The sequence below is a fragment of the Oceanobacillus sp. FSL W8-0428 genome, from assembly GCF_038004405.1.
GTDB lineage: Bacteria > Bacillota > Bacilli > Bacillales > Amphibacillaceae > Oceanobacillus > Oceanobacillus sojae.
Genome location: NZ_JBBORB010000001.1, coordinates 4,842,771 through 4,900,441 on the forward strand (window position 1 = coordinate 4,842,771; position 57,671 = coordinate 4,900,441).

At 38.1% G+C, this 57,671-nt stretch carries 51 protein-coding genes (2 of these 51 cut by a window edge); 6 read left to right on the forward strand and 45 right to left on the reverse strand.

Going from position 1 to position 57,671, the window contains the following annotated elements; all coding sequences use genetic code 11:
• From MKY30_RS23300 to MKY30_RS23410, 23 genes are all read right to left on the reverse strand, one after another.
• Positions 1–712, reverse strand: the 5' portion of a protein-coding gene (locus tag MKY30_RS23300) for a polysaccharide pyruvyl transferase family protein (protein WP_341085525.1). It extends 413 nt beyond the left edge of the window; 712 of the gene's 1,125 nt are visible here — the first part of the coding sequence; it begins with the start codon at positions 710–712; the stop codon falls past the left edge of the window.
• Between the two features lie 56 nt (positions 713–768).
• Positions 769–1,962, reverse strand: a complete 1,194-nt coding sequence (locus MKY30_RS23305) for a glycosyltransferase (RefSeq protein ID WP_147211663.1) — start codon at positions 1,960–1,962, stop codon at positions 769–771.
• On the reverse strand, positions 1,934–3,088 hold the full coding sequence (locus MKY30_RS23310; RefSeq protein WP_341085527.1) for a glycosyltransferase family 1 protein: 1,155 nt from the start codon (positions 3,086–3,088) through the stop codon (positions 1,934–1,936). The genes MKY30_RS23305 and MKY30_RS23310 overlap by 29 nt, the downstream gene beginning before the upstream one ends.
• Positions 3,089–3,090: 2 nt before the next feature.
• Positions 3,091–3,447 carry a helix-turn-helix domain-containing protein gene (locus tag MKY30_RS23315; protein ID WP_341085528.1) on the reverse strand — a complete coding sequence of 119 codons (357 nt, stop codon included), beginning with the start codon at positions 3,445–3,447 and terminating at the stop codon, positions 3,091–3,093.
• A 3-nt stretch (positions 3,448–3,450) separates the two neighbouring features.
• A complete protein-coding gene (locus MKY30_RS23320) occupies positions 3,451–4,605 on the reverse strand; it encodes a DegT/DnrJ/EryC1/StrS family aminotransferase (protein WP_339286314.1) in 1,155 nt (384 codons plus the stop codon).
• A 623-nt stretch (positions 4,606–5,228) separates the two neighbouring features.
• On the reverse strand, positions 5,229–6,023 hold the full coding sequence (locus tag MKY30_RS23325; protein ID WP_339282563.1) for a methionyl-tRNA formyltransferase: 795 nt from the start codon (positions 6,021–6,023) through the stop codon (positions 5,229–5,231).
• A complete protein-coding gene (locus MKY30_RS23330; protein ID WP_341085531.1) occupies positions 6,024–6,659 on the reverse strand; it encodes a sugar transferase in 636 nt (211 codons plus the stop codon).
• Between the two features lie 15 nt (positions 6,660–6,674).
• Complete coding sequence (galE, locus tag MKY30_RS23335; RefSeq protein ID WP_339282564.1) at positions 6,675–7,739, reverse strand: UDP-glucose 4-epimerase GalE; 1,065 nt, start codon at positions 7,737–7,739, stop codon at positions 6,675–6,677.
• Positions 7,740–7,755: 16 nt separating this feature from the next.
• Positions 7,756–8,838: an EpsG family protein gene (locus MKY30_RS23340; protein ID WP_341085533.1), complete on the reverse strand. Its 1,083-nt coding sequence runs from the start codon at positions 8,836–8,838 to the stop codon at positions 7,756–7,758.
• 23 nt (positions 8,839–8,861) lie between these two features.
• Positions 8,862–9,752 (reverse strand): glycosyltransferase, encoded by an 891-nt coding sequence (locus MKY30_RS23345; protein WP_156988509.1) that lies wholly within the window; start codon positions 9,750–9,752, stop codon positions 8,862–8,864.
• A gap of 1 nt (position 9,753) precedes the next feature.
• Positions 9,754–10,866 (reverse strand): glycosyltransferase family 1 protein, encoded by a 1,113-nt coding sequence (locus MKY30_RS23350; protein ID WP_341085535.1) that lies wholly within the window; start codon positions 10,864–10,866, stop codon positions 9,754–9,756.
• Complete coding sequence (locus MKY30_RS23355) at positions 10,851–12,005, reverse strand: glycosyltransferase family 4 protein (protein WP_341085536.1); 1,155 nt, start codon at positions 12,003–12,005, stop codon at positions 10,851–10,853. Before MKY30_RS23355 ends, MKY30_RS23350 begins: the two co-directional genes overlap by 16 nt.
• A 75-nt stretch (positions 12,006–12,080) precedes the next feature.
• Positions 12,081–13,904 (reverse strand): polysaccharide biosynthesis protein, encoded by a 1,824-nt coding sequence (locus tag MKY30_RS23360; RefSeq protein ID WP_341085537.1) that lies wholly within the window; start codon positions 13,902–13,904, stop codon positions 12,081–12,083.
• Positions 13,905–14,173: 269 nt separating this feature from the next.
• Positions 14,174–14,821 (reverse strand): CpsD/CapB family tyrosine-protein kinase, encoded by a 648-nt coding sequence (locus MKY30_RS23365; RefSeq protein ID WP_246145198.1) that lies wholly within the window; start codon positions 14,819–14,821, stop codon positions 14,174–14,176.
• Positions 14,802–15,542: a Wzz/FepE/Etk N-terminal domain-containing protein gene (locus MKY30_RS23370; protein ID WP_156988505.1), complete on the reverse strand. Its 741-nt coding sequence runs from the start codon at positions 15,540–15,542 to the stop codon at positions 14,802–14,804. The genes MKY30_RS23365 and MKY30_RS23370 overlap by 20 nt, the downstream gene beginning before the upstream one ends.
• Positions 15,543–16,072: 530 nt before the next feature.
• Complete coding sequence (locus MKY30_RS23375) at positions 16,073–16,984, reverse strand: alpha/beta fold hydrolase (RefSeq protein ID WP_147211675.1); 912 nt, start codon at positions 16,982–16,984, stop codon at positions 16,073–16,075.
• A 56-nt stretch (positions 16,985–17,040) separates the two neighbouring features.
• Positions 17,041–18,111 (reverse strand): tartrate dehydrogenase, encoded by a 1,071-nt coding sequence (locus tag MKY30_RS23380; protein ID WP_147211697.1) that lies wholly within the window; start codon positions 18,109–18,111, stop codon positions 17,041–17,043.
• 192 nt (positions 18,112–18,303) lie between these two features.
• Positions 18,304–19,986, reverse strand: coding sequence for an SLC13 family permease (locus tag MKY30_RS23385; RefSeq protein WP_147211676.1), 1,683 nt, complete (start codon positions 19,984–19,986; stop codon positions 18,304–18,306).
• 98 nt (positions 19,987–20,084) lie between these two features.
• A complete protein-coding gene (locus MKY30_RS23390; RefSeq protein ID WP_156988501.1) occupies positions 20,085–20,783 on the reverse strand; it encodes a response regulator in 699 nt (232 codons plus the stop codon).
• Positions 20,780–22,393 carry an ATP-binding protein gene (locus tag MKY30_RS23395; RefSeq protein ID WP_341085539.1) on the reverse strand — a complete coding sequence of 538 codons (1,614 nt, stop codon included), beginning with the start codon at positions 22,391–22,393 and terminating at the stop codon, positions 20,780–20,782. Before MKY30_RS23395 ends, MKY30_RS23390 begins: the two co-directional genes overlap by 4 nt.
• Positions 22,394–22,678: 285 nt before the next feature.
• Complete coding sequence (locus tag MKY30_RS23400; RefSeq protein WP_341085540.1) at positions 22,679–23,359, reverse strand: hypothetical protein; 681 nt, start codon at positions 23,357–23,359, stop codon at positions 22,679–22,681.
• 135 nt (positions 23,360–23,494) lie between these two features.
• Positions 23,495–23,941: a hypothetical protein gene (locus MKY30_RS23405; protein ID WP_341085541.1), complete on the reverse strand. Its 447-nt coding sequence runs from the start codon at positions 23,939–23,941 to the stop codon at positions 23,495–23,497.
• Positions 23,942–23,998: 57 nt separating this feature from the next.
• Positions 23,999–24,139, reverse strand: a complete 141-nt coding sequence (locus tag MKY30_RS23410; protein WP_156988494.1) for a hypothetical protein — start codon at positions 24,137–24,139, stop codon at positions 23,999–24,001.
• A gap of 286 nt (positions 24,140–24,425) precedes the next feature.
• On the opposite strand from MKY30_RS23410, the gene MKY30_RS23415 reads away from it, so the two are divergent.
• On the forward strand, positions 24,426–24,833 hold the full coding sequence (locus tag MKY30_RS23415; protein ID WP_147211681.1) for a hypothetical protein: 408 nt from the start codon (positions 24,426–24,428) through the stop codon (positions 24,831–24,833).
• Between the two features lie 129 nt (positions 24,834–24,962).
• On the opposite strand, the gene MKY30_RS23420 is transcribed toward MKY30_RS23415, so the two are convergent.
• From MKY30_RS23420 to MKY30_RS23495, 16 genes are all read right to left on the reverse strand, one after another.
• Positions 24,963–27,275: a polyprenyl synthetase family protein gene (locus MKY30_RS23420; protein ID WP_341085542.1), complete on the reverse strand. Its 2,313-nt coding sequence runs from the start codon at positions 27,273–27,275 to the stop codon at positions 24,963–24,965.
• A gap of 144 nt (positions 27,276–27,419) precedes the next feature.
• Positions 27,420–28,619 carry an ethanolamine utilization protein EutH gene (gene eutH, locus MKY30_RS23425; RefSeq protein WP_147211682.1) on the reverse strand — a complete coding sequence of 400 codons (1,200 nt, stop codon included), beginning with the start codon at positions 28,617–28,619 and terminating at the stop codon, positions 27,420–27,422.
• A 287-nt stretch (positions 28,620–28,906) separates the two neighbouring features.
• Complete coding sequence (locus MKY30_RS23430) at positions 28,907–31,555, reverse strand: cation-translocating P-type ATPase (protein ID WP_341085544.1); 2,649 nt, start codon at positions 31,553–31,555, stop codon at positions 28,907–28,909.
• Between the two features lie 424 nt (positions 31,556–31,979).
• Positions 31,980–32,447, reverse strand: coding sequence for an anaerobic ribonucleoside-triphosphate reductase activating protein (gene nrdG, locus MKY30_RS23435; protein ID WP_147211684.1), 468 nt, complete (start codon positions 32,445–32,447; stop codon positions 31,980–31,982).
• Complete coding sequence (locus tag MKY30_RS23440) at positions 32,447–34,324, reverse strand: anaerobic ribonucleoside triphosphate reductase (RefSeq protein WP_341085546.1); 1,878 nt, start codon at positions 34,322–34,324, stop codon at positions 32,447–32,449. Before MKY30_RS23440 ends, nrdG begins: the two co-directional genes overlap by 1 nt.
• 303 nt (positions 34,325–34,627) lie before the next feature.
• Positions 34,628–35,605, reverse strand: coding sequence for a TraB/GumN family protein (locus MKY30_RS23445; RefSeq protein ID WP_341085548.1), 978 nt, complete (start codon positions 35,603–35,605; stop codon positions 34,628–34,630).
• 322 nt (positions 35,606–35,927) lie between these two features.
• The gene (sufB, locus tag MKY30_RS23450; RefSeq protein WP_339282574.1) at positions 35,928–37,325 is read right to left on the reverse strand and encodes a Fe-S cluster assembly protein SufB; all 1,398 of its coding nucleotides are present in this window, start codon (positions 37,323–37,325) and stop codon (positions 35,928–35,930) included.
• A gap of 39 nt (positions 37,326–37,364) precedes the next feature.
• The gene (sufU, locus tag MKY30_RS23455; protein ID WP_147210346.1) at positions 37,365–37,793 is read right to left on the reverse strand and encodes a Fe-S cluster assembly sulfur transfer protein SufU; all 429 of its coding nucleotides are present in this window, start codon (positions 37,791–37,793) and stop codon (positions 37,365–37,367) included.
• Positions 37,780–39,003: a cysteine desulfurase gene (locus MKY30_RS23460; RefSeq protein ID WP_339282575.1), complete on the reverse strand. Its 1,224-nt coding sequence runs from the start codon at positions 39,001–39,003 to the stop codon at positions 37,780–37,782. Before MKY30_RS23460 ends, sufU begins: the two co-directional genes overlap by 14 nt.
• Entirely contained in the window at positions 39,003–40,313 is a 1,311-nt protein-coding gene (gene sufD / locus MKY30_RS23465) for a Fe-S cluster assembly protein SufD (protein WP_341085551.1), read from the reverse strand. Before sufD ends, MKY30_RS23460 begins: the two co-directional genes overlap by 1 nt.
• Before the next feature lie 17 nt (positions 40,314–40,330).
• Positions 40,331–41,119 (reverse strand): Fe-S cluster assembly ATPase SufC, encoded by a 789-nt coding sequence (gene sufC, locus MKY30_RS23470; protein ID WP_077602046.1) that lies wholly within the window; start codon positions 41,117–41,119, stop codon positions 40,331–40,333.
• A 1,030-nt stretch (positions 41,120–42,149) separates the two neighbouring features.
• Positions 42,150–42,470 (reverse strand): thioredoxin family protein, encoded by a 321-nt coding sequence (locus tag MKY30_RS23475; protein ID WP_147210343.1) that lies wholly within the window; start codon positions 42,468–42,470, stop codon positions 42,150–42,152.
• Positions 42,471–42,580: 110 nt separating this feature from the next.
• Positions 42,581–42,940, reverse strand: a complete 360-nt coding sequence (locus MKY30_RS23480; RefSeq protein ID WP_371863292.1) for a toprim domain-containing protein — start codon at positions 42,938–42,940, stop codon at positions 42,581–42,583.
• Between the two features lie 170 nt (positions 42,941–43,110).
• Positions 43,111–43,491: a glycine cleavage system protein GcvH gene (gcvH, locus tag MKY30_RS23485; RefSeq protein ID WP_156984829.1), complete on the reverse strand. Its 381-nt coding sequence runs from the start codon at positions 43,489–43,491 to the stop codon at positions 43,111–43,113.
• Between the two features lie 73 nt (positions 43,492–43,564).
• Entirely contained in the window at positions 43,565–43,921 is a 357-nt protein-coding gene (locus MKY30_RS23490) for a Spx/MgsR family RNA polymerase-binding regulatory protein (protein ID WP_156984830.1), read from the reverse strand.
• A gap of 17 nt (positions 43,922–43,938) precedes the next feature.
• Positions 43,939–44,415 carry a DinB family protein gene (locus MKY30_RS23495; protein ID WP_156984831.1) on the reverse strand — a complete coding sequence of 159 codons (477 nt, stop codon included), beginning with the start codon at positions 44,413–44,415 and terminating at the stop codon, positions 43,939–43,941.
• A gap of 262 nt (positions 44,416–44,677) precedes the next feature.
• On the opposite strand from MKY30_RS23495, the gene MKY30_RS23500 reads away from it, so the two are divergent.
• On the forward strand, positions 44,678–45,490 hold the full coding sequence (locus tag MKY30_RS23500) for an ion transporter (protein ID WP_341085554.1): 813 nt from the start codon (positions 44,678–44,680) through the stop codon (positions 45,488–45,490).
• A 42-nt stretch (positions 45,491–45,532) separates the two neighbouring features.
• Here MKY30_RS23500 and MKY30_RS23505 read toward each other — a convergent pair whose 3' ends face one another.
• The 3 genes from MKY30_RS23505 to MKY30_RS23515 form a co-directional block, all read right to left on the reverse strand.
• Positions 45,533–47,317, reverse strand: coding sequence for an acyl-CoA dehydrogenase family protein (locus tag MKY30_RS23505; protein ID WP_147210337.1), 1,785 nt, complete (start codon positions 47,315–47,317; stop codon positions 45,533–45,535).
• A 24-nt stretch (positions 47,318–47,341) separates the two neighbouring features.
• Positions 47,342–48,517: an acetyl-CoA C-acetyltransferase gene (locus tag MKY30_RS23510; protein ID WP_341085555.1), complete on the reverse strand. Its 1,176-nt coding sequence runs from the start codon at positions 48,515–48,517 to the stop codon at positions 47,342–47,344.
• 89 nt (positions 48,518–48,606) lie between these two features.
• Positions 48,607–51,000 carry a 3-hydroxyacyl-CoA dehydrogenase NAD-binding domain-containing protein gene (locus MKY30_RS23515; RefSeq protein ID WP_341085557.1) on the reverse strand — a complete coding sequence of 798 codons (2,394 nt, stop codon included), beginning with the start codon at positions 50,998–51,000 and terminating at the stop codon, positions 48,607–48,609.
• A gap of 457 nt (positions 51,001–51,457) precedes the next feature.
• Here MKY30_RS23515 and MKY30_RS23520 point away from each other — a divergent pair, with 457 nt between their 5' ends.
• The 4 genes from MKY30_RS23520 to MKY30_RS23535 all read left to right on the forward strand — a co-directional run bounded on the left by MKY30_RS23520 (position 51,458) and on the right by MKY30_RS23535 (position 54,138).
• Positions 51,458–52,207, forward strand: coding sequence for a metal ABC transporter ATP-binding protein (locus MKY30_RS23520; RefSeq protein ID WP_077602036.1), 750 nt, complete (start codon positions 51,458–51,460; stop codon positions 52,205–52,207).
• A gap of 21 nt (positions 52,208–52,228) precedes the next feature.
• A complete protein-coding gene (locus tag MKY30_RS23525) occupies positions 52,229–53,053 on the forward strand; it encodes a metal ABC transporter permease (protein ID WP_077602035.1) in 825 nt (274 codons plus the stop codon).
• 14 nt (positions 53,054–53,067) lie between these two features.
• Positions 53,068–53,481 (forward strand): Fur family transcriptional regulator, encoded by a 414-nt coding sequence (locus MKY30_RS23530; RefSeq protein ID WP_077602034.1) that lies wholly within the window; start codon positions 53,068–53,070, stop codon positions 53,479–53,481.
• A 219-nt stretch (positions 53,482–53,700) separates the two neighbouring features.
• Positions 53,701–54,138 carry an SH3 domain-containing protein gene (locus MKY30_RS23535; protein ID WP_341085558.1) on the forward strand — a complete coding sequence of 146 codons (438 nt, stop codon included), beginning with the start codon at positions 53,701–53,703 and terminating at the stop codon, positions 54,136–54,138.
• A gap of 191 nt (positions 54,139–54,329) precedes the next feature.
• On the opposite strand, the gene MKY30_RS23540 is transcribed toward MKY30_RS23535, so the two are convergent.
• From MKY30_RS23540 to MKY30_RS23550, 3 genes are all read right to left on the reverse strand, one after another.
• Complete coding sequence (locus tag MKY30_RS23540) at positions 54,330–55,136, reverse strand: VLRF1 family aeRF1-type release factor (RefSeq protein ID WP_339282581.1); 807 nt, start codon at positions 55,134–55,136, stop codon at positions 54,330–54,332.
• 207 nt (positions 55,137–55,343) lie between these two features.
• Positions 55,344–56,663 carry a hemolysin family protein gene (locus MKY30_RS23545; protein WP_147210329.1) on the reverse strand — a complete coding sequence of 440 codons (1,320 nt, stop codon included), beginning with the start codon at positions 56,661–56,663 and terminating at the stop codon, positions 55,344–55,346.
• Positions 56,664–57,085: 422 nt separating this feature from the next.
• Positions 57,086–57,671: the 3' end of a BCCT family transporter gene (locus tag MKY30_RS23550; protein WP_147210328.1), read on the reverse strand. It continues 920 nt past the right edge of the window; 586 of the gene's 1,506 nt are visible here — the last part of the coding sequence; the start codon falls outside the window, past its right edge; it ends in the stop codon at positions 57,086–57,088.

The following is a 57,671-nucleotide window of genomic DNA, read 5'->3' on the forward strand; positions in this document are numbered from 1 at the left end:
CTTTTATCAGCTGATTATTATCAAAATCATAGACCAGTATATACTTATTGTGAAATTGTTTCTTGCCTATTTCATTCCATTCACCCTTGCTTAATAAAAGCACGGGATCAACAACTTTTTTTCCGTTATAAACCCCCATTTTATTCAGGATGTTAACACCGCTTTTTTCCCTGACACTTATTCCGTCCAACCTTTTTATCCATTTTTGGACAACTGGAACCAAATACGGCGCAATCTCTTCTGTAGCAAAGCTGGCAGCAAAAGAAGCTTTTGTCCTTCCTCCTGGTACAAAATCTAAATAAAAGGCTGGGTCTTTTCCATTTTGATAAAGACTATTCCAAATCTGATCACTTCCACATAAATATACATCTCTTTCAGGCAGTTTATTCTTTAATTCCTCATTAGAGCGGTACTGACGTTTTGTTAATGTTAAATAAGTGGTTGTAAATTGATCAAAGGCTCTTTTTCTTTTTAACCCTGGTATTCTTAATGGAACTTTAATTCCTAAATAAACTAGCTTTGTCAGCAAATTCTTCTCCCATTTCGGATTATCGATTCGGAACAATTTATAATGGTTGCTTAAATACGCTGGCTTATAATCAATGATTTCAACATCATGACCACATTGGGTTAAATATCTTAATAATGCAAATGCCTGCAAGGAGGCTCCATGATTGTAGGCATCATGACATGTTATTGTGTAAATTTTCATATTACACCCCGTTTTTTCTATCCGTACGTGTTTCCTTACGCCTCTTTGAATTGTCTTTAACACGACGATATAATTAAATCATACAGCTTACTTAATTCGCGGGTAGAATTATTAAAATTGGACCTGGAACAATGATGAGCTAATTTCTTCCTTAATTTTAAATTATGATACAGTTCCTCTATACCATCCGCTAAACCATCAACAGATAATTCACAAATCATCCCATCATATCCCTCCAGAATTTGACTTTTAGCAGTAGAATAATTTGTTATCAGCACCGGCTTTGCAAGAATTTGCGCTTCACTGACCGTTACTGCCTTACCTTCATAGCGGGAGGGTTGAACATAAAGGTCTGCTTCCTTCATATATGGATATGGATTGATTTTTTTTCCTAACAAATAAAAGTTATCCTGAAGTTTATAATCAGATATAAGACTTCGAATCATTTTCTCGTCTCCACCATAGCCGACAGCATACCAGGCAAGGTTGTGATAGCCTCTTTCTTTTAAAAGTTTCAGTGCCCGGACTGCATTATCAATACCCTTTGCATGAGATAATCTGGCTACGGTAATGATTTTAAAACGATTATCGTAAATCATTGGATTTTCAAGCTTTTCTGCTGCTAATGCTTGGATAAGATCAGGTGAAGTAATATTTTCGATAACAGTAACTTTCTTCTTTAAAATAGGATATTTATTTATAAATGCCTTTTTACATTCTTCGGAAACTGCAATAATGTAATCGAATTTCATCCACATGCTTATATCGACTGTTTCATCGGTTTCCACTACAGAAAAGTCTGTATGTATCCACGCAATTTTCATCTTAGCCTCAACCTTTTCTGCCACAAAATAATGCGGCCATAAATAGCTTATTGCCACATCATATGCTGCATCCAGCTTCGGTAAAAATGGCAATGCATACTTCCACATATATTGCATTTGTTTATAGCCCTTTTCTGAGCCTTGATTCTTTGCAGCTTTATACTTCGCCAGTAAACGGGCAAACCCGATAGTTAAATATCCTGCTTTAAATGTATCCTTGATAGACATCCGAAACGTTTTATAGCTATCTGACTCTTTCAGAAGATTGGGCTGTGCTGGTAATTGATTCATAAAATCGCCAGTATGGCTGTACAGCATAACATCAACGTGATAGTCTGTATAATTAAAATTATTTAACATGCTTATCAGGCTGCGCTCGACTCCTCCTACCTCCAAATCAAAGGAAGCTATCAATATATTTTCCACGTTTATCGACCTCATTATATTGATAAATTTTCTGTAATTGATGAACTGCCTGCTCTATAGAATAACCGTTATTTTCAAATCCATTTCTGATTTCAGTCTGATTCCGTTCTTTTTGCCCTGCTTTTGCAATAATCGTATCTGCCCATACATCCGGTTGATCCGATAGAGGCAATTTGGTAAGCAGACCGATATGAAGATCCGCTTCCGGCTGAATGGCCTCTGAAACAATGCAAGGAACCCCGCTTGCCTGCGCCTCTAGCAGGACCATCCCTAAGCCTTCATAAATAGATGGAAATACAAATACATCCATACTATGCAGCATTGTAGGAATATCTTCTCTTAAGCCGGCAAAGCGGATATTTTCTTCCAGTCCTTCTACTAATACAGTGGCTTCTATCTCACCGCGTAAATCTCCATCTCCTACGAATAATAGTTTCATCTGCTTATCTCTTTGAATGACTTTTTTCATCACCTCTATTAAGAATATGTGATTTTTTGCTTCTATAAATCTGCCGATATGTCCAATGATGATACTCTTCCCCAGCTTCTGTTGGAGCAGAAATTCATTTACTTTGTTTTCTGGCCTTTTCAAATATGGGTAATAGTCGATGGCATTGGGAAAATATGTGTACTTTGAACCTGCACTTCTTTTTTCTCCAAATAAATATTTCCCAGCTGCCTCACTGCATGCCAACAGATCTGTTGAATATTGAGAAATAAAAAAACGCATCGACTTAAGGTAGAGCTTTCTAAGCAGCCCTTCACTGTCATCCAGCGTTGTATGTGCATGGGAAATTCTTACCTTTATACCTGCCAATCGTGCTGCAATCATGGAGAGTCCACAATGAAATAAGGTATGTGCATGAACAGCGTCATAAGGTCCATACTTCTTTATTACATGATAGAGTTCGAGAACGGAATTCGTTTTTTTTAGCCGGATAATCCTCCCTCCCAATTCTCTTATTTCCTGATCATAATGTGCTTCTTCCTGATTGTAAGAGATAAAATCAAATTGGATTTTTTCACTATCTATATTCCGGTATAAATTCATTAACATCGTTTCTGTCCCAGCCCGGTTCATAGCACCAACAATTTGTAATACTTTCATTTTCTCAGGACTTTTCATCTTCATCCCCTGCTTTTATCGTTTTTATCCAAATTCTCCTGCTGCCATTTTGCAAATTCAATTACTGTCTTAAACGCTTGTAAGTCATTTGTTTTTACACCTGACTGCTTAAGATCCTTTACAAATTGCAGCCATTTTGTTTCTGGTATTTGTCCTATTCGTGATTCTTCTGAGATGAACGTATTGACCTCCACATTCAATACACCTGCCAGTCTTTCGATAATTTGCAGGGATGGATTTTGGTTTAAATTTCGTTCAATATTACTTAAATAAGATTTTGATATATTTGCACGCTTTGCACATTCTGATAAAGTCAGCCCTCTGGACTTTCGTATTTTTTTGATTTTCTCTCCAATCATGACTTATACCTCATATTCTTGTAATTTCATCTCAACCCTTTTACGAATGGTGCTGTCAAATATATTTCTTATACATCTTATTACCCGGTGCTGTTCCACCTCTGTTAAACTGGAGCCTGATGGAAGGCATATTCCGGTTTCAAACAATTTATCTGAAACAGATCCTCCTTCATCATGCATAAAGTATTTTGCCCTTTTAAAAAGCGGCTGCAAATGGAGCGGCTTCCAAACTGGACGGGCTTCTATATTTTGCTTATTCAGTGCATCTAAAATTTGCTTTGCTGTAATTCCCGCTTTTCTGTCATCAATCGTCAGTGTTGTTAACCAGCGGTTGCTTTGTGTATCTTCCAGCTCTTTCATAAACTTTACTCCCGGCAGATCTGATAAAGCTTGAAAATACATATTAAATACCTTTCTTCTTAACCTCACTCTGTCATCCAAAACCTTCAATTGTGACCTGCCGACACCCGCCAGCAGATTGCTCATACGATAATTAAAGCCAGCTACACTGTGCTGATAGTGTGGAGCAGGATCTTTTGCCTGTGTTGCAAGATACTTTGCTCTTTCCAACGCTTTCATATTATTTGAAATAAGCATTCCGCCGCCGGAGGTTGTAATAATCTTATTGCCATTAAAGGAGTAGATACCATAATCACCAAATGTACCGCTGGCCTTTCCTTTATAAAGTGAACCTAATGATTCCGCTGCATCCTCAATAATGGGAATGCCATATTCATTACATAAGTAGACAATTTCGTTCATTCTTGCACTTTGTCCATATAAATCAACAACAATGACTGCTTTCGGGAGTTTACCTTCAAAAGCCGACACTCTCAATGCCTTTTCTAAAGCATTTGGAGACATATTCCAGGATTCTGGATCAGAATCAATAAAAACTGGATTTGCTCCCTGGTACAAAATAGGATTTGCGCTTGCAACAAAGGTTAATGTAGAGCAGAATACTGTATCGCCTTCTGTTACACCTAATAAAGAAAGAGCCAAATGGATTGCTGCAGTCCCTGAGCTTACTGCAACAGCTCCTTTTGCCCCTGTTTTTTCCGCTATTTCCTTTTCAAATGCGTCTACATTCGGCCCTAATGGCGCAATCCAATTTGATTCGAAGGCGCTTTTTATATATTGAAGTTCGTTTCCGCTCATATGCGGCGGGGACAAATAGATTCTAGATTGGGTCAATAAAAACAGCTCCCTTTAAAAAAAATAAAAAAGTATAGATATAAGATGAAGAATAGCCGCTCCAACGGTTTTGATGGGGTGAGTAATCGCAACCCCAGAAATATACTACGCTTTCCGTGGGCTTGAGCTCAGCCTCCTCGAAAAAAAGAAGTACACTTTGGAGGCATACAGGATGTATGTCAGTTCGGTGCCTGAGACAGGACGTCGCGACGAACTTAACCGAACTTCCTTTTCCGTTTTGCGCACTCCCACAGGAGTCTCCGTATATTTCTTCTGGGACTGCGATTACTCGTCCCATCAAAAACCTTCGCTAGAATCAGCTTCTTTTCTTTGAAAGAAAGCAAATGAAACATATTTCTTCATAGATGGGAGCGAAGGGAAGTCGACTCCTGCGGGAAAAGCAACAGGTGAAGACCCCGCAGGAAGTGGTCTTCTTCCGAGGAGACTGAGGCGTTGCCCGCGGAAAGCGACTTCCTGGGACTGCGATTACTCTTCCCATCGAAAACCGTCGTAGCGGACATCTCCTTGGCAAGAACACCAATGTTTTAAAGATCAAGTGATTTTCTTGGTTTTTCTTACAACCTTTATTAATTCTTTACAAGATTTCTTTCGGAAGTTACAACATTTGCGGTGCTATCTTTGTTCATTAGCTGTTTCAGGATAAAATCGTTAATTAACGTATATTTTTTTCCTTCTACTTCAATAAAGGCACCATTGTATGGCGGGAACCAAAAGGCTCTGATTTTTAAATCTATATCATCCTTGATTAAATCAATTTCTTTCATTTCCTCCATTTCAACTCTGGTAATATATCTTCCCTGTTTAGCATTCTGTTTGACTGAGGCCAGCCGTCCTTGGGATATAACATCTAAAAGTACACTTTTATATAGTTCTACCTGAATTTCCTGTGTCTTCTTTTCTAAGCTTGCTGCTGTCTCCATTCGATAATCAAAATTAAATTTAAAAGTACGTATAATACTGCCAGTATCTATTCCACTATCTACGTAATGTGCAGTAGCACCCCACCTTGGAAGTTTATTTAAGATTGCCATATTATACCCGGCTGTTCCCCGCCATTCAGGTAATAAAGCTGGATGAAAATTAATGCAGCCATATGACGGCCCGCTGATTAACGGTTCCTTTATCTTTTTCCAAAACAGATAAGAAATAATCAAATCAATTTGGTGATCTGGCTCATATAGGATATTTTCTGCCTCTTCCATTGAAATAATAGGAATTCTTAATTCAGAAGCTTTTTGAGCAGTTGGTGAATTAGGAAAATGTGAATCGGTAACAACTGCTGCAATTTCCACCCCTTGGCTTAACGTCCACTCTATGAGCTCTGCTGCATATTTTTTTCTTCCCATAAAAATTATTTTCATTTATACATCCTCCGAATCTCCTGTGAAATATTGAACAGTTGCTTGTTCTTCCTGATGAATACCTTCTTTTATGAGGATTTTATTTATCGTTATCAGAATAATTTTCCAATCCCCTAAAAAGCTGATATTCTCTATATACTCCACATCGAGTTGAAATTTATCCTCCCAGCTGATTGCATTTCTTCCATTGATTTGAGCCAAGCCGGACAATCCCGGCCGTACTTCATGGCGTCGTTTCTGGTGTGGGTTATACAAAGGTAAATACTGCACCAATAAAGGCCTTGGACCGATAATCGACATATCGCCTTTTACGATATTAAAAAGCTCCGGCAGTTCATCAAGAGATGTAGATCTGAGTAATCTGCCAAACCTGGGCAGTCTGTCATGATCAGGAAGCAGATTCCCATTTCCATCCTTCTCCTCCGTCATCGTTCTGAACTTATACATCCAAAAGATTTCTTCATGAAGTCCAGGTCTTTTTTGCTTAAACAAAACTGGACTGCCAAGTTTCGCTTTAACTAGAACAGCTATTATTAATAACAGCGGACTGAGAATAATAATAGCTATTGAAGCTAATATGACATCCATCGGTCTCTTTACATATTTTCTGTACATACCATCCCTGCGAATTTTCATTTTATTCACCATAATCTATCCATAAAAAACACCGATGTCTGCCTCCACCGGTGTTTTATGATTACTTATAAAGCTGTATCCATCAGGATTATTTTTCTGCCATCGCCATGTATCTGCACACATTTTTTCTATTCCCCTCATCGCCACCCAATTTAAATGATTCTGTGCTTTCGCCGGATCCGCATAACAGGTACTGATATCACCCGGTCTGCGATGTACAAATTTATAAGGAATCCGGATTCCGGAAACTTTTTCAAAAGCTTTTATTACCTCAAGAACACTGTGTCCTTTCCCTGTTCCTAAATTATAAGCTTCTGCTCCTATTCCTTTTTGAACTTGTTCTAATGCCCGTAAATGCCCGACTGCCAGATCAACTACGTGAATATAATCTCTGATACCTGTGCCATCTTCTGTAGAATAGTTATTTCCGAATACTTCGAGCTGCTCTCTTTTCCCGACTGCAATTTGTGAAATATACGGCATCAGATTATTGGGCACCCCACCCGGATCCTCACCAATAAGACCGCTGGCATGTGCTCCAATCGGATTAAAGTATCGCAATAAGGCAATACTCCAGAGCGGATCGGAATAAGCCATATCTTTTAATATTTCTTCTATCATTTGTTTTGTTCGGCCGTATGGATTTGTTGCTTCCAGTTTCGTATCCTCCGTTACAGGAACTTTTTCAGGGTTACCATACACTGTTGCCGAGGAGCTGAATACAAGATTTTTCACGGAAAATTGCTGCATCACTTCAAATAATAGGAGACTGCCCAGGACATTATTTTGATAATATTGCAATGGAACAGATATGGATTCCCCTACCGCTTTTAAACCTGCAAGATGAATAACAGCATCTATTTGATTCTCAGAGAATACCTTTCCCACATTCTCTTTATCCAAAAGGTCTATTTGATATATTTTAAGCTCTCTTCCTGTTATTTCTTTTATTCTTTGTAATGCTATTGGGCTGCTATTTGAGAAATTATCCAGAACAATAACGTCATAACCTTCGTTTATCAGCTCTACACATGTATGGCTTCCAATATAACCGGCACCGCCAGTCACAAGAACTTCCATTTGTTTCCCTCCCTCGTCACAAGGTTAAAAAATCGCTTACATAATTTATTTTTAACGTAATGACAGCTTCATAATAGTAGAATGCAAAATAACTGATGATCAGAATCAAATAAATAATTTTCTGATCCTTCTCTCTAAATAGCTTAGGCAGCCAGGAAATAAGAATAAGCTGATAAAGCTGAAAATAGATTGATACCCTGGCAAAAATCCACTCTTGTGTTGAAAAAACCATAAACACCAATCCGACCAGAGACATATTTACAATAAAATCACTATCAGAAAAGATCTTTTGAAGCTTCTTTCTTCCTAAAAACGCAACAAAAAGAGGGCTTGCTTCCACTACAACCCTGATAATATTAGCCCCGCCTTCCGCAAATTCATCGTAGGCGCTATACTGTGAATCCTCCAATGCTGTAAATAATAAAGCCGTAAATTGTTCATATCCAAGTACCACAATTACTGAAAATGAAATAAAGACAATTGCCGTTTTAGACCAAGCTTTAAATCTTACCAGAAAGTACATTGGAAGCAGTATTAACGCACTTTGGTGAAAGAATGAAGCAAAAATAACAATAAGTGCATACCTAAAAAAACTGCCGTCGATTAAAAATTTAATTGCCGTAAATGCAATTGCTGCGGCCAGCAGTTGTCTCATACCATTCATCGAAACTAAAAATAGTCCTCCTGTTATATATACATATAAACTTAATTCCATCAGCCTGGAATATTTGTATAAAACAAGGACAATAAGAAGATTGGTTATCAGCGCTGTAATCAAAATCAGCATCTGTGAATCAGCTGATATATAGTTTTTTATAATCATTTGCAGGATACCAAACCCAATATCTTTTTCAGAGGTAATATACTCCCAGGTAAAATCGTTCTTTTCAAATATATTTCGATAATTAAATGTATCCCCTATTCCGGCACGAAGGCCTGAAACCAGTATAAGTGACAGGAGAGCTCCAAATACGAGCAGTTTATTGGGTTTTATATGAATAGTTAAACCTGAATTTGTTATCGACACGAGTTTTGCAAAATATCTTGCAGATAAAGCACAGAGAAAAACAATAGCAAGATTGATCCAGAGTAAAGTCATTTGCTATATCCTTTCCACTAAAATCACACGTTCACTCTCCTGTTTTTTGATAAAACATATAAATATAATAAAAATCCTAAAGGAAAAGCCAAGGCTGTAAGTATTTTTTCCGGTGTTTCTTTGATAAATGCTCCGTTTTTGCTGATTAAATTACTGGATACATAATGGATTGCCTGTCTGAATTTAAATGCTGTATCAGCAAAGGGCAGCTTCATCAGCTCCTTACGGTAGAAGGAAAAGCCTAGCGGGTTATTATGATATTGTTTCAGCATATTTCTCGATGAGCCATCTGCAAGATACTCCACATGACAGATGACTTCATTCATTAATAGCAATTCATAATCTTTATCGAGCATATAGTATTTATATGCCAGTCCTACATATTTCTCACTTTCAAAAATAGGGTACGGATATTTTTTAGTTAATGCTGTGCGGTAAACCAGCTTTTTATCTCCTGTTACTCCATGCTTATAATATAAATCAAATAAGGTAGCCTGCTTGAGATGCTTTGGAAGTGTTGTTCCAAGGATTTGATTATCCTTATCAGCATCTAGTCCGACCAGTCCACTGATTTTTTCATTACCATGAGCCGCCCAAAAGGCGAGGATTTTTTCTACTGCATCGTCTGGCATATAATCATCGGAATCAATACACACATTTAATTCTGTATCTATTTTTTCATATGCTGTATTATGTGCTCCGTGCATTCCCTGATTTTTCTGCCAGCAGTAATTTATTTCCACTTTCTCTTCCTCCTGCCATGTCTCAATCAGTTCCTTCGTATTATCTGTTGAGCCGTCATCGATCACTAACCAGATAAAATCTTTACACGTTTGTCTTTTTAAACTCTCATAGCAATGATGCAGACAGTAGGCTCTGTTAAAAGCAGGAGTAAAAATAGTAAGCTTCTTCATATTACCTCCCTCCCACCGATAAATACTTTGCTTGGAGGTCTGCAGCTGTATACTTGATATCATACCCTTTCGTTACCAGGTGTTCCTTTACAATTTCTCTGGAAGGAGGTTCTTTTTTTAATTCCTTGACCTTTCGTATCCACAAATCTTTATCGGATATGGATAATCGATGGATCAGCCCTAAGTTCAGATCCACTTCCTCTGTAATAGAATCAGATATAATACATGGCAGTCCGGAGGCTTGAGCCTCAACAAGTGTAACTGGTAATCCTTCAAAAAAAGATGGAAATATAAAGAGATCAAACATCTGCAGCAAGTCGGAAATATCATCTCTTACCCCGAGAAATTTTATTTTTTTATCCAGTTTCAGCTCTTTAACTTTTCTCTCCATTTCCTTTCTGGAAGGGCCGTCCCCAACGAATACAAGATGCAAATTTTCCATTTCTTTATTTAAAATATAAAATAGATTGATGATAAATTTATGATTCTTTTGTTCATGAAATCTGCCAACATGACCAAGAACGAATGCCTCTTCCGTAATATTGAATGCATCCCTTAATAAGCTTCCTTTTATATTTGAATATTTAAATTTATCTATCTCAATACCATTGTTTAAAATAAATGTCTGCTTCGCTTCAGATATAAACATCCATTCTGCTGCTGCTTGTGAACATGCATATAGGTGTGTCGCATTTGGTCTGATAAATGTTCCGGCATACCACTTATACATTTTTATAAATAAATGCCCTTCACTTTGTGTGTTATGACTATGTGCAATCCGAACTGGAATACCGGCTTTTTTTGCTGCCCGTATAACAAATCCGCTCATTTTATCCATATGGGAATGAATAATCTTATACGTTTTATGTTCCGTAAAGAATGTATTTAATGCCTGCAGATAACCGAAGTGTCCTGCTTCTGTAAGATAGGGGATTCGATAAATTTTTCCGCCCATCGCTTCAATTTCTTTATCAAACAGTCCCGCTTTACAGGTAAGGAAATCAAATTGAACTTTTTCTCTGTTTATATTTCTGTACAGATTCATAATGAGGGTTTCTGCACCGCCATGGTTCATGTTAACCACTGCATGTAATACTCTTAATGGACTGCCCAATGAACTTCCCCCCTTTTCTCCATATGTTTTTCATAAATTTTTCTTTTTTCCATAAGTATTTTATCTACTGTATAGGATGATACAATCTTTTCCCTGGCGCACTTTCCAAGCGTAAGTCCAGGTTCAGCCATATTGGAGACTTGTATTAATTTGTTGGCAAACTTAACAGCATTTGGATTTGAGATAATCCAGCCATGCTTTTCATTTTCGATAAGTTCCCGGTGCCCCCGGTTATCTACTGCTACAACCGGTAAACCACAAGCCATTGCCTCCATCATATTAACTGGCAATCCTTCCCTTAAGCTGGATGCCACTCCTATATCACACATCGGGAGAATTTGCTCAATATCTTTTCGAAATCCGAGAAAATCAACCATCCCACTGACGCCCAATTGATGTGCCAGCTGCTGACAGCTTTTTAATAACGCCCCTTTCCCGGCAAGTAAAAGCTTTGTATTTGGAACTTTATCCTTTAACAAAGCTAAAGCATGCAATAGTAATTGCTGGTTTTTATTTTTATTGAATTCTGCTGCATAAAATAATAAAAAGTCATCGGCTTTATAACCAAATGACTTTCTTAATTCTCTCTTTTTCTGTTCATGTACAGGCTTATATTTCTCTATATCTATGCCGACCCCGTGTACATGTTCAATAGACCCCGCTTTAAAATTATGTGTTCTTGCTAAATGATAATCCTCCTGATTAATCAGTATCAGTGTATCCGTATACCTTGACAGCATCCTTTCTATTGGATAATAAAACAGCCAATTTTGTAAGGGTGCCCCTTTGCAAAAATGAAAGCCATGCGCTGTATAGATAACCTTTGTTCCCCTTTTCCTTGTTTCCTTGGCAGCCAGCCTGGCAAGTACCCCTCCAAATGGTGTGTGACAGTGAATTATTGAATAGCTATTTTGATTAATGATTCTTTTTAGTTGTTTATATGCTTTCATATTTGATGGATGAAAAGGGGAACGCTGAATCAAAATTTTAAATTGTTTATCTGTATATGGTAAATTAATATTTCCCGCTGCAGCCACATGAACTTCCCAGCCCTGTTTTTGAAACCAATTCATATATGGTAAATGGAAAGCTTTAAAATGATAATCTACTGTAGCACAAAATAGTATCTTCTTAGACAATTAAAGCTCACCCCTTTCGTTTTTTAGCCCATCTTCTTCTATGTTCAAACAAATATCCTCTTAATACTTTATTTTTTATATACTCACTGCCTGCAGTTCCTTCATGACTACATTATTTGCTACGTTCAATAACCGCTCTCTCAGTGCATCAGAATCTATGTCTTCAAATATTGTAATAATCTCATCGATTTCATTTATATAGATATTTGTTGGCTTACCTACATATATTTTGGGGTATACCTGGTTGTTATGCACTTCATTCTCCTGAAGTAATTCTTCATAAAGCTTTTCACCAGGACGAATCCCCGTGTATTTAATCTCTATATCATCTAGAGAATAGCCGGACAGCTTGATAAGATTTTTGGCAAGATCGATTATTTTTATCGGATCTCCCATATCCAGAACGAATATCTCTCCGCCATTTGCTAAAGCTCCTGCTTGAATAACAAGTCGGGATGCTTCTGGAATCGTCATAAAATAACGGACCATTTCCGGGTGTGTTACCGTCACTGGTCCACCATTTTTGATTTGCTTTTTAAATAAGGGGATCACACTTCCACGGCTGCCCAGAACATTTCCAAACCTGACTGCTGCGAACTTTGTATTACTCTGCCTGTCCATAGCTTGAACAATCATTTCAGCTAATCGTTTGGATGCGCCCATTACGCTGGTCGGGTTTACTGCTTTATCCGTCGATATCATGACAAAAATACCAACATTGTTTTTACTAGCTGCTTCAGCAACATTTCTTGTCCCGATAATATTATTTTTCACAGCCTCTTCCGGATTACGCTCCATTAACGGCACATGTTTATGAGCAGCAGCATGATAGACAACATCAGGCTTATACTTGTGCATAATATACAGCATTTTTTTTGCGTCTTGGATATCTGCTATTTCCGTTATAAACTCCATTTCACTACCGTGATATACATCCCTGAGCTCCATTTCTATAGAGTAAATACTATTTTCACCATGTCCCAGTAAAATTAACTGAGCTGGTTTGAAATTTGCAACCTGTCTCGAAATTTCAGAGCCAATCGATCCTCCTGCACCAGTAACCAGGACAATCTTATTTGAAATATAATCTGAAATACTTTCCATGTCCATTTCTACCTGGTCTCTGCCAAGTAAATCCTTTACTTGAACATCTCTGAATTCATTAATAGAAATTTTCCCGGTGATTAAGTCTTCCAAGTGAGGCAAAGCCTGTGTTTTTGCCTTTGTTTTTGCACATTCCTGGAATATTGTATTTAATTCTTTCCTGCTTAAAGACGGTATAGAGATAATAATATGTTCAATTTTATATTTCTCCACGATACTTTCTATTTGATTTACACCGCCGACAACAGGCAGCCCTAAAATATCAAGATGTTGTTTTTTGGGGCTATCATCAATAAAAGCAACTGCCCGTAAACTTCCTTCATTCTTCTTTAACAGCTGTCTGGCAATCATTGTTCCAGCTGAACCGGCTCCAACTATCAATGTACGGATTTTGTTTTCTGATTTATTCAGGATAGTATCGCGGTATATCCTCCAGACTAAACGGGAGCCGCCAATGAAGAATAGATGAAGAAGCCCGGCTACAACAAATAATTTCCAGGACAGTTCCTGTATAAATATATAATGAACAAGGATTGCCGTCAGTATAGAATAAGTAACTATTTTTAAAATAATTAATAACTCCTGAATACTCGTATATTCCCAATGCTTTTTATAAAGTTTATATTTTATTGAGAACAAGTGATGTGATAATAATATAGCAAGACTGCCTATTAACATTGAGATATTTAGCTGAGGAGTTGAAGAACTTAATAGAGACATACCAAAGTAAATTGCTGATAGCACAATGCAGGAATCAACAATAATAAATAAGGATATTCGCTGTCGATGTGTCATTATCTGCTCCTCCTTTCTTTTGTATATACATGATGACTATTTATCACGAAAAACGGATGTAAAACTCCCACTAAATCATGTTTCATTATATGTATATATTTGGGCATCTAACCCGCCCTCACACTATACTATTGACAACGAACGCGTCTAAGGTTGATTCAACCCACAGCATAGCCGAGTGCCTACATTGATAACGGTAAGTATGACATCACCGATATAATTCTCATCAATATATTTTTTATAACGAACAAAGTGATAAAAAAATATAATTAGTTTAAAATAGCACCAATTAAATTTGCGTTTGCCAAATCGAGTACCCGTTTTGTTTTTACAGCTTTTTCAGTTTCTGTTTTTCCCCGTTTTAATACGAGAACAACCCCTTCACACTGGTTGGCAATTACCCTTGTTTCGGTTGTTTGTAATACAGAAGGCGAATCAATCAGAACCATATCATATTGGCTGTCCAGTTTACTTAATAATTTTTTCATAGCGTTGCTTTCAAGAACTTCTGCTGGATTGAAAACTTCAGGACCTGCTGTGATGATATCTAAATGTGGAACATCAGTACGGTAAATGGTTTCTTCTAATTTTGACAGTCCTTTAAGAATATTGGATAAACCATTTGAATTTGGCATTCTAAAAGTTGTGTGCAAAATAGGACTTCTTAAATTTGCATCAATGAGCAGAACTTTTTCATTCTGCCTGGCCATCGACACTGCTAAATTAGCAGTAGCTGTTGATTTCCCTTCTCCATCCTCGGGCGAGGTAATTAGTAAAATAGAATTTTTCTTTTTCTCCCGCAAAAATTGTATATTTGATCGTATTGCCCGGAATTGATCCGATATGGTGGAATCTGGATTGGAATAAGCCAGTAAATGCAGTTTATTTATGTTATGGTTATGTATTTTGTTTAACACCAACTTTTCTCCCCTTTATCAGCTTTATTTTCCGACTTTTTTTCTTGGCTGCAAATTTTCTTTTATTCATATTGGATATCGTACCTAAAACTGGAACTCCTAATAACGCCTCGACATCGCTTTCCTTTCTTATTTTTACATCCAGTGAATCTAAGAGAAAAACAAATCCGGTTCCAATGATAAGTCCGAATACAAAAGTGATGATTGTTAAATTGCTGGATGTTTGATTAATTGGAACGGCACCGGGTTTTGCCTCTGATAACAGCTGTACTTCATTAAACCCTAATATATTCCCCATTTCCTTTTTATACGTTGTGGCTGTTGCATTTGCAATTTGAGCTGCTATCTCTGGATTCGAATCCGTTACGGTTATTTGTACTACCTGTGATTCATCCACTTGAGAAACGGTAATTTGATCTGCCATTGCATTAACTGATCTTTCTAATTGTAATTGTTCGCCAACTCCTTCCATGACAATCGGGTCCTTTATCATAACCATGAGTGTATTCATATCCTCACTGCCGGACCCCAGAATCATTCTGGTAGATGTCTCGTAAATAGGTGCTTTATCATGATTACTGAAATAGTAGCCGGTCAGTGTGCTGATAATCGTAATAATGATAATAATCCAAAATCTTTTTTTAATTAAAATAAAATACTGTTTCAGATCAATCTCTTTTATATTTTTTTGTTCATCATAGCTATGAAAATTATTATTCATTGGAATCACCCCTAACCTTTTTTTCATATTATAATTTGACGTTCTTTATAAAGAACGTAATGTCCAAAAAAATTTATCTGCTTGTATAATTTATATATTAGTTCTTTATAAAGAACATGTCAACAGGAAATACAAATAAATTATCTTTTTTAGCTCATACTAATCAAAAAGGAAGTATTTTAATGAGTGTAGATAAAGGTAAAAAGAAAAAGAAGAAAAGTAAAGAAGAATTAAATGCCATGAAGGGCGGCAAAGAAAGACATCGCAGAAATCGTTCTTAGGTTCGGTTATAAATCACTGATATAGCTGTTGACGCCCGGCGGTTAAAAGTGAAAACCCCGGGCGTTTCACATTATTATAGTTAGATTTCCAGCATTAAAAATATAAAGACAGGTTCTGAAAAGGCAGCAAATTATTGTTCACTTAAAATGAACGCTACAACTAAGAGGAAATATTTTTAATCCATTTATAAAGAAGTTTCATATGCCTGGCGACAAGGTGAAACCCTTTATCAGCTTCACTCGCTCACATTACCCCCTCTGATTCTCTCTGATAAATTTCAAAATATACTCAGAAACAGGCTCCGGTTGCTCTTCTGGAACATAGTGTCCGCAATTTCCGAGCTGCTTTCCCTGAACATCAAGAGCTGCTTCTTTCCATATATCAAGCACTGGCTGGCCGGCAAGGTTGCCATTTTCTCCCCATAATAAAAAGGTGGGTGTTTTTAATAGCTTGCCAGCGGCATTCTCCGCTCTATATTGCGGTAAATCAACCTCGTGTGTGGCCCGGTAATCACTCAGTGCAGCCCGGTACGTTTCTGGCTGTTTCCATACACGCAGGTAATCTTCCCACGAACCATCTGATTTAAGAAGGGATAGGAGCCCTGGAGCACGTCTGAACAGAAATTCAAGATATATTTCCTCTTTTCCCTGTATAAGTGCTTCCGGCAGATCAGGAACAAGGTGAAATGTCCAGTGCCAATATTTCTTAGCCGCTTCTGAGGCTGTTAATTTATCATAAAGATATTCCATTGGAAGAATATCAATGAGTCCGATACCAGCAACCTTATCAGGATAGTCTAACGCAAATCTCCTCGCAACCCTGGCACCACGATCATGCCCCACTAAAGTTACATTTTCCAGGTTAAGATGTTTGATTAATTCATGGATATCAGAAGCCATTGTTGACTTATCATAGCCTTTTGTTCCAGCCGGCTTATCTGAGTCACCATAACCGCGCAAATCAACAGCTATAACGAGATGTTCCTTCATAAGATGGGGTATCACATAACGCCAGGTTAACCAGCTTTGAGGAAACCCATGCAATAAAATAACAGGCTTGGACGAATTTGTTCCTGCCTCTACATAATGCAGATTGATATTATTAACCTTTGCCCATCCATGTTTGAATTCTGATGAATTAAGTTCTGATTTATCACCCATTATTTAGCCTCCTGTTTAGAACTTAGTACGTATATGATAAAAGCAACAGTATGTTTTTATCCTTTTTTATCAATCTTTTTCAGCTCGTTAATAATTTCATCTGTAACTTCTTTTGTGCTATGCTTCCCGCCAAGGTCAGCTGTTAAGAAGCCATCACCTGTTACACTTTCAATTACATCTAATAATGTATTTCCAAGCTCTTCTTCTCCAAAATGATCTAACATCATTTTGGCAGTCCATATTTGACCAATTGGGTTAGCGATTCCTTTTCCGACAATATCTGGTGCTGAACCATGAACCGGTTCAAACATCGATGGATATTTCCCATTCACATTAATATTTGCGGATGGTGCGATGCCAATACTGCCCATAATTCCAGCGCCCAGATCCGACAAAATATCTCCAAATAAATTGCTTGCTACAATAACGTCAAACCTTTCAGGGTGTGTCACAAAGAATGCCGATAATGCATCAATATGCTGCGAATCAGTACTAATTTCAGGATGCCCCTTTGATACATCTTCAAATACACTATCCCAAAATGGCATAGAATAAGTAATTCCGTTTGATTTTGTCGCACTTGTTACTCGTTTTTTCCGTTTAGAGGCCAAATGAAAGGCATGCTGCATTGCTCTTTCCGTCCCTTTTCTTGAAAAAACAGCATTTTGGATTGCTAATTCATCTTCTCCTCTGTAAATTTTTCCTCCAATCTCGCTATATTCCCCTTCACTATTCTCACGAACGATAATCAAATCAAAGTCTTTCGCGTTCGCAAGTGGAGATTTTACTCCTTTCATGACTTTTGCAGGACGAATATTAATCACTTGTTCAAATTCACGACGGATTTTAATAAGAAGTCCCCATAAAGACACATGGTCAGGAACAAGTTTTATATTTCCAACAGCCCCCAGAAAAATGCCGTCAAAATCCTGCAGTCTTTCCATACCGTCATCAGGCATCATTTGATTATGTTCCAGGTAATATTCACAGCTCCAGGGGAATTCGGTAAATTCAAATTTTAATCCGCCATGAATAGCGGCTATCGTGTTCAAGACCTCTGTTGCTGCAGGGACAACTTCCTTCCCAATGCCGTCTCCGGGTATATTGGCAATCGTTATCTTTTTCATCATGAATCTCCTCACAATTACAAATTTTTATTTAACGCTGCAGGTTGCACATCTTAAAAACACTTATTTTAGTAAAAATCGCACCCACTCGTCTTTTGAATGAATGCGTTTTTTTAAGTGTTCCTTAAACTGTCAGCTCTTAAGGATATTTCCAACTTATTTTACTGAATTTCTTTTTCTTATCTACTTCATCTACTTAAATTCTCCGGGAAGAATAGATAAATTAATTCCCCAAACTATTGGAACAAGGTAATAGACAGCTAATACAATAATCATTGTTGCTACCACATTGATCCAGAATCCAGCTTTAACCATCTCGATAATCTTCAGCTTACCTGTACCAAAAATAATGGCATTTGGTGGTGTTCCGACCGGGAGCATAAATGCACAATTTGCTGCCATTGCACAAGGAATCATCAATGCAAATGGATGAATATTTAAAGCAACTGCTAATGCACCTACTACCGGTAAAATCATCGTCGCTGTTGCCGTATTTGATGTAATTTCAGTTAATGCCATAATCAGCAGGGTAGCTGCCGAAATAATGATAAGTAAATGTAATCCATCCAGAACGGTCAGCTGCTGCCCCAGCCAGTCAGATAAACCTGTCTGTGTAAATCCTACCGCAATCGCCAGACCGCCTCCAAAAAGTAATAGTACACCCCAGGGTATATCACGCGAATCTTTCCATGACAGGACACGGGGTTCTCTTTTAGCTGGAATACCAAATAACATTACTGCCGCAATTACTGCAATCATTCCGTCCGAAATTCCTGGAATATAAAAAATTAAACCGTCTTCTGACCAAAAAAATTCTCTGGAAATCCACATAAATGCTGCAAAAAGAAAGACAAATGCTACTATTTTCTCTTCATAAGCCACCTTACCCAGCTTATGTCTCTCATTCTGAATTAACTCTTTCCCGCCGGGCAGCTCCTTGATCGTTGTCTTAAACGCAATTCTTCCTAAGTATAACCAAGTAAAGAAAAGCATAAATATAACCACAGGAACTGCAAAAAGCATCCATGTTGCAAAAGAAAGATTCACGTCAAATAATGTCTTAAGCTGTCCTGCCAGAATAATATTTGGAGGTGTACCAATCAATGTCCCTAAACCGCCAATGGTTCCAGCATATCCAATACCAAAAATAAGGGACTTTTCAAACTTTGGCAATTCCTTTTCCTCTGGTGTTCCCTTTAAAACACTTGCTACCTGAGCAATAATTGCTAATCCCATTGGTATCATCATCATAACTGCAGCTGTATTTGACACCCACATGGAGATAAAGCCGGTCGCTAACATAAATCCAAGTAAAATTCGCTGTACACTTGTTCCAATTACTGAAATAATAAAAAGGGCCACACGCTTATGCAAGTTCCATTTTTCCATAGCTGTTGCAATAAAAAAACCGCCTAAGAATAGAAAAATGATATCATCACCATATGCTGAAGCTACATCTCCACCTTCCAATGCGCCTGTCATTGGCAGCAGTATCAACGGCAGAAGTGAAGTAGCCGGAATCGGCAGCGCTTCTGTAACCCACCATGTTGCAATCCATAATGTCGAAGCAAGAACAGCTTTTCCTTCAGGTGACAGTCCCTCCGGATGGAAAAAAAACATTGTCAACACAAATAATAATGGTCCTAAAATCAAACCTATAAGCTGTGGTTTCGCATAAGGCGCTTTAGGCGGCTCGTTTCCTGATTTTCCAGATTGTCCCTGGCCTGCGCTATTTGTTGCAGAAGCTTGCCTACGTTTATCCACATCTTTTTCTTTTTCAGCAACATTTTTATGAATGGCAAAAATGTTTAATAAATTCTTTGTACGTTTATGCTGCTTCCAAAGTTCCTGCCATGCCGAAGTTACATAGTTCATGAATCAAACTCCCTCCCGTTTTGAAAACGCTTACTAAAAACTCACTCCTATTTTCGACTATTTTATTTTGTTTGTATATATTTTTTAACTAATCGAAACTAAAATTGTTGGAGATTGTCTTTTCCTGCCCGGGAGAGTTTATATTGCTGCAGCGGACGTCCGAAACTATGATACATCACATTTTTTTCAAGCAGCTTCTTTTCCTCAAAAAAACGTAAATATTTACGTAAAGAAACATGTGAAATTTTTGCATAGGAGCTCAAATCTGCCGCCGACAGCCAATCCTCATGCTCCACCATTACCGCTAGAATATTTCGGCATGTTTCTTTTGTAATTCCTTTTGGCAAGTCCTCCGGCTTTAAAACAGGCTTTTCACGCGGATGAAATAAACGATCTACCTCTGCCTGATGGACCTTTCCTTCTGCCAATCGTACTGTTTGCTTATAACGTAAGAGGGATTCTTGGAAACGCTCAAAGGTAAATGGTTTCAAAAGATAGTCCACCACACCATATCGATAGCCTGTTTTTAATGATTGCTGGTCATTGGCGGAGGTGATTAAAATAACATCTACATTTATTTCTTCCAAGCGGATTTGCTTTAATAAATCCAGCCCATTTTTTTGCTGTAAGTAGACATCAAGTAAAATTAAATCAATATCGGGCTGTCTCGCCAGCCTAATACCTTCTTCAATTGTTTCCACACTTCCAACACAGCAAAAACCATCTATTTTTTCAATATACTTCTGATGAAATTTAGAAATAAGCGGCTCATCTTCAATAATAGCTATACGTATCATTTTGAATTATTCCTCTCTTCATCATTATGTTCATATGGCACCTTAATTTGTAAACATGTACCTGCACCGATTTTAGATTGAATATGATAGGTTCCGTTTCCTGCTTTAATCGCATTAATCATAATCGTCATCCCATATCCACGATTCAATCCTTTTGTCGAATAACCTTTCTCTAGTATAGAGGGTAAGTTCTCAACATTAAAACCCGCTCCATTATCACGAATTTCATAGAATAACGCTTCACCAAAAACATCAAAAACCAGCGTAATCTTTTTTTCCTTCTGTCCAACCATTGCATCGACTGCGTTTTCCAGACTGTTTCCTATAATCGTAATCCAACGGTCAACAGCAGTTGGATCAGAAAGACTTGGCCATTTGTTCTCCCCCTGGATATCTACATCAATTTGAAGCTGTTCCAGCCGTTCTAATTTAGTTAAAAGATACCCGGCAATAGCAACATCATCGATATGAGCGGAAATCATTCCAGTCTCCCGCTGATAAATCTGCGAAAGGCTGTCCACATATTCCGCAAGCTCCTCATAGGACTCTGTATAAACCATTGCACCGATAATATGAAGCTTATTCATAAACTCATGCGTCTGCATCCGCAGCGTATGTGCATAGGACTCCACTCCGAACAGCTTCTTCATAATGGCATCCAGTTCATTTCGATCTCTAAAAGTAACAAGCGCGCCGACACCATTTTTATCCACTTTAAAGGAAACACTATTCGTAATCATTTCTGCATTACCAAAGCGGACAGATTTATCATAGACTGCTTTTTCACCGTTTAATAATACCTCCAGCGAAAGCTCCGGCCAGACATCTATTATCTTTTCACCAATAATATTTCCATGATAGCCTGCCCGTTCCAGCATAAATCCTGACGATGGATTAGCAATAATAATTTGATGTTCTGCATTAATGGCAATAACTCCTTCACTCACGCTGTCCAGCATTGCTTCCCGTTCTTCTATCATATAGGCAATTTCCTGAGGCTCCAGGTCAAACAATGTTTTCTTCAGCCTTCTTGCTAGAAAATAGGAACCTGTCAAACCGAGACCAAGGCTTAAAACAGTTCCTAAAATAGTGATTTTCAAGCTATCCCACACAGCCTGATTAATTACCTTGGTTGAAATTCCTACAGAAATCGCACCAATCTGCGTTCCCTCTTGATTATAAACTGGTTCAAAAGCCCGCATGGATGGGCCCAGCGTACCAACAGCCTCAGAGGTATAGCGCTGTCCTTCAAGCACCGCGTCTACATCTCCTCCAACAAAATGTTCTCCAATCCGTTCAGGAACAGGGTGCATCAGGCGGATTCCTTTCATATCCATCAGCACAATATATTGTAAATCATTACTCTCACGTACTTCAGCGGCGATGGAACGGAGACTCTCACCAGCTTCCCCTTTTTCAAGTGCATCAACAACAATAGGCATACGGGCAAAATGACTTGCACTTAAACTCGCTTTATCCGCAAGCGCTTCCTTTGTTTCTGACGCCTGATTATATCCAATAAGTATTCCTGTAACAAGCAGCGTAAAGCAGATTAATCCACTGGTGAACAGCATCATTTGGAGCATTAGTGGCAGGTCTTTTTTTCGCATGTCTGTTCACCCTCCTCCCAGTCAGACAAAAGCTGCTCCCTTGCAGAAATTCTATCCATATTAAAGAGCCAAACCTTCAAATCACTCTTAAATAACTGTTCGTAATATTTAGTATGTATGGAAAAATAATAACATAGAATCGGAGGGTAATGCATAAACTGCTGAAGTTTGCTGTTCTTTTTGGTAAAATTTCATACTCTATCAAAGATTGAGTAAGGTATAATTCTTTTTTATGTTAATATAGCAGCGAAACTGTCATTATTATATTTTCATCGTTTGCATCTGCTAGTAGTTTATCTCATATACATACCATGAGATTTCTGCTTCATTCGTACCTTTTGATCCCGTTGAAAGTTTTCTGGTTTCTTCTTCCCTTATAATAATTCGCAGGTCATAATCCACAAAAAGATCTCCATAGCTCTCTTTATCAGAGCCTTCTATTTCTTGCGTCTCGCTAATCTCAATACTTACCATTTCAGCAAAATTCTTTCCCAGTTCCTCAATTTCTTCTATAGAATCAGCCCGTTCTACTGCAAAATGTAAGGTAATCCGCTTCGGCTTCTCTTCTATTTTAATAACCGCATATTCGACCACATCATATACTGCTTCAAATTCCTGTTCAACAGGATAGACCTCTGCTTCAGATACTTCCACCTCTTTATGGAATAGCTCTTCCGAATATTCCAGGATAAGTGCTGCCGAAAACATGACGATAAATGCTAATACGCTTTCTATTTTCTTATTATTAATAAATATTTCGATTAATCTCATGAGAATTAAACTAAAAGCAAAAATCATCGTGACATAGATATCTTGAATTAAATAGTGCATCCCAGCTATAAATAGGAGAAATAAGATCGGGTTCACCCATGCATTTGATAAAAATTTGCTTAACGGCTTACCGGCTGCAACTATCCCAGCAATCAGCAGAAAATATTTCCATCCTCCTATTAATATAAATCCCACAAGTAAAATCAGTACTATTGGGATGACTGTTCCATATAAAGAAATTTTTCCCCATCATTACTTTTTTCTCCTTACTGCTTGTTCGAAATGATTTAAAAAGATAACTATTTGATTGTATATGTAATTTAATTTTTCTTATTGTTTAAATTCTACTGATTCCATAATTTCCAGTACTTCTTTCTCTAACGCATCTAAGTCAAGATTATTTTCATAGTCTGTAACAATGTTATAATTATAAGTAACGGCTTGATCTGCGTTATTTGATTGAATAATCCCTATATAACGATACGCTATTCCTTCTCCATCTCGTGTAACATATTCTGTTGTGGCATAATGAATGGTTTTATCTTCGTATTCCATCACTTCATATTCACCATCGTAGTGCGTATGACCTCTCATAATATTTTTGAATCTATTTACATCTCCGCCTAAATCTCCATAATCATAGATTAAACGTACATGATATAAATATTCTTTCTCCTTAGAATCTCCTCCATAACTAATCCTTTCAATAGCTCCTATATCTGTGGTTGTCATATCATACCGTATTTTACTTAACTCTGCATCCTCTGGATATAACATCTTATATTCTCCTGTTTTTGACTGCATTAAATAATACCCTTCCTTTACCGGTTCCGTCTATACCATAAATTCCCGAGTAAATTCATCCTGAAATGACGTTACATCTGGTAAATCTTTTGGATTCATTTCAGAAATTTCTTTTTTATTACAGCCTGCCAATACCAGACTAGTAAAGAACAAAAATATCTGTGACAGCATAGTCCCTGCTTCTCGAAGCTGGAGAGTTTAATTCCATACTCATATATTTTGCTATCTAAATCATAATTGTTCAAAATGGATTGCTCTAATCCATATCCCTCTCTTCTTTTCTAAATAAGATATTATCCCGAATTCTCAATGGGAAGCACTACTGAATCTTAAAAATTCAAGTAATGATTATATATAATAGTTTTATCTCTATATTTCCTTGTTTCAGATTAATGCATTACTTATAATTAAAGAGAGGCTAATCAACGGCATTTCTTATAAGGGGGTAAATTTACATATGACAAGTAAATTAAGCAAGACAGTAATCATTTTATTTGGGCTTATTCTATTAGCAAGCTGTAAACCATCAGATAAGTACGCCGGTGATTGGTATGCGCTTTCTGATACAGGCGAAAATGTAATGCTTCACTTTTCCGAAGAAAAAATCTTAACAATTACTGATGAAAGCGGCAATGAAGAAACATTTGAAATCAATCAAAATGTAGCTGGAGTTATGAATTCTACCAGATACTATCGAGTGGAAGTTGATGGAGCCAACCATTATGTTATTTTTGAGGATAAAGATGATGAAAGCAACGCTAATTTTGTTAAACAAACTAACTATGCAGACGATTTTGAAGATATGGCAGGAGAAATCATATATACAATGAATCGTGATGACTACCCAAGGGAATTTGGCTTGTAATGAAATTTAGACTGGTAAGGAGAGATTGAACATCTTTACCAGTCTATAAAAATACCAATTATTAAATGTACTAGTGATAAGTATAAAACAGAATGTGATATTTAACCGGATTTACTTAAACTATCAAAATCAATGATCACGTAATATCAAATAGTCTAACAGCTGATAAAAGAAGGGAATGTCCGGAAGCTTTGCTAATTCTTTTCTCGCTTCCAGGTAGTGTTTCCACATTTCCTTCTGCGCCTCTTCTTTTCCCAGAATAGAAACAAAGGTCGAGCTATTGTTCCGTTGATCCTGGCCTGGATGTTTACCTAACAGCTTCGCATCACCTGTTATATCCAATAAATCATCCTTAATTTGAAAGGCAATCCCCGCGTGATAAGCTAACTCCTTAACGGCCTGCTTACGCTCATCGGACTCTCCGGCAATAATAAGCGGCATCATCAGCGCTGCTTCAAATCCGAGGCTGGTCTTATAAACCGATAATTGCCTTAACTCGCTGAGTGCTAAGGAGCTTCCTTTAGCATGCAGATCAAAGAATTGGCCCTGACACATTTTTTGCGTTGTCCGGGTGGAGTAAGCAATAAGCTCCAAAAGCCGATTGGGATCTTGATGCTTGATAACAGCCTGTTCCTCTACTGCACGCTGTGTTAACCAGAGCCCGGTCAGTTCAGCTGTTGCATGGTTATACTTTTCATGTAATGTCTGCTTACCCCTTCTTGCAGAAGCATTATCCTGGGATGGCAAATCATCAAAAATTAGGGAGGCTGTATGCATAAATTCTACTGATTTTGCTAATGGCAAGATTAAATTATCGGGAAGCTGAAGCCCTTCCTTTGCCATGATCCATGTCATAATCGGGCGTAAACGCTTGGCATTGCCTGACAGGCTGTAGTTTGCTGCTTCTTTTAATGCATTTCCCTTCGATTCAAAGGTAAGGTGCTCTTCAAGTTGTTCTTTTATATCTTTCATTTTAGATACGAACTGTATCTTTAATTGCTTATTTTGTTTTAATGTATCTAAAAATTGATCGCGAATCCATTTATCAAAGAATGCCACATTGTGACTGCGGTTTACTATTTTTTCTAAAGCTTTGTCAAAATCCGCATTAAAGGAAAATTGCTCTTTGAAAGCCTGATAACGTTCTTTTCCTAATCTTGCCTTCAGACGCTTCAGACCATTAATCGCCCGGTCCAAAATAATATCTCTTATCTCTGTCTTTCCCGGATAAAGCGTATGGATAAAGTAATAAATAACGGACCAATACATGGCAAAGGGATTTATTAAGCCTGTATCCTGTTTACTATACGTAACAAAATACGTGTATGGCGTTACATTATTATTTGCAAGATCTTCCTCTAAATCTGTTAAATCATCAGCAAGCTGGTTATATATCCCATAATAAAACATATTTGTTTCTATATTTTCGACCTCTGAAAAAGGTTTAAAAGAACGGATAATCAGCCTTGAGGAAGCTGATTTTAAAATAACGGATGTATACAGTTCTTCATTTGTATAATTGTTATTATCTAACCGCTTTTGCCGGTCCAGTTCCTGTGCTTCGAAAAATAAATAAGCATTTTCCAGGAAAATCTGTCTATTTTCTTCCGGCTGACATGACTTTAAATAATGAAATGCTTCTGACAGTTCCTCGTGCACTGTAGAAATGAAATCCCAATGCTTATTCTGCCAGTCATCCGCTTTTACTGGAAGCACTTCCCCTGTTAATAATGTTTGCCGGATAAAATAAGCAAAGGACTTCTTCTCAGCTGCTGTTAACATATCCGCATCGAGAACATCATCAATCAATGGATATGTCAAACCATAATAATAGCCTGTACGAACAGCCTGATCTAACAGCTTCCTTCTTGTTTCTTTGGACAGCTCGTCATCCAATTCTTCAAATTCATGCATGACGATCCCGGCTATAATTTTCATTATTTTTCTTTTCGCTTCATTTTTATCTAATCCATCAGGAAGTATTGCTGAAACATGCTTCAGTCTATCGGATACCCAAAAGAAAACCTCTTCCAATGATTCTTTTTCTGCCATTTGATACAGCTCTGTAACATGGAAAGGTACTTGCTGTTCCTTACTATTCAAATAATTTTTAACACCTTCTGTAACAACAGCTATTCTTTTCTGCATTGCTTCCGAAGTAATATCTCTGCCAAGGTCGCGAAAATAGATATATGAAATACTACGCTCCAAATAGGAATCAAGCTGACCCGTTTTTGTAAGCTGGGAAATAAATGTTTTGCCCGGCTGATGCTTCCAATTATCGATATTTATCCAGTTTCTCTTTTTCGTCTGTTGATAATTATGAAGCGTCTCTATCAAGTTTGAAGCAAAGTCCTCTTGCTGTATTTGAGCTTGCAAGGCTTGAAAATACCCTTTTGCCTGCTCCTGCTTTATCTGAAAATAATCTTTATCCATTAACATGCTCCGCCCTCATTTTTTTCTAAGTAATTAAGTATATCATGAAGCCGGACTTTTAATTACTGATTGCGCAAAAAATTAACGGGAACTTTACATTAGCACGAAAAACAAACTAGTTTTCACCTGAAAAAATTATTCACTTTCCGCTTACTGTTCATCCTCTTTCTCTAGCTGAACAGCCTTTGGAACAGATAATTTAAATGCCAGATAAACAGAAAGGAAAGCTGCCACAATTTTCCCCAGCATAATCGGCAAAATTAAATTGGGCTGGAAATTGGCTGTAAATGATAAATGATCACCAAATACAGTAGCGATACAGACAGAGAATGCAATATTTATTACCTTATCCTTGGCAGGCATGTCCTTCACCATATGGAACATCGCCAATGTATTTGCTACGGATGCTACCAGACCCATGCTTCCGATTTCCTGCATCCCCAAAGCTTTTGCCAGCTTTTGAAGCGGTTTTGCAAATAGATTTCTGAACAAATAAATAAACGGGAATGAGCCGGCAAGCATGATGCCGATATAGCCGGCGACCTCTAGAGCTCTAAAGGTATCCTCTGAATCTGCGATGATAGGATCGAATCCCCAGCCGCCAAACACAAAGCTGAAAAAGCCTGTAAAGTGCTCCACAATGGAAAACACCAAAACTAATTTAATACCTGTATCTAAAAGTTTCCCGTAAATTAAAAAGCCTTTGATCATCTTATCTGGATACAGTCTTAAGCCTATTGCCAAAAGAAGAACAAAGATAATCAGCGGAACCATTGTAATTAGAATTTCCGAAAAGCTTAACAATAACGGGTATAAAGACGGTGCATTCGTTGAAACAGCCTCTCTGATTTCCGGTTTGGAAATGGCAATAAATAAACAAGATACCAGAATTCCTGCCGGGATGGTTAAAATTCCAGCCATCACACCCAAGGCCATATATTTATAATCCTTTTTGTTAACAAGGGCTAGTCCGACCGGTATCAAAAACGTAAGCGTCGGTCCTAAAAAATAACCGATAACCATGGCGATAATCCATGATTCCCTTGTTTCAGCCAATACGTCCGCTAATTGATAGCCTCCCATATCCACAGCAATCATGGAGGTTGCTGCAATGGCAGAGTCAATTCCAAATTGATTAAGAAAAGGGCCGATTACCGTGGAAATAAACTGCGATAAGTAGGGGATGGAAGCCATAATTCCAGCGCATGGAACAAATATCTGGCCAATCACATAAAAACCTTCCATAAATTCTCTTCCAAGCCCTGTCTCCGCATTTTTTATCGCTGCAAATGCACCTATAACGGCACATGCCATAATTATATAAATAATGAAGTCACTAATAAACGCCATGCTTTATGTATGCCCCTTTCTTTCTATTACCACTATTTCTTATTCATTATATCTGCGGTTCATTTCTCCTCCCACTGGCAGTTTTCAATTATCAAATATGTAATTTTTTCTTAGTTTATTTTAAGCAGCTGATTTATTAATATTATTTACTATACCTGTAAATTGCTTGTTTTCCAATTCCTTTTTGATATATTTCCATTCTGTAAAACGGATTCATACCAGCCTTCATAATTATAAAGACCTTCTACCCCGCATTAAAACGGTATAATGTAGAAGGTCTTTATCATCTATTCAGCTTTTGAAGGTTTTTTAAAAAACACTTTCGCAATTTCCATACAAATTACTCCGGCTACAGCTAAACCAGTGGCGATTCCCCATTCTGTTAAACCAAATTCAGGAGGGATATTAAATACCTCTCTGGCAAATGGCAGCAGGGTAATGCAGTATAAAACAAACCCTAATACTACAGCTCCAATTACATATTTATTCGAGAAAAAGCCTAATTTAACCGATGTCTGCGTATTCGAACGTGCTGCAAAGGTCTGCAGCGTACGTGACATAATTAATGTAGTAAATGCCATCGCTACTCCCATTTCATTTGAATGAGACAGGCCGATATAGAAGGAAATAATAACAGCAGCTGCAATTAAAATTCCCCTTGTTAAAACAGTCTGCAGGGTACCACCGGCAAAGATCCCTTCATTAACCGGACGCGGCTTCCGCTTCATAACACCTGCTTCAGATTTCTCTACTCCGAGTGCAATCGCAGGCAGTGAATCATTTACTAAGTTTATAAACAAGAGCTGTAAGGCAGTAAATGGATTTGGCAGATTAAAGATAACAGCATACAGAATAGCAATGATTGCGCCTAAGTTTCCTGCAAATAAATAGCCGATTGCTTTTTTTATATTATCAAATACGGTCCTTCCAACCTGAACAGCATTAACAATAGAAACAAAATTATCATCTGTCAGAATCATTGCAGAGGAATCTTTGGATACATCTGTACCGCTTCCCATGGCAATGCCGATATCTGCCTGTTTTAAAGCAGGAGCATCATTCACTCCATCACCTGTCATTGCCGTTACCGCACCTCTTTGCTGCCAGGCGCGTACAATTCTTATTTTATTTTCAGGTGATACCCGGGCATAAACAGAAATTTGCTCAAGCTTGGCCTCTAATTCCTGATCTGACATCTTATCGAGCTCTCTTCCTGTAATGGCAATATCATTATCTCCCATCAGACCGATATCTCTGCCGATTGCCTGTGCTGTCGTTTTATGGTCTCCTGTAATCATGATTGTCCGGATTCCTGCTGATTTGGCTTCTTCAATAGATCCATATACAGCCTCTCTTGGCGGATCCATCATTGCCGTTAAACCGACTAATACAAAATCCTTCTCATCTTCATAAGTAATCTCCGTCTGATCTTCTGACAAACGTTTATAACCATAAGCAAGTACACGCAATGCCTGATTGGAGAAGTCTTCATTTGCTCCCTCAAAGCGCTCAAGCAAATCATCTGTCAACGGCTGTTCTTCTTCATCCAACAGCACATAACCGGCTCTATGGAACATGACATCCGGCCCGCCCTTAACAAATAACAGTCTTTCCCCATCAATATGATGTACGGTGGACATCAGCTTACGGTCTGAATCAAACGGGAGCTCTGCTTCTCTTGGATATTTTTTTCGTAATTCCTGATAGCTGTGAGCATGTTTATCCGCAAATTGAATTAACGCAACTTCTGTCGGATCTCCAATCTCCTGTTCATCCTGATTAATATAGGAATCATTACAAAGTGCTGCAATATAAACAAGTAATTTCTCAGATTCCCCCCAATCATTGGGGTTTTCAGGTAAACGCTCATTTTTATGAAACGGTAAAAAATCATCCGTGACTGTCATTTTATTTTGTGTTAATGTGCCTGTTTTGTCCGTACAGATAATACGTGTCGAACCAAGTGTCTCCACAGCCGGAAGCTTACGAATAATTGCATGCTGTTTTGCCATTTTATTCGTACCAACGGATAAAACAATGGTAACAATAGATTGTAGTGCCTCGGGAATAGCTGCAACAGCAATTGCAACGGAGAACATCAAGGCATTTAATAATGCCGTTGCTGTATCAGCATCGCTGTCACCGAACCAGATGCGTGCTGCCTGAACAGCAAAAATGGCAATACATAAAATAAGGATACCGACACCAAGCTTCTTGCTGAAACTGTTTAATTTCTGCTGCAATGGTGTTTCCTTTTGCTCTGCTGTGGAAAGCATATCGGCGATTTTACCAACCTCTGTTTTACTTCCTGTTCCGGTAACAACAAAAGTACCCCGTCCATAAACAACTAAGGAGCTGCTGTACACCATATTCAGGCGGTCTCCTAAAGCAGCTTCTTCTCCAATCACTTCGGTATGCTTTTCTACAGCCTCCGATTCGCCGGTAAGCATTCCCTCATTTACCCGTAAAGAACCGATCTCTATCACACGTCCATCAGCAGGAACATAATCTCCTGCCTCCAGGTAGACGATATCTCCGGGAACAAGCTCCTTTGCAGCAATCGTTTTTTCTGTACTATCCCGCATAATTTTGGCTTCCGGTGCGGACATATCCCGCAATGCTTCCAGTGAGCTTTCTGCTTTTCTAGTCTGTACTACGCTGATCACAGAATTGATTAACAGTACAAGAAAAATAATAAGAGACTCTACCCATTCTCCAATTAGAATTTGCACTACGGCAGCCGCTAACAGAACAATAACCATTGGATCTTTAAAGGTCTCCAGGAAAAGCTTCCATGTCGGAACTTTTTCTTTATCCTCTATTTCATTATATCCATATTTTTCAAGCCTTGCCTTTGCTTCTTTGTTTGATAAACCCTTCTGCGAAGAATTGACTGATTCGAGAACGTCTGCTGTCTTTTTCTGATATGCTTCCATCTCCATAGCTCCCTGCCTGTTCGTTTTTTAGTTATCTGATGCTGTTATTACTAATTCTACATGCATCATCAAATCTCATCCCTATTTTTAACGTATTTTAGCAAATTAAACTATTTTTCTCTATTTTGAGCTATTACCTTTTTTTATTAGATTGAAACCTGTTCACTGCAGGTAAGATGGATTCTTTACAATATCTTCACATTCTTTTGGACTCTCAAAATAAATCAACTTACTTACTCTGCTGCTATGAAAGTAATTATATACTTATTTTTTCTTTAAAGCTTGTAAAATTACGCAAAAGGAAACATCGCAACTTGAGAAACCCTATGTAGGTTTTCATTGTATCCAGTTGGGCTTATCATTTTCAGCCAATTAAAAACTGATCTGGACGTTATTTATCTCAGATCAGTTTTTTCTTGCTATATCACTCTAATATATTCTTCATTTCAATAATCCGCTGATTCCGACTCCCGCGAAACGATAGAGTTAAATCCCGTTCAGCTAAAATAAATGGACCATCCACCAGTACATCTACATATTTGAGAAGCTCCAGCTGATGCGAATTTTTATTTTCAAGCAGTTGTTCTATTGTCCAGCCCGTATATGCCCATATGTTTTTACCATGTGCTTTCAATTGTCTGGCAACATTTGCCGCAGCTTCCGCCTGGTAAAATGGATCTCCGCCGCTTAATGTAATATCTGTTAAAGGGTTCAAAGCTTCCTCAACAATCTGCTGTACACTTATTTCATTGCCATTTCGCAAATTCCATGACCTTGGATTATGACATCCTTTGCAGTAATGAGGGCAGCCGGCAAAGAATATAACCGTACGCAGTCCTTCCCCATCGACAACAGAATCATGATAGATAGACAATACTCTCGCCGTTTCCATTAGACATGCCTCACTCTGTCATGCTCTTCAGATGCCTTAGCAGTATTCCATTTATCCATTGTTCCTACCAGATAGCCGGTAATACGCCGAATCCGGTCAAATTGCCTTTCATCGGTTATCCCGCAAGCTGGACATTCATTATCAATCATTCCTGTATAGCCACAGCTTTTGCAGCGATCGACTGGATGATTGATACTGCCATACCCGATTCCGCTCTCAGCCATCGTTTTTACAAGTGTATCGATTGCTTTTACATTTTTGCTGATATCTCCATCCACTTCGATATAAGTGATATGGCCGGCATTTGTATATGGGTGATATACTGCTTCCCGTTTTATTTTCTCCACAGCACGGATTGGGTAGTATACAGGAATATGGAAAGAGTTCGTATAATAATCTCTGTCTGTAACTCCTTCTATCCTTCCAAAATCCTTTTGATCCTGTTTCGTAAAACGGCCGCTTAAGCCTTCTGCAGGTGTTGCAATCAGCGAATAATTCAAATCATAACATTCCGAAGCCTCATCACATTTCTTCCGTAAGAAGGAAACAATCTCTTCCCCCAGCTCCTGTGCCTGCTCTGATTCTCCATGATGCTTGCCTATCAATACTTTTAAACACTCTGCCAGACCAATAAAACCAACGCTCAAGCTTCCCTGCTTCAGCACTTTTTCTAATCTATCTCCAGAGTTAAGCTCATCACTGCCTGTCCAGACACCTTCTCCATGCAAGAAAGTGAAATTATTCACAAGTTTATTCGTCTGAAATAAATACCGTTCATATAATTGACGAATAACGATTTCTGCATAATCCTCTAATTTCTGCATAAATGCTTCCATGGTTGAAGTTGTAAGAGCTATTTTTACTAGATTAATACTGGTGAACGAAATATTTCCACGTCCTACACTGTTTTCCTCTCCATGCCGATTTGCCATAATACGTGTACGGCAGCCCATATAAGCTACTTCTGAATCAGGATTCCCTTCTTCATAATAAGCTAAGTTAAACGGTGCATCAATAAAGCTGAAATTTGGGAAAAGCCGTTTTGCCGTTGTTTCGAGAGCTAACTGATACAAGTCATGATTTGGATCGCCTTTGTAAAAATTAACCCCTTTTTTCATTTTAAAAATTTGAATTGGAAAAATAGGGGTCTCTCCTTTTCCTAATCCTGATTGTGTAGCTAAAAGCAGATTTTTTATAATCAGCCTCCCCTCCCTGCCTGTATCTGTCCCGTAATTAATAGACGTGAATGGAACCTGACCGCCGCTTCTGGAATGGAGGCTGTTCAAATTATGTATGAATGCTTCACACGCCTGGTAACATTCCTGCTCTGTTTCATTCCAAGCTAATTTCTCCAGTTCCTTTTGATCAAGGGGAAGCTGATATTGCTGTAATTTATGAAGCCGTTTTTCATAGGATTTCTTCACATAGGGAGCCAAATCATAATCAAATGCTTGAAAACTCTGACCACCATGCTGCTGATTTTGGTTGCTTTGAAAAACAATTGCCGCTAATGCCATCGCACTCATAATGCTTTGCGGGGATCGCATATGTCCATGCCCTGTGTTGAATCCTTTTTTCAATAATTTTCCCAAAGGGATTTGACAGCAGGTCGCTGTTCCTGTAGGCATGTAATCTAAATCATGAATATGAATATAGTTATCCTCCATTGCCTGCCTTGCTTCCGGACGCAGCATATTTTGTTTTGCATAAAATTTAGCGCTCTCACTGGCAAATTTGTTCATTTGTCCGCACGGTGATTTTCCGTCAACATTTGCATTCTCCTGGATTAAATCCTGATTAGAGCTGGATACAATATCCTTAAAATCCTGCATTAAATCTATATTTGTGCTTGCAGGGGCTTCTTTTATTTCTACCATTTTCTATGCCTCCCTATTCTTCTCCATCCATTCATTTCTTCATGTTTTCAATGTATTTCTATTTAACTTACCCAAAACTATATATAGTATAACAAGATAAAAACATTACTATATATAGTTAAATCTTAAATGAAGATGCAAGGGAGTTCAAATGTACATTTTATGACTTTTTAAAATATCTCTATAATTTTTTGCTTTATCATTTCCGCTTCAGTTAAAAACGTTCTATAATTTCGTTTTATTATAGAAAAACCTCGTAAGTCTGCGAATACTTACGAGATTTTTGAATATTTTAGATCTGATTTAATAAACATGCTCTACTTCATAGCCTTTGTCTTCAAGCTCCGTTATAATACTTGGATCAACGGTGAAATGAGCCGTCCCCACAAAGACAAAATAAACCTGACCGCTGTCTTCCTGTAAAATTTCATCCAAGCTGTTTGCCATATCAATATTCCGTTTATCATTCAACTCTTCCATATATTCATCATTAATGCCTGCTTCTTCATAACCATCGGACATCGTTTCCATTGCTTCGATATTTCCCTCAAGCCATGCATCAGCCAGCCCTTCCATCTCTTCAGCAGCCTCATCATAACCCTCAACTGCTAGTTCCAATGTCTGTATTTGGGTTTCCATGGAATAACCGCTAAGCACCTCAAATTGTTCTTCCGCACTTTCTAAAGAAACAATTTCTTTCCCTTCCTCTGTTGCTTTTTCAAGAAAATATAGATCGACAGCAGATTGTGAGTCGACGTCACTCGTCATGGTCACAAGTTCAAGCAGCATCATCTCCACGAACCATGGCTGAAAATCGTTCATTGTTTCTAAATCCAATCCATTCTCTTCAAAAATAGATGCAAGCTCCTCATATGTTTCTTCCGGCAGTTCTTCTTCCAGTGTACTGTCATCTACATATGTAGCATATTCTAATATTTCTTGCTGTGAAGGCGTTTCTTCCAGTAAATTAAATTCAGGCAGAACAACATCTGCACTATCAAACGCTTCTTCAATAGCCGGATCTAATGGATAGAAATCATCGTTTCCTAAGTGAATCGTTCCCTGCAAATACATTTCTGTATCACCAGATTCCACCTTCCATAAGAAACCGCCTTTTCCTTCGCCGTTCTCTTCTTCATTATCGGTTTCGCCCGCTGTCTCTTCTTCTGTTGCAGCTTCATCTGCTGTATCTTCAGTTTCTGCTGCATCTTCATCTCCACCGCATGCGGTCAACACACCTGCAAATAAAAATATGAATAGTGCTAATAAAATTTTTTTCATTCCTAGATTCCTCCTGTTATTTTCCTGACTCTATCATAAGGTCTTTTAATTAGCCTATCATTATTTATGCTGCAAATGGAAGAAAAAAGAGGTTGAATACTGCATTATTTGGTATGAATGAAGCTTATATGTATTTCAAACAACTAATAAATGATAATAATAGATAATTAAAATACTGAATACTATGTTATTTTTTATATTTTACAAAATAGATTATGTGTCTAAAATGTATAAATATCATTTTATTTTATTTGTTTGGTAATAAAAAATGACTGCCGCATAGAACCTGGCAGTCATTTTTTATTTTAGCTTTTACAATTTTTTATCCGATTGATCCTTCCATTTCGAAGCTGATCAATCTGTTCATCTCAACAGCATATTCCATTGGAAGTTCTTTTGTAAATGGTTCAATGAAGCCCATAACAATCATTTCTGTCGCTTCTTCCTCTGATAAACCGCGGCTCATCAGATAGAAAAGCTGTTCCTCAGATACTTTGGAAACTTTTGCTTCGTGCTCTAAAGAAATATTGTCGTTAAGAATTTCATTGTATGGAATGGTATCGGAAGTCGACTCATTATCCATAATAAGTGTATCACACTCAATATTAGCACGGGCTCCGTCCGCTTTACGTCCAAAGTGTACTAAACCGCGGTAAGATACTTTACCGCCCTGTTTAGAGATGGATTTAGAAACAATTGTTGAAGACGTATTTGGCGCCAGGTGATGCATTTTTGCACCAGCATCCTGCAACTGTCCTTTTCCTGCTAAAGCGATAGAAAGCGTATTTCCGCGTGCACCTTCTCCTTTTAGAAGGATAGCTGGATATTTCATCGTCAGCTTGGAACCAATGTTTCCATCAATCCATTCCATCGTTGCATTCGCATCACAAACTGCACGTTTTGTAACAAGGTTATACACATTGTTTGCCCAGTTTTGGATTGTCGTATAACGGCAGTAGCCGTCTTTCTTAACAATAATTTCTACAACAGCACTGTGAAGAGAGTTTGTTGTGTAAACTGGTGCTGTACAGCCTTCTACATAGTGTACAGATGCTTCTTCATCAACAATGATAAGCGTACGCTCAAACTGTCCCATATTTTCAGAGTTAATACGGAAATAAGCTTGTAATGGCGTTGTTGCTTTTACGCCTTTTGGTACATAAATAAATGAACCGCCAGACCATACTGCAGAGTTTAATGCAGCGAATTTATTATCAGAATAAGGAATAACTGTTCCAAAGTATTCTTTAAATAGTTCTTCATTTTCTTTCAGTGCAGTGTCTGTATCTTTAAATACAATACCAAGTTCCTGAAGGTCTTCCTTCAAACTGTGGTAAACTACTTCTGATTCATATTGTGCAGATACACCTGCAAGATATTTTTGTTCTGCTTCAGGAATACCTAATTTATCAAAAGTCTGTTTGATTTCTTCAGGCACCTCATCCCAAGTTCTACCTTGCTTTTCAGAAGGTTTTACATAATAAACAATTTCGTCGAAGTCTAAACCTGAAAGGTCCCCGCCCCATTGCGGCATTGGACGCTTGTAGAAATGATCTAATGCCTTTAGACGGTAGTCAAGCATCCACTGTGGTTCTTCCTTCATTTTCGAAATTTCTTTAACAATATTTGGCGTTAATCCTTTTTCTGTACGGAAAATAGATACGTCTTTATCATGAAATCCATATTTATACTCTTCAATTTCCGGCATATTTTTTGCCATTGTTAATAACCTCCCTCTGACAGAATAAAAACTTCTGTCTTATTCGTCGTGCACTCCCTTTTCCATCGCTTTCCATGCAAGTGTTGCACATTTAATCCTTGCAGGAAATTGGGAAACTCCCTGAAGTGCCTCGATGTCGCCCATATCCTCTGAATCGATATCTTCACCTAACATCATTTTAGAGAACATTTCTGACATTTTTAGTGCCGTTTCTACTTCCAGTCCCTTAATCGCCTGTGTCATCATGGATGCGGATGCCATACTGATGGAACATCCTTCTCCCTGGAATTTCGCATCCTTTACAATCCCATTCTGGATATCTAACTGCAATTGAATACGGTCACCGCAGGTCGGATTATTCATATCCACTGTCACAGAATCCTTTTCAAGTGTTCCTTTGTTGCGCGGATTTTTATAATGATCCATAATAACTTGTCTATAAAGTGTATCGAGGTTATTCAAAGCCATTCCCAAAATACTCCTTTGTCTTTAACAGCCCTGCAACTAAAAGATCAATATCCTCTTTCGTGTTATAGAGATAGAAACTGGCTCTGGCGGTTGCAACCACATCCAGCCATTTCATTAAAGGCTGTGCACAATGATGACCGGCCCGGACAGCGATTCCTTCCGCATCAAGAACTGTCGCAGTATCATGCGGATGTACGTCATCCAGATTAAAGGTCACCAGCCCTGCCCGTTTCCGAGGTCCATAAATTTGAATACCATCGATTGTTTGCATTTGCTCCAGCGCATAGGCTGCCAGCTCTGTCTCATGAGCCAGTATTTCATCCTGACCGACTTCATTTAGAAAATCGATTGCTGCTGCAAGCCCAATTGCTCCAGCAATGATAGGTGTACCGCCTTCGAATTTCCAAGGCAGCTCCTTCCATGTAGAATCATATAGATTCACAAAATCAATCATCTCTCCGCCAAATTCAATCGGCTCCATACTTTCTAAAAGCTCCTGCTTGCCATAAAGAGCACCAATACCAGTCGGTGCACACATTTTATGACCTGAAAAAGCATAAAAATCACAATCTATATCCTGCACATCCACCTTGATGTGCGGAGCTCCCTGTGCTCCATCTACAACCATTACAGCTTGGTGCTGATGGGCAATTTCCGTGATCTCTTTTATTGGATTAATCGTTCCAAGAACATTGGAAACATGCGTTATTGCAACGATTTTTGTCTTTTCATTTACTGTATTCTTAACATCATCAAGTGAAATTGTACCGTCTTCTTGTAACGGCAGATACACTAAGCGAGCTCCAGTTACTTTAGCAGCCTGCTGCCAGGGAATCAAATTACTGTGATGCTCCATTGGAGTGATCACTATCTCATCATCCGGGCCGACATTGGCTCTTGCGTAGCTTGATGCTACCAGGTTCAGCCCTGCTGTTGTGCCCCGGTTAAAGATAATTTCTTTTGTGCTCTTCGCATTAATAAATTCCCGAACCTTTTCACGTGCTCCCTCATACTGATCAGTCGCTCTTGACCCAAGGGTATGCACCCCACGGTGAACATTGGAATTATTATATCTATAATAATCACTCACCGCTTCGATAACCTGAACCGGCTTTTGTGAGGTTGCGGAAGAATCCAAATATACTAAGGGATGCCCGTTCACTTCCTGTTGAAGAATTGGAAATTGTTCTTTAATGGCTTTTACATCCATTAATAAACTTTCCTTTCAATCACTTGTGTTAATTGTTTACGCACAGACTCAATTGGAATTTGAGATACTACAGGTGCTAAGAAACCATGAATAACTAATCGTTCTGCTTCTTCCTGCTCCAGCCCTCTGCTCATAAGGTAATACATCTGCAATGGGTCAACACGGCCTACAGAAGCAGCGTGACCTGCTGTTACGTCATCTTCATCAATTAGAAGGATCGGGTTGGCATCTCCGCGAGATTTTTCACTTAGCATTAATACGCGAGATTCTTGCTCAGAGTTCGATTTAGTACCGCCATGCTCAATTTTACCGATAGCGTTAAAAATAGTGGTCGCTGCACCCTTCATAACACCACGCTGTAAAATATACGCGTCTGTTTGTTTTCCAAACTGGCGGATACTTGATGTGAAGTTCTGTGTTTGTTTCCCTCGTCCAACCGAAACAGCTTTTGCTTCTGAATTTGAATTATCCCCTAACAGGTAAGTGATATTTTCAGAAATTGTATTTCCGTCATTCATTTGACCAAGCGCCCAGTTGATTTGTGCATCACGTTGAGCTACTCCGCGACGATTAACATATGTTGTCGTACCTGCCGCAAAGTTATCTACTGCACCATAAGCAATCTGTGCGTTATCATGTGCAAATACTTCTGTTACAAGGTTGGCAACAGTCTCTTCTGTATCATTATGAGAAATATAGTTCTCTACATAAGTCACAGAGCTTCCTTCTTCTGCTACAACAAGCACATGATTTAACAGTGCACTGTCTGTGTCCTCCTGCCAGAAGATTGCTTGAAGCGGATCTTCTATTTGTACATTCTTAGGAACGTATACAAATACCCCACCGTTCATAAGTGCAGCATGAAGTGCTGTCAAACGGTTCTGATCTACTGCAACAGCATCATTCATATAATATTTTTCTACCAGCTCACTATGCTCATTAATTGCTGTGAAAATATCTGTGAAAATAACGCCTTTATCCTGAAGATCCTGTGCAAGACTGTTATATGCCGCAGTTTGATTACGTTGAATATATAAGTTCTCCATGCTGGCATCTTTATCAAAGTATGCTTTCAGCTCTTCAGGCAGTTCATCAAGAGAAGCAATTGTAGCTGCTTCTTTATAAGAATGCTGGAAGTCTGTAAAATTCCAGTTCGAAATTTTTGTTTTATCCGGTTTTGGCATGTCTAATGAATCAGCCATTTCCAATGCTTTTGAACGAAGCGTAGCCATCCAGCCCGGTTCATTGCGATCTTTGGAAAATGCTTGAATATATTCTTGATTGAATGGAAGCTTTGTTTCTACAGTCATGATTACCCCTCCTTACATTACGCGTTTTGTTCTGCAGTTTCTTCGTCTTCAATTCCTAATTCTTCTTTAATCCACTCATAGCCTTCTGCTTCAAGGCGTTTTGCAAGCTCAGGTCCGCCTGATTTTACAACACGGCCCTGCATCATTACGTGAACAAAGTCGGGTGTAATGTAGTTTAATAGACGTTGGTAGTGAGTAATAATTAAGCATCCAAAGTTATCAGAACGCATTTTGTTGATTCCTTTTGATACTACTTTCAGTGCGTCGATATCAAGTCCTGAATCAATTTCATCAAGGATAGCGATATCTGGCTTTAATTGCATTAATTGCAGAATTTCGTTACGTTTTTTCTCTCCGCCGGAGAAGCCTTCATTAAGGTAACGTGTTGCCATATTTTGATCTATATCAAGATAGTCTAAATCTTTGTCAAGTTCTTTGATAAACTTCATCAATGGAATTTCATCGCCTTCTTCACGTTTTGCATTGATTGCAGAACGAAGGAAGTCAGAAGTTGTTACACCACTAATTTCACTTGGGTATTGCATTGCTAAAAATAGACCAGCGCGGGCACGTTCATCTACTTCCATTTCTAATACATCTTCCCCATCAAGTGTGATAGTTCCCTCTGTTACTTCGTATTTAGGATGTCCCATGATTGCAGATGCCAATGTGGATTTACCTGTACCGTTTGGTCCCATGATTGCATGGAATTCTCCACCTTTAACCGTTAGGTCTACCCCTTTTAATATCTCTTTGTCTTCAATAGATACATGAAGATTCTTAATTTCTAATACTGAGCCTGACATAAATCATACCTCCAAAACTTTATTTTAAATGAAATGAATAATATATTCATTCTCAATTTATTCTCATTACAATCTTAAAGCATTTCAAATTAATTCGCAACTGTTATTATCCGTCTATAAGACGCGTCAAAATATACCGTTAAAGGAGTATTTAAAAACCCTTTTTCAGCCTGCTTGCGGAAATTTCTGTTCTCTTTATTTTTCATCTGAAAAAACCGAAAAATAGATTACTTTCTTCTGTAAAAACACAGTAAAAAATACCTATTATATTCCACTCGGCTTCCTTCTGCTTCCAAAAGTTTGTTTCATATAAAAAAGCTGATGCCCTTTGACACCAACTTCTTTATTATCTTTATTTCAAACGTCTGAGTTCTACTCCTGATGAGATCATTTTCGCATTTTGATATTCTTTTTCTCTTTGTTCTTCTACTTTTAATTTCTTTTCCAGACTTCTGTCATATTCTTGGTAATTGACGCCTCTCGATTGTCCAATAGCTTTTTCCATTTCCGAAGTGTAGCTTAAACCATTCTCAGTGGTAATAATAAATCATCCTTTCGGTTTGTTTAACACAATAAATATGCTAACACAGGTATGATTCCCGCACAAAATTGATTTAAACTTATATTTTCGGATAATTTATGATAATCGTTCCTCACGAATAGCTAAAGTCTTATATCCTTAATATTCTTCTAAAATGCTCGTTATTATGCGCTGATTGGCGCCATAACAGTGATACCTTCATAGTTATTGATAATAAAATCTTGAATTTACAGTACCCAACTAATTTATTCAACATTTTTTTATCTTCTGGGCACGTTGTAATAACATCATTTTATTTAAAGAAATTACCTTTTAAATTATTGAAGGCTGCTTCGATTTTAAAAGGCAAACCTCTTCCCCGCTCCAGATAAGAGTTTTCATATTTTATTAATGAAGTGTCAGCATATTATCATGCGATTCAAAGATTGCCATTCATATTTTCTACAGTCTCACTAAGGTTCAAGGTGATTATTCATTAAATTCCAAAGCTTAGTTATTTAATGCTGTGAACAGCTCTGGTTTATACCTCATTAAATACTGATAAATATTTGCTGTAGATTTAAATGTGTACACTTTCTCCACAGCTTCTCCGTCTTCCATAAAAACGAGACAGGGGACACTTTCTATTTTGTGCTGCTGCATAAACTCCGGATGCATGGAAGCATTCATTTCTGAAAAAATATCCTCCTTGTGCATTTTTTCCACATTCTCAAGCATTGCCCGTGCTACCGTACACGTCCCGCAAAATGGTGTATAAATATATAATATGAGCCGATGATGACTTACTTCTGCTTCATTAAACTGTTTCAAGTTGATTCCCCTCAATCTTTCTCCTCTTCATGAATATCAGAAGAAATATTAGCCTTTGCAATAAATTCCTTGATGAATAAAATCTATTTTTATTTTAACGTGTAAACTTATTATTTTGCAAGATAATTGAGGTCTATTCCGATTCGCTTGCCAGCCAGAATACTTGCCAATGTCTTCATTGGAGTAGCTGCAACTTCTCTGAATTCACTGCTTACATAAATATGCTCTGCATGCGGCAATTCTCTTGCCAGCTGCTTTCGAAGTTTCATTCCGGATTCATCCTCGTCCACAAGAATAAATACATCAGTATCATCCAAATGATAATATTCCAACAGTTCCTCAAATCTTTCTACGCCTATGGTTCCATTTGTACAAACAATGGTGATGGTATTATCGTCAAGAATTTTTTCAATATGTTTTTTATCAGATAACCCTTCAACGATTATAACTTTACTGTAATCATCTTCCATCATCGTCTTGCACTCCTTATCGCAACTAATATGCTTTTTCTATATTATATGAAAAGAAAAGAGCTAACTATACACGAATGTGGAAAAGTCAGCTCTTTTCACCCTTTTTTAGAGCCCTTTTGAAAACTTCAGATGAATATTCTCTAAAATAGGCGCGTAAGGTAATTACATTATTCTTCTATAAATTCCTGGTATGCTTCTGCATCTAATAATTCACTTAGATCATTATCATCCTCAACCTCAATAACGATCATCCATGCTTTTTCGTATGGTGATTCATTTACAAGCTCAGGACTGTCTTCCAGCTCTTCATTTACTTCTACAACTTTTCCGCTTACAGGAGCATATAGCTCGGATACGGTTTTAACTGATTCTACACTTCCAAATGGCTCATCAAGCTCTAAAGAATCACCGACTTCCGGTAACTCCACAAAGACAATATCTCCAAGCTCATCTTGTGCGAAGTCTGTAATCCCAATACGAACTTTTCCATCCTCTTTCTTTACCCATTCATGTTCTTTTGAATATAAATAATCCTCTGGCAAGCTCATTTCGTATCCCTCCAAAATCATCATTATTTCTCTTTAACTATACATTGAAGCGGGTTTAAATTCTAGCCCTACCTTACTTCCAAACAGATTCATAGGTTTCTTCATTAAAACCGGCAGTCACTTTCTTTCCATCTGTCAGGATTGGCCTTTTTATTAACATACCATCAGAAGCTAAAATCTCTGCCATTTCCTGAGGTGATAAATCATTTATTTTTTCCTTTAAGTGAAGCTCACGATACTTTTTACCACTAGTATTAAAAAACTTCTTTGCAGGCAAATCGCTTGTCTCCATCAATTCCAGAATTTGGGTTTCACTTGGAGGCTCCTCTACTATATGAATTGCTTTATAATCGATTTGATTTTCATCCAGCCATTTTTTCGCATTTCGGCAGGTACCGCACTTGGGATACCAGTAAAAAGATAATGTCATTTATATTCCTCCGTTCTTTACTCCTGTTCCTCTTTTGTCGGCCCCATGACTCCCGGTACCTTCAAGCCAGCTTGTCTAAGTAAAACTGTCATTTGACCGCGGTGATGAATCTGATGACTGACCAGCATCCGCAGAATACTTCCTTTCGGAGCAGGTCCGCCAAAATCACCGGTTTCATTTACTAAAGCCTCATCTGACAGTTGTTCTTTTGCTTTCTCTACAACACGTTTTGAAATATCCTCATATGCTGCCAGAATTTCATTTGCTTTTGCCGGATTTTGATCAGGGTCGTAAGGAGACTCGAGATTAACGCCTACTAAGCTCATGAAAAATACAGGACTGTTCACTAAATGCCAGCCTAGCCAGCCGAGACTGTTATGTCCTTCTTCAATAGATTGATCCAGTTTTTCATCTTCTAAAGCTTTCAATACCGCTTTGGTTCCATCAGCAGACTGTGACCATTCTGTTAAAAAATCATTTAATCTTCGATACATGATAGCCCCTCCTATATTTTGATTTCTTTTTTATTAGCGTACCATGAAACTTCAGCTTTAATCCAATATATTGAATTGTTTTTAAGAGGGTTATTTTCTCATATGAAATCACACAGTTCAAAATGACAAACCAATTAAAAATTAGTACAATAAACAACGGGTATGTCTTTGCATTGATTAATAGAATCTATTATTTGAGACACTTCAATTTATGTGAATATTCTTTAAAAAATGATACGTACTAAAGAAAGGACACACGTTAATGACATGGAAAGCTTTTCAAAATAGATGTGCTGCCATCGCAGAAAATAAAATATTTACAGATATCATTATCGGTCTTATTTTACTGAATGCTATTATTGTTGGATTAGAAACATATCCGGCAATTAATCAGCGCTATGCAGCGTCTTTGTATTGGATAGATGCTGTGCTCCTTATTATTTTTATGGTAGAAATTATGATCCGGATTATTGGCAGCTATTCACTTGCTCATTTTTTTAAAAATCCCTGGAATGTATTTGATTTTGTTATTGTAGCAGCCAGCATTCTATTTGTCGGTTCTAATTATGTAATTGTCTTGCGTATTTTCAGAATACTCCGGGTACTCCGTGCCATTTCCATTATTCCATCATTAAGAAAAATGGTGAATGCACTTCTGTTAACAATTCCTTCAATGGGAAATATTATGATCTTGCTTGCCATTTTCTTTTACATCTATGCTGTTATCGGTACCATGTTGTTTCAATCCATTGCTCCTGATCATTTTGGATCGCTTCACCGGACCTTGTTGACCTTATTTCAGCTTATCACGCTTGATTCCTGGGCAACAGGCGTGATGTATCCTATTTTAGAAGAAACCAGCATAGCTTTAATCTATTTTATTTCTTTTATCCTTATTGGTGCATTTGTCATTATTAATTTATTCGTTGGGGTAATCGTAAATAATGTAGAAGAAGCAAATCGTGAAAATCAGCCCACGCCGACTGATTTAAAGCTGGAAGCGATGGATAAAGAACTCAAAGAAATTAAAGCTTTACTAAAAGAGGATGCTCAAAAAAAAGCAACAGAGGAATAAATCGTTGAAAAGAGGCTGGATATCCAGCCTCTTTCTGATGTATCAAACAATATATTTTTCTTCCTCAATAATTTTTGCGGCAATTTCACGTTTCTTTTTAACCGTATTGATTGGTGTATGTCTGGTAAGCTTACGCAGAGAGGACAGCATGATACGCAATGTATCTCCTTCTTCTGCTGTAATTAGAATTTCCTTTGCCGCTGCTTCTATCCGGTTAAATGCTTCCTGGACATAGACTTCTGTATACATTAACTTTTGATGTGCTTTTTCCAGTCCAGCCTTAGCAATGGCTTTTTCTGTACGAAGAATAGCAGACTCCATATTAAATACTTCCGCTGTCATATCAGCTAATTTAATTAGAATTTCTTGTTCGCGGTCTAATTTTTTGCCATATTTCTGTGCTGCTAAACCAGCACCCAGCAGAATCATTTTTTTCGCATTTCTTAATAAATACTTTTCTTGTTCTAAAGCTTCTGTTCCCACTTCCTCCGGCATCATCATCATTAATTCTTCCTGCAGCCCCTGTGCCTTTTCCAACAGTGGCAGTTCACCTTTTAAAGCTTTTTTCAGAAGCGTTCCAGGTACAATAAGTCTGTTAATTTCATTGGTTCCCTCAAAAATACGATTAATACGTGAATCACGGTAAATACGCTCCACTTCATACTCCTGCATAAAACCATACCCGCCATGCAGTTGAACAGCTTCATCTGCTGCATAATCCAGTAATTCTGTAGCCATATATTTTGTCATCGAGCACTCAATTTGATACTCAGCGATTGCCCGGGCGACTTCACGGCCATCCTGCAGCTGTTCGTCGGATAATGCACCCATCCGCTGTTCAAATAACCCCACGGTTCGATAAACTGCACTTTCATTTGCATAGATTTTTGATGCTATTGTTGCTAATTTTTCCTGTGTCAAAGTGAAGCTTGAAATAGGCGTTTGGAATTGTTTACGTTCATTCGCATACTTTGCTGCTAATTCTAAAGCACGCTTCGATCCTCCTACTCCGCCGACAGCCAATTTATAGCGGCCCACGTTCAGAATATTAAAGGCAATCACATGTCCGCGGCCTTTTTCACCTAACAGATTTTCTACAGGAACTTCCGCATCCTCTAATACAAGCGTTCTTGTGGAAGAACTTTTAATTCCCATTTTCTTTTCTTCCGGCCCTGTAGATACACCAGGGTACTCTCTTTCAACAATAAAAGCACTGAAATGCTCACCGTCAATTTTTGCGTATACGACAAAGACATCCGCAAAAGCTGAGTTGGTAATCCATTGCTTCTCTCCATTTAATATATAATGTGTGCCTGCATCGTTCAATTTCGCTGTTGCTTTTGCTCCAAGTGCATCAGAACCTGAGCTCGGCTCTGTTAATGCGTAAGCAGCAATTAACTCACCAGTAGCTAATTTAGGTAAATATTTTTCCTTTTGCTCCTCATTACCAAAGAAGACAATTGGCAGTGATCCAATTCCAACATGTGCTCCATGGGTAATTGAGAATCCTCCTGCACGGGAAAACTTCTCTGTAATTAAGGAAGAACTGATTTTATCCAGAGCCAGACCGCCATATGCTTCTGGGACATCTGCACCTAGCAGGCCTAATTCTCCTGCTTTTTTGAGCAGCTTAACAGAATGGTCAAATTCATGATTTTCCAGATGATCAATCTTAGGAACAACTTCTCCCAATACAAAATCTTCTGTTGTTTTCGCAATCATCCTATGTTCATCTGTAAAATCCTCTGGTGTAATGATATCCTCTCCGGAAATATCCTCAACTAGAAAACCGCCGCCTTTAAATAATCTTTCTTTTGTCTCACTCATTATTATTACCCCTTTTCTAGTAGTTTATAAAAGCTCAAATACGCCTGCAGCACCCATACCGCCGCCGATACACATGGTTACTATTCCGAATTGTTCGTTTCTCCGCTTCATCTCATGCATTAAGCTGACTGTCAGCTTTGTGCCAGTACAGCCCAGCGGGTGACCTAACGCAATGGCACCACCATTTACATTCACCTTATCTGTATCTAAATCTAACGCTCTGATAACCCGCAGTGCCTGTGATGCAAAAGCTTCATTTAATTCAAACAACCCTATATCAGATAACTCTAACCCGGCCATTTTTACTGCCTTTGGAATTGCTTCTACCGGTCCGACGCCCATAATTTCCGGTGCTACTCCAGCTACAGCAAAGGAACGGAATTTTAGAATTGGTGTTAATCCTTCTGCCTCTGCCTTTTCTCTATCCATTAATAAAACAGAAGCTGCCCCATCACTCATTTGTGAAGCATTCCCGGCAGTAACGCTGCCTTTTATATGAAAGGCCGGGCGCAGTGAGCTTAAAACCTCTATATTTGTTCCTGCACGGACTCCCTCATCCATTTCAAAGGAGAAGGATTTTTCTTCAATCTTATTGTTTTTTCCTACAAAACGTTCTTTCACTTCTACAGGAACAATTTCATCCTTAAACAGACCTTTCTCCATTGCTGCAGCAGCGTGTTCATGACTCTTTACTGCAAAAGCATCCTGATCTGCTCTTGAAATGTCAAAACGATTTGCTACTTCCTCTGCCGTATGTCCCATGTTCATATAGTATTCTGGCGCATTTGCAACCAGGGCCGGGTTGGGTTTAATAACATGCCCGCCCATCGGAATCATAGACATCGATTCTGCACCGCCAGCAATAATTGTCTCAGCAGCACCGACCATAATTCGTTCGGCACCGTAGGCAATCGTTTGTAATCCTGAAGCACAGTAGCGGTTTACGGTAATTCCCGGTACATCATGACCTAGCCCAGCCAGACCGACAATATTACGCGCCATATTCATTCCCTGTTCTGCTTCCGGCATTGCACAGCCAATAATCACATCATCTATTGACCCTTGATAATTACCGGCTCTTTTTAAGGTTTCTTTTACAGTTAAAGCTGCCAGATCGTCTGGCCTTACATCCCGTAATGATCCTTTATTTGCTTTTCCTACTGGTGTTCTTGCACCAGCCACAATTACTGCTTCTTTCACGGATATGCCCTCCTTTAAATGCATGCTCCCTTTAAGTACGTGTTCAAAAAGTTCGATAAATTGGGCTTTTTGAATAATCTCTTTTGAGATTAATTTCGCAACGGCTTTCCTTTTACCAGCATATGCTGCATTCTCTGCTGAGTCAGCGGTTCTGCAATAAGGCTTAAGAATGCTTCTCTTTCCAGATCAAGCATCACCTGTTCATCAATCTCTGTACCTTCCTTTATCCTTCCGCCAGATAAGACATAGGCTAATCTTTCAGCAATTTTCAAATCATGCTTCGAAGCATACCCGCCATAGTGCAGCGATTTTGCTCCCATAACCATTGCTGCATAGCCCGCTTCTCCGACAACCGGAAATTTCTCCATCACAGGCTTCTCATATCCTTCGTTGAATAAAGATAATACACGTTTTTTGGCATCGTAGAGAACGTGATCCGGATTTCTGCTGATGCGGTCATTTTTATTCAGATATCCATTTTCCATAGCTTCTCTAGCAGAGGTGGACACCTTAGCTGTTGCTACTTTTTCAAAAACATCATTTGCAACCTTCGTTAAGTCAAAATCTACACCTTCGGGAAGATTTCTAAGCTCTTTTAAATAAAGCTCCTTTGTGCCTCCTCCTCCAGGGATAAGCCCGACTCCAAATTCGACCAGACCCATATAGGTTTCTGGTGAAGCCTGAATCGCTGCAGCCGGCAGAGATACTTCCGCACCGCCGCCTAATGTCATATTAAATGGTGCAGCAACGACCGGTTTGTCGGAATACTTAATATTCATCGTCATATTTTGAAATTGACGGATAACAAGATCTAATTCGAAAATATTATCATCCTGTGCTTCCATCAGCATCATCGCTAAATTAGCACCGACACAGAAATTTTTGCCCTGGTTTCCAATTACAAGACCTTTGTAATTTTTATTTACTTCTTCAATCGATTCATTGACCATCTGAATAATATCCAGTCCGATTGCATTACTTCTTGAATGGAATTCCAGGAGCGCAACGCCATCTCCAATATCAATCAGGCTGGCACCGGTATTTTTTTTGATAACTCCCTTTTGCTCTTTTATTGCTGCTAAGGATAATTCTTTCTTGTTTACTTCCTTTTGTTTATAGCCATCTTCATGGTAAAAGTAACTATCTCCTTTTTCCTGCTTATAGAAGGTTTCATTCCCTTCTTCCAGCATATCAAGTACCCAGCTTGGCACGGCGGTATCTTCATCCTGAATGCGTTCCACAGCAGCACTTACACCAATCGCATCCCATATTTCAAATGGCCCTAATTCCCAGCCGAAGCCCCATTTCATTGCATCATCAATGGAAACAACATCATCTGCAATTTCTCCGACTAAATCAGCAGAATATAATAACACCGGTTTGATAATAGACCAAATAAAATCAGAAGCTTTGTCGCCTTTTTGATTTACAAGCGCTTTCATTTTTCTTTTAACGCCCTTTTCCTGCTTTGCTAATTCGACGGCTGCTGTTTTTAGTTTCTTCCTTTCCTGGTACTCTAAAGTTGACGGATTAATTTCTACAATCGTCCGGTCCTTTTTCTTTTCATAAAATCCTTTTCCGCTTTTCGCCCCAATCCAGCCTTTATCAATCATCTGCTTTAAAAAGTCGGGAACAGTGAAAATCCCCTTTTCTTTTGGATCGGATACATGATGGTATACATTGTTCGCCACATGATAAAATGTATCTATTCCGACTACATCCAACGTCCGGAATGTCGCACTTTTCGGTCTGCCGATCAATGGGCCGGTAATTGAATCTACTTCTCCGACACTTAGACCCTGTTTCTCCATTTCCTGGACAGTCACCAAAAGCCCGTAGGTCCCAATCCTGTTTGCAATAAAGTTTGGTGTGTCCTTTGCTTCTACAACACCCTTCCCTAACACATCTTCTCCAAAGGTTTTCATAAAAGAAAGTACTTCTGTTCTTGTCTTATCGGTCGGAATAACTTCTAATAATTTCAAATAACGCGGCGGATTAAAAAAGTGAGTACCTAAAAAATGCTCCTGCATATCTTCTGAGGAATCTGCAATCATTGCCTCAACAGAAATTCCTGATGTATTAGAGCTTATAATTGCCCCGGTCCTGCGGTGCGCATCCACCTTTTTGAACAGCTCTTTTTTCGCTTCCAGGTTCTCTACAATAACTTCAACAATCCAATCTGCTTCTGACAGAAGCGCTAAATCATCCTCCAAATTAGCAACCTGAATCAGCTCTAAGCTTTTTTTAGAAGTTATTGGCGACGGCTTTTGTTTTAACAGCTTTTTCTTGCTCTCTTCAACAATCCTGTACCTGACCTTTTTATCTTCTAATGTAAATCCCTGCTTCTTTTCTTTGTCTGTCAAGGAATCTGGTACTCTGTCAAACATTGTTACAGATAAACCCGCATTGGCTAAATGCGCGGCAATACCAGAACCCATTACTCCTGAACCTATTACTGCTGCACGTTTAATGGAATATGTCATTTCACAATCCTCCAGACTTTCTTGAATGAATACTCATTCATTTTTGAGCCAAAAAATAAAGATATTGGCACATCGAATATCTCACATTACTTATACTATAACGGAATATTTATTTTTTTGCAATATTTTTGTAAGGGGTTTCAAAAATGATTTTATTTCATCGGATAAATTAGTAATCAGAACAGACTCACAGCAGCCTCTGAGATATTACATTCTCATCCTGTCACAGATCATTGGTTATTTATTGCAGGAAAGTTCCACTTTTTCTCTCAAACTTTATTGATTTTCAGACTGAATATATTCCTATAAAAACCGGGTTTCTTCTATATTAATATATGTTTTATTTGAGACACTCATAAAAGTCGTAATCATTCCTATTTACAAAAAGCGTCCCTTGCGATATCATAGATAAAGTACTTTTTATTATAAATTGTTACCATAAGAATGGAGGAATAAGATGACAACACCTGTTGTGTCCATGTCAAATATTAACTTCCATTATGGATCTCGTAAAGTCTTAGATAATATAAACTTTGAAATTCCCAATGGAGCTTTCATGGGACTAGTTGGTCCAAACGGTGGCGGAAAAACCACTTTAATCCGGCTGATCCTTGGCTTAGAAAAACCGGAAACGGGAGAAATAATGGTTTTTGGACAGCCTATTCAAAAACTAAGGAATAAAGATAGAATCGGCTTTGTCTCACAAAAAGCAAACTCATTTAATAAAGGGTTTCCTGCAACAGTATATGAAGTAGTTGCTTCCGGGCTCACTGCACAGCTTGGTTATTTCAGATTCATATCTAAAAAAGATAAGCAAAAAATTCATGAAGCTATTGCGCAGGTTGGTATGACAGAATATACGAAACAAAATATTGGAAACCTGTCTGGTGGCCAGCAGCAGCGAATCTTTATCGCAAGAGCCTTAGTCAGTGATCCTGAGCTGATCATTTTAGATGAGCCGACAGTAGGAATTGACTATGAAAATGTGAAAAGATTTTATGAGCTGCTTTACAAGCTGAACACAGAATACAAAAAAACATTATTGCTGGTAACGCACGATACAGGCACCATGACCCAGTATGCGACAGACATTGTTTGTTTAAATAAAACGATGCATTTTCATGGTAACCCTGATGAATATGCGTCACTTACGGAAGCAGACTTCTCGCAAATTTACGGTCACCCGGTAAGTCTGGTTACGCATTAATTCATAGTTGGAGGATAGACAATGCTTTTGGATTTTTTAACTTACCCCTTTTTAAGATATACTTTTCTTACAGGTATCTTAATTGGTATAATTGCCCCTTTATTAGGGACTTTTATCGTAGTGAGACGACAGTCATTAATAGCTGATGCCCTCTCACACGTCACTTTAGCCGGAATTTCCTTCGGGTTGATGGCTGAAAAAAAATATGGCTGGGTTATTTCCCCAATATATAGCGGAATGGTGTTTTCTGTGATCGGCTCGATTTTCATTGAAAAGCTGCGTACGGTATATAAAGCCTACCAGGAAATATCAATTCCAATTATTTTATCTGCCGGTGTAGGTCTCAGCGTTATTTTCATCTCTATTGCTGACGGATTTAACACAGATTTATTCAATTATTTGTTTGGATCTGTATCGGCAGTAACTATAAATGATTTTTATGTCATTTCAGGAGTTGCCGCCTTCGTTCTTGTTATTATCTGGCTCTTCTTTAAAGAATTATTTACCATGTCCTTTGATGAAGAACAGGCAACTATCGCCGGACTGCATGTGAAATGGATCAATATGCTGTTTATTATATTAACGGCACTGGTTATAGCTGCTTCTATCCGTATTGTGGGTGTATTACTTGTTTCAGCTTTAATGACCTTGCCGGTAGCAGCAAGTATGCGTATTGCTAAAGGATTTAAACAAATGATTTTCCTGTCAATCCTTTTTGGTGAAATTGCGGTTATATTTGGGATTATCTCAGGTTATTATTTAGACATTCCACCAGGCGGAACAATTGTTATGACATCGTTATTCATATTATTAGTCGCTATAGGAATTAAAAAAATAAGAAAATAAATGGAGGTTTTTTGATGAATCTTCAAGATGCAATCAATGTATTAAAAGAAAAAGGATATAAAACAACTGGAAAACGTAAGGATATCCTGGAATTCTTTGCTTCCGAGGATGGATACCGGCCTGCAAAGGATTTGATTGTTCATCTGGAAAACAAATATGGTACAATCAGCTTCGACACAATCTATCGTAATCTGCATTTATACCATGATTTAGGTATATTAGAAAAAACAGATTTAGAAGGTGAAAAGCATTTTCGGTTAAGCTGCAGTCATCACCACCATCATCATTTTATTTGTACGGACTGTGGAAAAACAAAAGAAATTGATATCTGCCCAATGGATACAGCCTCTGCAGAACTGACAAATTATGAAATTGATGACCATAAATTTGAGATTTATGGAAGATGCCCTGCTTGCCTGAACGCTTAAGAAATTTGTTTCCAACTGAATAATGACCTTTCAGCTGCAGGATTCGGTTCTATTGCTATCCGGTTTCCAATTCTTAAAGAATTGGAAACCGGATTTTTAATTTATGTCTCCAAATATATCAATTTTATATACTGCAAAAAAATTTGGGGAATTGTGTTTCTTTATATCGAAAAGTTATGTATACTACCTTTAGAACGTTTAAAATAGGAGCAGAGTAATATGCGTAAAAGTAGCAAATTTCGATTATTTTTATTATTTATTGCAGGAATTGTTTTTGTTGTATTTGTTTTCATTATGCAAAGACAATTCAACAATCCTGAGTTCGACTATCAAAATGAAGTCGCAGGAGTAAGTCAGTCCGGACCAGAGGATACTGACAAAGCTGATGAGGAAGCAGATACAGATGATGAATCTAAGGAAGAGGCAGAAGAAGCTGATGAAGATACTGACAATTCCACTGGAGAGGATTTTCAGGTTACAGCAGATTTATTAAATATCCGCAGTGGACCCAGTGCAGATAGTGAAGTAGTAGCAACACTGGTTACAGGAGATATTGTTCAAGTTATCGGTGAAGAAGATGAGTATGAATGGGTTGAGGTCACTTATCAAGATGTCACCGGCTACGCCAATGCTGGATACTTAGAACCGGCTGAGTGATAAGAGTAAAGCTTTTTATCAGCAAAATGACATCCTCATAGAAAAACCGAACTTTTTTCCTTCTTCATCTGATTGATGAATAGGAAGTTAAAGTTCGGTTTTTTATTAATGGAATTCACAGCTGCCTTTCATAAAACAGAGTGAAACTATGGCTCATGGAGAATACCACGTGATAAGCCGGCTTCACCTGTTTAATCCAGCACTTTTTCTAAAATTTTACTTTCTCTATGATCCAGCATATTTTTTAAGATAACATCTTCCACGTCCTTATTCATTTCTGTTTCCAGTGTTTTGGACGCCGGTGCTTCACCAACAATGAAAATTCGTTGCCATTCCCGGTCTTTGGCCTGCTTGTCCAGCTTAGGAGCGATACTTTTATACCACCGATATTGATTTGCTTCATAACGATCGTTGAACAGGTCTCTTTGTATGTTACTCGATCCCATACCTTGTTTCGCTCTGCCATGACGCGGTCCCTGTTTTACCTTCCATGTGTCCTCTTCCACATCTAATTCGTATTCTGCTGTATCTTCAACCTGATTTAAATTTGTATCAATCAGCTTAACTTGATCTTGCTGAACAAGAATAATACCTGTTCTCGGGTATTTCTCTGACAGTGTGTTTAATTGATCCAACACAGGACTTTCCTGCCATTCAAATTCATTTTCCAAGCGCATCTGAACACGCTCAGCAAACCAGACCTCCTCGTCTGCTGATGCTACGATAATAACTCCCTTCATTACATTTCTTTCAATTTCATCCATAAATTTCTTTACTTTTTTCTTTATTTTTTTGTAGTTTGCAAGCTCTTCTTCATTATTTCCTTCTTTTAAATAATGTTCAAAGTTATTCAATCCATTTTTAAGGTGGATTTTCCATTCTCCGCCTTGCTGATCTGGGTCGCTTAAATCTGTATTGAGGTACATTGTAAATATCTTATTTGCTCCAGATCCTCTTACATTATCTAAATCTTTTACAATATCTTGAATGTCTTTCATTATATATAAGCCCTCCTCCAAAATCAGTATATATTTAGTATGTAACCTAAATATTAAGAATTTAAACTTCAATAACATACAAGCTTGATAATAAAAGATTTTTATACAAAAAAACCGAACCTCTTCTGAATCCATTTTGCTTTACTAGACTCAGGTTTGTTCGGTTTTTTTATGTTTTCTATTTTTTAATTACTTTAAAATAAGCTTTTATTCTATCTCAGATTCTTCCTCAGAAATCTTTGTTATTTTCACTCTCTTAATCTGATACCCATCCTTTTCAACAAGAACAAATTCATACCCTTCGAACTCCATTACAGTCCCTACCTCCGCTTCGAGGTTGTGGGTAAAAAACCAGCCGCCGATAGTATCTACTTCATCATCTTCCAAAGTAATACCCAGCTTCTGATTAATATCATCCAGGCTGACCCGGCCAGCAACTAAATAAGTTGTTTCGTCAATTGTTTCAAAGTCGGGTACTTCATCTTCATCAAATTCATCCCGGATATCTCCAACGATTTCCTCCAGAATATCCTCAACAGTAACTAACCCTGCTGTGCCGCCATATTCATCATTTACAATAGCCATATGAATTCGTTCCTTTTGCATTTTTAAAAGGAGCTGGCGAATTGGTGTTGCTTCGGATACATGAATAATCGGACGGATATAATCTTCAATTGTCGCAGGTTCATTATTGCTCAGCTTTCCAGTAAATACTTCTTTTAAGTTTACCAGACCGATAATATTATCCTTATCTTCATCGGCAACCGGATAACGGGTGAATTGACCTTTGTGAATGATCTCAATATTTTCTTCAAAACTATCTTCCGTCGAAAAATAGACCATTTCTGTTCTTGGTGTCATAATTTCTCTGGCTACTCGTTCATCAAATTCAAATATGTTATTTACATACATCATCTCTGATTGATTAATTTCACCACTTTTATAGCTGTCAGCTAAAATTAAACGTAATTCTTCTTCGGTATGCGTCTCCTCATGTCCACTCATCGGTTTTAATCCGACTGCCCTGGTTAATAATCGTGCTGATCCATTTAATAACCATATAAATGGAAATAACAGGCGATAGAACCAAGTCAGTGGCCATGCGACAGCTAACGTTACCTGCTCTGCTTTTTGAATTGCTAATGTCTTTGGAGCAAGCTCCCCGACAACTACGTGCAAGAATGTTGCAATCAGGAATGAAATTAAAATGGAAAGCGTCGTAACCAGACCTGTTCCAATATTAAATTCCTCCAAAAGTGGATGTAGCATTCTTTCAAATGTCGGCTCTGCTAAACGCCCAATTCCGAGTGCTGTAATTGTAATCCCCAGTTGACAAGCAGATAGATACTCATCAAGATGTGTAACGACCTTTTTAGCTGCAGCAGCCGATCCTTTTCCAGCCGCAATATGCGGCTCCAGCTGAGTACTTCGAATTTTTACAATAGCAAACTCTGACATAACAAAAAAAGCAGTTAATGCGATTAAAATAGCAACCGCAAATAAATTTATGATGGTCGATATGTCCAATTAAGATCCTTGTGCAAGGATGCACAAGGATTTCACCTCCTGAAAATTTAAAGATTATTTATTAGATTTGTGTTCAAAAAGTAAGATGTAAAACGCTAAGATACTCTTCTACGAATGTCATTTGTTTTACTTTTTGAATCCCCTCTTTTAGTTTGTTATAAAGGTTCCCCTTATAACATTTTTTCCTTCGCACGCCGATGATCCAAATGATCGGGCTGCTTAAATATTGCCATATGATTATTATAAATACAATTCCGCATTACCTTCCCATCGAATCACCCTTTCTCCTATCTTTATTATAATAGATAAAGGCATAATATGTCTACTTGACTATCGAAGTATACCAAACAAACTTGCAGTCGGAAAAATAAGCCAGCTGTCATTATAACGACAGCTGGCTTATTTTCACTTTATCTTATAAATTAACCCTTGGTTTTATCCTTTTCCTCTCTCTGCAGAATTTTAATAAAAGAGATCATCAATATAATGATAATAACCACAAATGGCAATGCAGATGTAAGAGATGCAGTCTGCAGGGCTTCCAGTCCTCCTGCAACTAAAAGAACAACTGCAATAGCTGTAATTAACCCTCCCCAAATAAATTTTGTAATTAGTGACGGGTTCAAACTCCCTCTAGATGTCATGCTTCCTAAAATATAGGTTGCGGAATCCGCTGAGGTAACAAGGAATGTAAAAATCAGAATAATTGCCATAAGAGAAGTGATTGTACTTAGCGGTAAGGTACCAAATGTCTCAAATAATGCCACAGCTAAATCGTTATCTACTGCTTCAGCAATCATGGTTCCATTTCTTAAATCACTATATAAGCTTGTTCCTCCAAATACAGCAATCCATATACAAGCAATGGCGGGAGAAGTCACAAGAACACCAAAGATATACTGGCGGATTGTACGCCCTCTTGATACGCGTGCTACAAACGCACCAACAAATGGGGACCATGAAATCGCCCAGGCCCAATAGAAAATAGTCCATTCCGTCACCCAATTG

Coding starts and splice junctions, on each gene's coding strand:
- MKY30_RS23540 (WP_339282581.1), bottom strand. CDS start 55,136: ATGAAAGACATTCAAGATATTGTAAAAGATTTAGATAATGTAAGAGGA.
- nrdG (WP_147211684.1), bottom strand. CDS start 32,447: ATGGAAACGGCGAGAGTATTGTCTATCTATCATGATTCTGTTGTCGAT.
- MKY30_RS23325 (WP_339282563.1), bottom strand. CDS start 6,023: ATGAAAATAATTTTTATGGGAAGAAAAAAATATGCAGCAGAGCTCATA.
- MKY30_RS23440 (WP_341085546.1), bottom strand. CDS start 34,324: ATGGTAGAAATAAAAGAAGCCCCTGCAAGCACAAATATAGATTTAATG.
- MKY30_RS23315 (WP_341085528.1), bottom strand. CDS start 3,447: ATGATTGGAGAGAAAATCAAAAAAATACGAAAGTCCAGAGGGCTGACT.
- MKY30_RS23360 (WP_341085537.1), bottom strand. CDS start 13,904: ATGACACATCGACAGCGAATATCCTTATTTATTATTGTTGATTCCTGC.
- MKY30_RS23385 (WP_147211676.1), bottom strand. CDS start 19,986: ATGAACTATGTAACTTCGGCATGGCAGGAACTTTGGAAGCAGCATAAA.
- MKY30_RS23375 (WP_147211675.1), bottom strand. CDS start 16,984: ATGGGTGATAAATCAGAACTTAATTCATCAGAATTCAAACATGGATGG.
- MKY30_RS23405 (WP_341085541.1), bottom strand. CDS start 23,941: ATGTTATATCCAGAGGATGCAGAGTTAAGTAAAATACGGTATGATATG.
- MKY30_RS23390 (WP_156988501.1), bottom strand. CDS start 20,783: ATGATACGTATAGCTATTATTGAAGATGAGCCGCTTATTTCTAAATTT.
- MKY30_RS23490 (WP_156984830.1), bottom strand. CDS start 43,921: ATGACATTATCTTTTTACTGGTATCCCAAGTGCGGTACCTGCCGAAAT.
- MKY30_RS23345 (WP_156988509.1), bottom strand. CDS start 9,752: ATGAAGAAGCTTACTATTTTTACTCCTGCTTTTAACAGAGCCTACTGT.
- galE (WP_339282564.1), bottom strand. CDS start 7,739: ATGGAAGTTCTTGTGACTGGCGGTGCCGGTTATATTGGAAGCCATACA.
- MKY30_RS23430 (WP_341085544.1), bottom strand. CDS start 31,555: ATGGAAGCATATCAGAAAAAGACAGCAGACGTTCTCGAATCAGTCAAT.
- MKY30_RS23495 (WP_156984831.1), bottom strand. CDS start 44,415: ATGTATCGAAGATTAAATGATTTTTTAACAGAATGGTCACAGTCTGCT.
- MKY30_RS23370 (WP_156988505.1), bottom strand. CDS start 15,542: ATGAATAATAATTTTCATAGCTATGATGAACAAAAAAATATAAAAGAG.
- MKY30_RS23460 (WP_339282575.1), bottom strand. CDS start 39,003: ATGGATGTAAAAGCCATTAAAGAACAATTTCCAATTCTTCAACAGGAA.
- MKY30_RS23420 (WP_341085542.1), bottom strand. CDS start 27,275: ATGTTAATGGATAAAGATTATTTTCAGATAAAGCAGGAGCAGGCAAAA.
- MKY30_RS23380 (WP_147211697.1), bottom strand. CDS start 18,111: ATGAAAAAGATAACGATTGCCAATATACCCGGAGACGGCATTGGGAAG.
- MKY30_RS23525 (WP_077602035.1), top strand. CDS start 52,229: ATGCTTTTGGATTTTTTAACTTACCCCTTTTTAAGATATACTTTTCTT.
- sufD (WP_341085551.1), bottom strand. CDS start 40,313: ATGACTGTAGAAACAAAGCTTCCATTCAATCAAGAATATATTCAAGCA.
- MKY30_RS23330 (WP_341085531.1), bottom strand. CDS start 6,659: ATGAAAATTCGCAGGGATGGTATGTACAGAAAATATGTAAAGAGACCG.
- sufC (WP_077602046.1), bottom strand. CDS start 41,119: ATGTCAGGCTCAGTATTAGAAATTAAGAATCTTCATGTATCTATTGAA.
- sufU (WP_147210346.1), bottom strand. CDS start 37,793: ATGGCTTTGAATAACCTCGATACACTTTATAGACAAGTTATTATGGAT.
- eutH (WP_147211682.1), bottom strand. CDS start 28,619: ATGGCGTTTATTAGTGACTTCATTATTTATATAATTATGGCATGTGCC.
- MKY30_RS23515 (WP_341085557.1), bottom strand. CDS start 51,000: ATGACATATTCCATTAAACGTGCAGCAGTAATAGGTTCAGGAGTAATG.
- MKY30_RS23520 (WP_077602036.1), top strand. CDS start 51,458: ATGACAACACCTGTTGTGTCCATGTCAAATATTAACTTCCATTATGGA.
- gcvH (WP_156984829.1), bottom strand. CDS start 43,491: ATGAGCTTGCCAGAGGATTATTTATATTCAAAAGAACATGAATGGGTA.
- sufB (WP_339282574.1), bottom strand. CDS start 37,325: ATGGCAAAAAATATGCCGGAAATTGAAGAGTATAAATATGGATTTCAT.
- MKY30_RS23480 (WP_371863292.1), bottom strand. CDS start 42,940: ATGGAAGATGATTACAGTAAAGTTATAATCGTTGAAGGGTTATCTGAT.
- MKY30_RS23395 (WP_341085539.1), bottom strand. CDS start 22,393: ATGCGAAAAAAAGACCTGCCACTAATGCTCCAAATGATGCTGTTCACC.
- MKY30_RS23320 (WP_339286314.1), bottom strand. CDS start 4,605: ATGAGCGGAAACGAACTTCAATATATAAAAAGCGCCTTCGAATCAAAT.
- MKY30_RS23310 (WP_341085527.1), bottom strand. CDS start 3,088: ATGAAAAGTCCTGAGAAAATGAAAGTATTACAAATTGTTGGTGCTATG.
- MKY30_RS23410 (WP_156988494.1), bottom strand. CDS start 24,139: ATGCTGTCACAGATATTTTTGTTCTTTACTAGTCTGGTATTGGCAGGC.
- MKY30_RS23445 (WP_341085548.1), bottom strand. CDS start 35,605: ATGAAAAAAATTTTATTAGCACTATTCATATTTTTATTTGCAGGTGTG.
- MKY30_RS23530 (WP_077602034.1), top strand. CDS start 53,068: ATGAATCTTCAAGATGCAATCAATGTATTAAAAGAAAAAGGATATAAA.
- MKY30_RS23340 (WP_341085533.1), bottom strand. CDS start 8,838: ATGACTTTACTCTGGATCAATCTTGCTATTGTTTTTCTCTGTGCTTTA.
- MKY30_RS23505 (WP_147210337.1), bottom strand. CDS start 47,317: ATGAGTGAGACAAAAGAAAGATTATTTAAAGGCGGCGGTTTTCTAGTT.
- MKY30_RS23415 (WP_147211681.1), top strand. CDS start 24,426: ATGACAAGTAAATTAAGCAAGACAGTAATCATTTTATTTGGGCTTATT.
- MKY30_RS23535 (WP_341085558.1), top strand. CDS start 53,701: ATGCGTAAAAGTAGCAAATTTCGATTATTTTTATTATTTATTGCAGGA.
- MKY30_RS23500 (WP_341085554.1), top strand. CDS start 44,678: ATGACATGGAAAGCTTTTCAAAATAGATGTGCTGCCATCGCAGAAAAT.